This window comes from Pseudooceanicola marinus, from assembly GCF_020177265.1.
Taxonomy (GTDB): Bacteria; Pseudomonadota; Alphaproteobacteria; order Rhodobacterales; family Rhodobacteraceae; genus Pseudooceanicola; species Pseudooceanicola marinus_A.
Window position 1 is genome coordinate 1 of sequence record NZ_JAIVMC010000007.1, and the last position, 55347, is coordinate 55347.

A 55347-nucleotide genomic window follows, 5' to 3' on the forward strand; every position below is an offset into this window, starting at 1 on the left:
GCGACCTCGTTGGGCTGGCCCTGGTGGACGCGGCCGCCGGCGCCGGAGTATTCGCCCTCGGTATTTTCGCGGATGCACAGGATGTCGAAGCCCTCGGCCTTCAGCGGGCCTTCGACGCCCGCCAGCAGGCGGTGCGGGCGGATGTTGGCATACTGGGTGAAGGCCTTGCGGATCGGCAGCAGCAGCCCGTGCAGCGAGACGCTGTCGGGGACGGTGTCGGGCCAACCGACGGCGCCGAGGTAGATGGCATCGAAGGCCGAGAGCGTCTCGATCCCGTCCTCGGGCATCATCGCGCCGGTTTCCAGGTAGTATTCGCAGGACCAGGGGAAGGTCTCCGGCGCAAGGCTGAAGCCGAATTTGTCGCCCGCCGCGCTCAGCACGCGCATCGTCGTCTCGGTCACGTCCACGCCGATCCCGTCCCCGGGGATAAGCGCGATCTTGTGGCTCGTCATGTCCGTCTCCTTCAATTTTTGCCCAGTTTTGGCGCAGTGTCGCGCCGCAGGCGGGGTGGATTGCGATGAAAGCGCCACAGCGGGCGACAGAAGGCACCGTTTCCCCGCGACCCGCCGCAGGATCTGCTGCGCGGAACGGGCAGGGGGACGCGAGCGTTAACCGCGCCCCCCGCGTGCGGCGCTGCCGAATCCTGCCCCGTGTGCTAGGATCGGTCGAACCCCGTTGCACAGGCCCTCGCATGTCCTTCGACCCCCATCTTGCCGAGATCCGCTTCGGCACCGGCCTGTCGCCGCGGCTGGCCCCGGCACAGAGCGCCGCGGCCCTGCTGGCCCGCCTGCGCGGCCCCGACGAGGCGGCGGCGGCCTATCCCATCGAGGGGTGGGCGGGTTTCCAGGCACGGCTGGCCCGGGCGGCGGAGCTGACGGAGGTCCGCAAGGCCGCGCGGAACGACGCGGAAGCGCTGCGCGCGGCGAAGAAGCAGCAGAACCTGCACAACAAGGCCGCGCGCCAGGCCCGCGCCGACTGGGTGGTGTCGATGGCCCTGCGCCGAGCTCATACGCCTGACGGGTTCCGCGAACGTCTGACCGCCTTCTGGGCCGACCATTTCACGGTGCAGGGCAAGTTCGGGATCCCCCGCCGCGGCGTCGCCCCCTTTACCGAAAGCGCGATCCGTCCCCATGTGGCGGGCCGCTTTGCCGACATGCTGATCGCGGCCACCACCGCGCCGATGATGCTGCACTACCTCGACCAGGCCAGTTCCATCGGCCCGAACGCGCCGGAGGTCAAACGCCGCGGCGGGCGTGCCGGGCTGAACGAAAACCTCGCGCGGGAGGTGATGGAGCTGCACACCCTGGGCGCCGGAGGCCCCTACACACAGGACGACGTGCAGCAACTGGCGGAACTGCTCACCGGTCTCAGCTTCACCTTCGAGGAGGGGTTCGTCTTCCGCCCCCGCTTTGCGGAACCGGGGCCCGAGGTGGTGCTGGGCAAGACCTATGGCGGGGCCGAGGTGCCGCATCTGGCCGAGGTGACGGAGGCGCTGGAGGATCTGGCACGCCACCCCGCCACCGCCCGCCACCTGGCGCGCAAGCTGGCGGTACATTTCGTCTCGGACGACCCGCCCGAGGCGCTGATCGCCGACATGGCTGCGCGCTATGCCGAGACCGGTGGGCAACTGGCCGAGGTCTATGCCGTGCTGCTGGATCACCCCGCCGCCTGGACCGCGCCCCTGGGCGGCAACGTGAAGCCGCCGGTGGATTTCATCGGCTCTGTGCTGCGGGCGTTGGACGTGCCGGCGGCGAAGATGCCCCTGGGGGATGAACGCGGGTTCCGCATCGCCCTGGCGGCGCCGATGCAGCAGATGGGCCAGCCCTGGGAGCAGCCCAACGGGCCGGATGGCTGGCCCGAGGCCGACGGCGACTGGATCACCCCGCAACGCTATGCCGCGCGGCTGCAATGGCTGACCTCGGCGCCGCTTCTGCTGCTGGACGAGGTGCCGGACCCGCGCGAGGTGCTGCAATCCGCCCTGGGGCCGCTGGCGCCCGAGGGCCTTCGCTTTGCCGTGGCGGCCGCCCAGACCCGGATCGAGGGCCTGGCGCTGGCCTTCGCCGCCCCCGCGTTTCAGAGGATGTGATGATGGGCAACAGGTTGAACAGACGGGATTTCCTCTGGCGCTCCGCGCTGATCGGCTGTTCGGCGGCGGCCAGCCCGCTGGTCACGCCCATGTCCTTTGCCGCCGCGCCCTGGGAGAACCGGCTGGTGGTGCTGATCCTGCGCGGCGCGCTGGACGGGCTGGATGCCCTGCGCCCGGTGGGCGATCCCGATTTCGCCGCCCTGCGCCCGGATCGCGGGGCGGGGACGGGCGTCGCGCTGGATGGCGCGTGGGAGTTGCACCCGGCGCTGGCGCCCCTGGCGCCGCTCTGGCGGGCGGGGGAGCTGGGCTTCGTCAATGCCACCTCCACCCCCTACCGCGACAAGCGCAGCCATTTCGATGGCCAGGATATCCTGGAGGCGGGCACGACCGGCGTCGGCCAGGCCCGAGACGGCTGGCTGAACCGCATGTTGCAGGCGGTGCCCGGCATCGAGGCGGAGACGACCTACAGCATCGGGCGGGGCGACATGCTTCTGACGACGGGCGCTGCGCCGGTGACGAACTGGTCGCCCGATGCGGCCCTCAGCCTCAGCCCGCAGACCGAGCGGTTGCTGGTGATGGTGACCCACGACGATCCGCTGTTCCGCGATGCCCTGGGAGAGGCGCTGGTGCTGTCGGGGCTGGTGGCGCCCGGTGCGGCAGGCGAGATCCTGCAGATGGCCGAGATGATGGAGATGGCGGAGGGGCGCGCGATGGACGGCGGCGGGACGATGGACCCGGGCGCCACGCAGGACGCGCGCAAGGCCCTGGCGGAGGCGGCGAAGGCAGCGCGCGGCGCCGGTGGCTACGACGCGCTGGCCCGCTTTGCTTCGCAGAAGTTGCGGGCCGAGGCGCGGATCGCCACCTTCTCGATCAACGGCTGGGACACGCACGCGGCGCAGCACCGCACGCTGCAAGGCCCGCTGGAAAGCCTGGCCTCTGTCCTGCTGACGCTGCGGGACGAGTTGGGGCCGGCGGTCTGGGGCAAGACGGCGGTGGTGGCGATGACCGAATTCGGGCGTACCGCGCGGCTGAATGGGACCGGGGGCAGCGATCACGGCACCGCCGGGCTGATGATCTACGCGGGCGGCGCACTGCGGGGGCAGCAGGTGGCTGGCGGCTGGCCCGGTCTGGCGGAGGCCGATCTTTATGCCCGCCGGGACCTTCTGCCGCTGAGTGATGTGCGCGCCCATGCCGCCGGGGTGATGCAGGGCCTCTTCGGGCTGGACCGCGCGGTGCTGGAGGGGCAGGTCTTCCCCGGTCTCGACCTGAGCGGGGCTGCGCGTCTCGTGCTGTGAAGCGCCCCGGGGCGCGTGAATTCGGCGCCGGATCGCTGCCGTGGCCCTTCCCATGCGGCAAGGTTTTTCCTATCGTTTCCCGAAGACTAGCGCGCCACGGGACAGGCGCCGGAAAGGGAGACGGAGAATGCGCCAGGATCGCCCCCTCGGGCCGCCGGCCGAGAACTGGCAGGTGCCGCCCGCGCCGCCGCGCGATCTGGTGCTGGACGGCCAGCGCGTGCGCCTGCGCCCGCTACGCGCCGATGCCCATGCCGGGCTGCTGCACGCGGCCTACGGCGACCAGGACTGGCTGTGGGATTACATGCCCGTGGGCCCCTTCCATTCCGCGCCGCAGTACCACCGCTGGGTGCGCTCGGTCGAAGAGGGGCCGTCGGTCTTCCTGACCATCGAGCATCGGCAGAAGGGGCCGCTTGGCGTGGCGTCCTACCTGAACATCGTGCCGGGAAACGGCTCGATCGAGGTTGGCAACATCACCTTCGCGCCGGCCCTCCAGGGCACCGTGGCGGCCACCGAGGCGATGGTTCTGATGATGAACTGGGCCTTCGAGGCCGGCTATCGCCGCTATGAATGGAAATGCAACGCCCTGAACCTGCCCTCGCGCCGCGCGGCGCAGCGGCTGGGGTTCAGCTATGAAGGCGTCTTCCGCCAGCACATGGTGGTGAAGGGCCGCAACCGCGACACCGCCTGGTTCGCCATCACCGACAGCGACTGGCCGGCGCTGAAGGAGGCCTATGGGGTCTGGTTGTCGCCGTCGAACTTCGACGAGACGGGGCAGCAGCGGGAACGCCTGTCGGACCTCACGCGGCTGGTGCGGGTGACCTCGGACCCGGAGGTCTGAGGCGGTCCTGCGGGCCGCCGCGAGGCGGGCGGCCCGGAGCCCGACGGCTCACATCTTCATGTCGGTCTTGGCCCAGTCCCAGTAAAGCTCGCGCGTGCGCTTGGTGATCGGGCCGATCTCGTAGTGGGTGTCCTCGAACTGCGTGACCGGGGTGACCTTGGCGAAGTTGCCGGACAGGAATACCTCGTCGGCGGCTTCGAAATCGGCATAGGTCAGCACGGCCTCATGCACGGTGATGCCATCGGCGCGCAGGTTCTTGATGTGGCGCGCGCGGGTCAGGCCCGACAGGAAGGTGCCGTTGGCGATCGGGGTGAAGACCTCGCCATCCTTGACCATGAAGATGTTGGCGGTGGCGCTTTCGGCGACATTGCCCAGCTGGTCGGTGACCAGGGCGTTGGTGAAGCCACGCGCGCGCACCTCGGCGATCATCCGGCCGTTGTTGGGGTAGAGGCTGCCGGTCTTGGCGTTGCAGACCGCCACGTCCAGGGTGGGCCGGCGGAAGCGGGTCTTGCCCAGGGTGGCTGCGGAATCCTCTGCCGGCATCTCCATCGCTTCCAGCGCCATGCAGAAGCCGGTGCCGCCGCCGTAGGCCGGTTCCACCACGCTGGCCTCGCCGGTGATGCCCCAGTACATGGGGCGGATGTAGATCGCCTCACCGGGGGCAAACTTGGTCACGCCCTCGCGGACGATCTCGATCATTTGCTCGACCGTGTAGGTCGGCTTGATCAGCATCGCCTCGGCGGAGCGGTTGACCCGTTCCAGGTGCGGGCGCAGGTCGGGCATAAGCCCGTTGACCAGCCGCGCGCCGTCAAAGACCGTCGACCCCAGCCAGGCCCCGTGGTCGCCGGCCTTCATCACGGCGACATCGCCCTGATACCAGCTGCCATCGAAAAAGGTGTGGATTTCGCCTGCCATGTTCGTCTCCTGTGGTCGGTCGGGCCTAGGGATAGACCTTTGACCGGGGGGATGAAAGGGGCAGGCGGACACCAGGCCCCCGGCCCAGGAGGCCGGGGATTTGGTGCTTAAAAAAGGGCTTCTTGAAATGGTCTGCCGAGACTCGGATCGGGGGGGTGATCCTTGCCTTCACCAGCACCTTGCCCCAGCGTTAACTTTTCAATGAAACACTTGAGTGACGTCCGGGACACTTGCGCATGAAAATGCTGCACTCGCAGCATTTCCTGGGGCTGCGGGCGCGGCATTGCATCGAAAATGTGCAACCTATGAGTGTGAAGGGCGCTGTCTGCCCGCCGGAAACCCGCTCAGGAGCGGATCATGCCGACAAGCTCGTAGGTGTCCTTCAGGACCGGCTCGGCGATTTTGCGGGCCTTTTCAGCGCCACGGCCAATGATCCGGTCGATCTCGTCCGGGGTTTCCATCAGCTGCGCCATGCGGGTCGAGATCGGCGCCAGCTTCTCCACCGCCAGCTCGCCCAGGGCGGGCTTGAACTCGGAGAACTGACGGCCGCCGAAATCGCGCAGCACGCTGTCCACGTCGGTGCCTGCCAGGGCGGCGTAGATCGTCACCAGGTTGCGCGCCTCGGCACGGCCTTCCAGGCCCTCGGCCTCGGACGGCAGGGCCTCCGGGTCGGTGCGGGCCTTGCGGATCTTGTTGGCGATGGCGTCGGCGTCATCGGTCAGGTTGATGCGCGCCATGTCCGACGGGTCGGATTTCGACATCTTCTTGGTGCCGTCGCGCAGGGACATGACGCGGGTCGCCGTGCCCTCGATCACCGGCTCGGTCAGCGGGAAGAATTCCTGCCCGTAGTCGTGGTTGAACTTCGCCGCGATGTCGCGGGTCAGTTCCACGTGCTGCTTTTGATCCTCGCCCACGGGGACGTGGGTGGCGTGGTAGATCAGGATATCGGCGGCCATCAGCGCCGGATAGGCGAAGAGGCCGAGCGAGGCGTTCTGGCTGTTCTTGCCCGCCTTGTCCTTCCACTGGGTCATCCGCTGCATCCAGCCCATGCGGGCGACGCAGTTGAAGATCCAGGCCAGCTGCGCGTGTTCGGGCACCTGGGACTGGTTGAACAGGATCGACTTCTCGGGGTCGAGGCCGGAGGCGATATAGGCGGCGGCCAGTTCGCGGGTCTGGCGGCGCAGCGCCGCCGGGTCCTGCCAGACGGTGATCGCATGCAGGTCGACCATGCAGAAGATGGTCTCGAACCCTTCCTTCAGGCCGCGGTCCTGCCAGTCCACGAAACGGCGCATGGCGCCCAGGTAGTTGCCGAGGGTCAGCCCGCCGGAGGGCTGGATCCCGGAAAACACCCGATCCTGGAATTTCGTGGTCTGGGTCTCGGTCGCGTCGGACATCATCCGCACTCCTGTCAGCGGCGTCTGGAAAAATCGTCTGAGCTGGCTTACCCATGCCCCAATGGGGCGTCAACAGCAGGCAGCCCCGGGCAAGAGCAGCAAAGGACGCCCCCATGTACGACGACCGCCGCCCGGACGACAGCCCGGTCAATCCCGTTTCGCCGGTGATCGTGGTGATCTTCATCGCCATCATCGGGATCGAGGGGATCTTCTCGCTGGGCAACGTGGGGCTGATCGGCGGGCCGCAGTCCATTGGCTGGCGCCTGGGCGCGCTGCAGGACTACGCCTTCTCGCCGGCCTTCCTGGACTACATGCTGGCCACGGGGGACGCCGCGCCGCAGCTCTTGATGCGCTTCGTCACCTATCCCTTCATCCACGGGTCGTTTCAGTCGGCGCTGATCGCCGGGGTGATGTTCCTGGCCCTGGGCAAGTTCGTGGGCGAGGCGATGAAACCCCTCGGTCTGGCAATCCTGTTCCTGGCGACCGTCATCGGTGGCGCCCTGGTCTTCGGCCTGGTGGCCCCCGATACCGAGCCGCTCTTTGGGGCCTTCCCGGCCGCCTACGGGATGATCGGCGCCTACAGCTACATGCTGGCGATCTACTACCGGGCAGTCGGGCAGAACCAGGTCATGGCCTTCCGGCTGATCGGGATCCTGATGGGGATCCAGCTGCTGTTCGGGTTGTTTTTCGAGACCGGCATGGCCTGGGTGGCCGACATCGCGGCGTTTATCCTGGGCTTTGCCCTGGCGCCGGTCCTGCTGCCCGGCGGCTTTGCCCGTCTGCGGGCCAAGTTGCGCCACCGCTGAGCGGCGTCAGAACATCTCCGGCGGCAGCACGGGCAGGAACCGGGCGAGGCGGCGGTTGCGCCGTTCGGGCCAGGGCAGGATATGGGCGCTGCGCGCCTCCGGATCGCGCCCGGCCTCTGCATGAGCCAGCGCGGTCCAGTCATCGGCGCAGTGGGGATCTATGTCCTTCATGTGATCCTGCAGCCAGCTTTTCATCAGCCGCTTGCGCAGGGCCCGGATACTGGCGGTGTCGTGGAATTGCAGCGACGCCTCGGTGTCCCATCGCATCGACCGCCCGTTGAGGTTGGCGGAGCCCAGGATCGCCAGCTTGTCATCCACCAGCGTGACCTTGGAATGCAGGTAGATCACCCCGGCGCCGTAGAGCGGTTTCGGGGTGTGGCGCGGCGCCGGGCGGGGCTGGGCCGGAGCGACGACCGCCAGCCGGTCGCCGAAGGCACGGCGGACGTGGTTCAGGCAGCGCAGTTGCAGGGCCAGTTCATGCCGGGCGTCGATGCTGGTGTCGCCGTTGAAGATCACCCGTTCGGGTTCGGTCGGCAGCACCAGGATGCAGTTCAGCCGCGGGGCCCGTTCGGCGGCGCGGGCCAGGGCGCGGGCCAGGGGCATGTGGCGAAAGAACTGGCTTTCCAGATAGATCAGCTTCTCGGCACTGTCGAAGGCCGCGAGATGGGCCTCTTCGTGTTCGGTGATCGCCGGTTTCGGGCCAAGGCGCAGCGGGCCGCGCCGGGGCTGCGACTGGGTGCGCAACAGGCGCGGGCCCATGGCGCTCATGTGCTTGTCGGGCAGAGGCGCGGTGCTTTCGACCGGGCTTGCCTCGGCGGCAAAGCTGGCGGCGCCGGCCTTCTGCGCGCGGCTCCAGCAATCGGCGAAGTGTCGGCGAATGTCGCCGGCCACGGCCCCGCTGACCCGCAGCGACACGTCATGCCAGGTGTCCTCGGCGCGCTGTTCATGGCTCTCGTCGTCCCAGCGGCGTTCGTCCACGTCCAGCCCGCCGATGATCGCCTGCCGACCGTCCGCCACCGCCAGTTTCTGGTGCAGCGAGGCCGGGCGCAGGGTGACGTCGCCCGATAGCGCACGCAGTTGCAGCGGGGTCAGGCGTTCCGGGTTGCGCTGGCGCAGATCCTCCACCGAGGCCCTTACGCGGCTGCCGAAGATGCGTTTCCAAACCGGCGCGGCGCTGGCCTGGTGCTGGGCCACCAGCACCTCGGCACCGTGGAATTCGGCCGTATCTTCCGCCTGGGTGTGGCTTAACAGCCCGGCGGCGAACCCCGCGCCGGCGTCCCAGGCATCGCGGTGCAGGTCGGGGGTGAAGACCGGGTCGAAATCGGCGATCAGCAGCCGCATCTTCACGCCTCGCGCGGCGACGTGAGCCACCAGGTCGGCCCAGGTCTTCAATTCCAGTGCCTCGGCCTCTGCGCTGTGCAGGCGCGTGCGCGGATCAAAGATGCGGAACGACATCAGGACCTCGCTCTTGGCCTGCAGGCAGAGGGTTTCCAGCGCGGGAAACATCTCGGCTGCGGTGACGAGCGGGATCAGATCCTTCTGATGGCGGGTATCTTTGGGCATGGGCTCCTGGGGGGCTGGCGGCGTTCCGGACTCAACGCCGCCCGAAGCCCGAGGGTTTCAGCCTGATTTGCGGCGTTTCACCGCGCCGGTGAAATCCGACAGCCGGAAGGCGCCGATCAGCGGTCCGGCGCCGAAGTAGACGGCGCAGCCGATGGCGATCAGCAGGGCCAGGGCGGGGTAGCGGATGTAGTCCGCCGACAGCCAGGGCGCGAGCAGCAGTTTCGCCGGCCAGAGCGCCGCGCCCATGATCAGCGAAGCCAGGAAGATGCGCGGCGCGCGGCGGCGGAACCGGTCGTCGAAGCGGGCGACCTCTCCCATGCGGCCAGTGCCGGCGACCAGCGCCGCCAGCATCACCCAGCCCGCCAGCGTGGTCGCCAGGGCACAGGCGATCCAGCCGATCACCGGCGCCAGTCCGATGGCCACGGCCGCGTTGGCGACCATCGCCAGCAGGGCATAGTTGAAGGGCCGCCGCGTATCCTCGCGCGCGAAGTAGAGCGGTTGAAGGACCTTCTGCAGCACGAAGGCGGGCAGGCCCGCACCGTAGACCGCCACGGCCAGGGCGATGGCCGCGCTGTCCTCAGGCCGCGCGGCGCCGCGCTCGAACAGGACCGACACGATGGGCAGGGGGATCACCACCAGCGCCACCGCGCAGGGCAGGGTCAGCGCCAGCGCCAGCTCGCCTGCGCGGCTCAGCGCGTTGCGCGAGCCTGCGGCATCCTCGGCCTTCAGGCGGCGCGACAGGTCGGGCAGCAGGACGATGCCGATGGCGATGCCCACCACGCCGAGGGGCAGCTGGTATAGACGATCGGCGGTGAAGAGCCAGCCGACGGCCCGGTCGAAGTAGGAGGCCACCTGCTGACCCACCAGCAGGTTCACCTGCACCACGCCGCCGGCGAGGGCGGCGGGAATGGCGATGCGGACCAGCCGTTTCAGGTCCGGCGTCAGCCGGGGACGGGCGGGGCGGACATGGAAGCCAGCCCGCGCCGCGGCGATCCACAGCAGTGCCAGCTGCGCCACGCCCGCGACCGGGATCGCCCAGACCAGCGCATAGCCCAGTTCCAGCCCCAGGGGCTCGGCCAGCAGGGCAGTGCTGACGAACAGCACGTTCAGCAGCACCGGCGCGGCGGCTGCCGCGGCAAAGCGCCCGGCGGCGTTCAGCACCCCCGAGAGCAGGGCTGCCAGTGAGATGAAGAGAATATAAGGGAAGGCGATGCGCCCGAAGGCGACGGCCAGCGGATATTGTTCATCGCCGGCAAAGCCCGAGGCAAGGCCGAGGATCAGCCAGGGCATGGCCACCTGTGCCAGCACCGTCAGCGCGATCAGCAGCGTGGCGAGGCCCGCGAAGGCCTCGTTCATGAACCTCTGCGGGCTGTCGTCGGCCTCCAGCTTCTTCGAGAAGATGGGCACGAAGGCCATGTTGAACGCCCCTTCGGCAAAGAAGCGGCGGAACATGTTGGGCAGACGAAAGGCCACGACAAAGGCCTCGTAGACCGGGCCGGTGCCCAGCACGGCCAGGATGATGATGTCGCGGGTCAGGCCCAGCACGCGGCTGAGCATGGTCCACAGTCCCACGGTGAAGATGCCGGAGACCAGGCGGATGGGATTCACGCGCGCGCCCTTTCCTGACCGGCGGCAATCGCCTCACGCAGCTTTGCCTCCAGCGCCTTCTGTTTCGAGGCGGAGAAGAGTTTCAGCCCGAACATGTCCTTCACGTAGAAGGTATCCACGACCTGTTCGCCGTAGGTGGCGATCACGGCCGAGGAGATCTGCACGTTGGCCGTCGCCAGCGTCCGCGTCAGGTCATAGAGCAGCCCGGCACGGTCGCGGGTATCGACCTCGATGATCGTGTAGATCTCGGACCCCTCGTTGTCGAAGGCGACAGAGGTGGCGACCTTGAAGGCACGCTCGCGTTTCTTGATCCGGTCGCGGTCCACCATCGCCTCGCGGGCGACCAGTTCGCCGCGCAGGATCTTGTGGATCATCTGCGTCAGCCGGGGTAGGCGCGAGGCCTCGTAGGGGCTGCCCTCGGCATCCTGCACCCAGAAGGCGGCGGTGGCATAGCCGTCGACCGTCGTGTAGGTGCGCGCGTCCACCACATTGGCGCCGACCAGGGCCAGTGCGCCGGACAGCCGGGCGAAGATGCCCGGGTGATCGGCCATGGCGAAAAGCGCGCGCGTCGCGTCCCGGTCCTCGTCCGCGTGCAGGTCGATGCGGATTTCGTCTACCGGCAGATCGCGCAGCATCTCGGCAAAGGCGGCCTGGGTCGCGGTCTGCAACCCCTGCCAGTAGGGCGGGTAATGGCGCGCGAGCTCGCGGTCGACGTCGTCCTGGCTCCAGCCGTCCAGTTTCTCCACCAGCATCCGCTGGGCTTCCTGGCCACGGTGGGTGCGGTTGAGTTCCTCCAGCCCGGTTTCCAGGGCGCGCCGGGTCTGGTGGTAGAGGGTGCGCAGCAGCTGCGCCTTCCAGTTGTTCCAGGTGCCGGGACCCACCCCACGGATATCGCAGACGGTCAGCACCGTCAGCAGGTCCAGCCGGTCGCGAGAGCGCACGGCCTTGGCGAAGTCGCGCACCGTGCGCGGGTCGGCCAGGTCGCGTTTCTGCGCCATGTCCGACATCAGAAGGTGATAGCGCACCAGCCATTCCACCGTGTCGCATTCCTCGGGCGTCAGCCCGAGGCGCGGGGCGACCTTGCGGGCGATCTTGGCGCCCAGCACCGCGTGATCCTCCTCGCGGCCCTTGCCGATGTCATGCAGCAGTAGCGCCACGTAAAGGACGCGGCGGTTCACCCCTTCCGCCAGGATGGTGGAGGCGACGGGCAGCTCCTCCTCCAGGTCGCCGTGTTCGATCAGGGCCAGGTGGCGGATGCATTGGATGGTGTGTTCGTCCACCGTGTAGTGGTGGTACATGTTGAACTGCATCATCGCGACGATCTGGCCGAACTCGGGCAGGAAGGTGCCCAGCAGGCCCAGCTCGTTCATCCGGCGCAGGGCGCGTTCGGGGTTGCCGTGCTTCAGCAGCGTCCCGAGGAAGATCTTCGCCGCCTCCGGATCCTCGCGCATCTGGTCGTCGATCCTGTCGAGGTTGGCGTGCACCATCCGCATCGCATCGGCGTGCAGCAGCATCCCCGTGCGCAGCCCCTCGTCGAAGAGGCGCAGCAGGTTCAGCTTGTCCTGCAGGAAATGCGCCTCGTCCTTCACCGCCAGGCGGCCGTGCACCACCTCGTAGTCCGAGCCGATCTTGGGCTTGCGGCGGAACACCCGTTCCAGCATCGCGTCGCCCTTGACGTTCTCGGCCTCCAGCTGGGTCAGGAAGATGCGGGTCAACTCGCCGACCGAGTTGGCGTGGCGGAAGTAGGCCTGCATGAAATGCTCGACCCCGCGGCGCCCGCCCTTGTCCTTGTATCCCATGCGCTCGGCCACCTGGACCTGCATGTCGAAGGTCAGCTGGTCCTGCGGCCGCCCGGCCAGCAGGTGCAGGTGACAGCGCACCGCCCAGAGGAAATCCTCGGCCTTCTGGAAGGTGGCATATTCGTCGCGGGTGAAGACGCCCAGGCGGACCAGCTCGGCCACCGACTGCACCCCATGGACGTATTTGCCGATCCAGTAGAGGGATTGCAGATCGCGCAGCCCGCCCTTGCCCTCTTTCACGTTGGGTTCGACGACGTAACGCTGGCCGCCCTGTTTCTGGTGGCGGTTGTACCGCTCCTCCAGCTTGGCCTCGATGAAGTCCTTCTCGGTGCCCTTGAAGAGGTCCGACCACAGCTTGTCGTTCAGCTGATCCACCAGGGGCGCGTCCCCCGCGAGGAACCGGGTTTCCATCAGCGAGGTGCGGATGGTGTAGTCCTCGCCGCCCAGCTTCAGGCATTCGCGGATCGTGCGGCTGGCGTGGCCGACCTTCAGGTGCAGGTCCCACATGACATAAAGCATCGCCTCGATCAGCGCCTCCAGCGCGGGGGTGATGCGGGACTTTGTCAGGAACAGCAGATCGACGTCGGAGAAGGGGGCCATCTCGCCCCGGCCATAGCCGCCGACGGCGCAGATGGCGAAATCGCCCAGGGCCTCGCGTTGGTCCTCGGCCAGGCTGGCGCGGCCCTGCTCCAGCACCTCGCGGATGATGCAATCGGTGACGAAGGTATAGGCGCGGGTGGTCTTGCGGGCGGCGAAGGGATCGGCGGTGAAGGCCTGGGCGATCCGCTCCATCCCCTCGGTCCGGGCGCTGTTCAGGCGCGCGACCACCGCGGCGCGGGCCTTGGCCGGATCGGCCTCCTCGCGACGGATGGCCTCCAGCTCGCGCCCCAGGGCGGCAGGGTCCAGAATGTCTTCAGCCGGACGAATGAGATCGTCCGGCAGCGAAAGCGATTTGTCCATGTGGCGTCCGTTCCGGAAGCAGAAGGTCCGCCCCCGGCACAGCCAGGCCGGCGGCGGACGGTATGGGGCCCAGGTGGCGGATCAGAAGCCGCCGCCGGAGAAGCTGCGCGGGGCGGGATCGACCACCACGACCTGACGGTCCTGGATCGTCGCCACGGCCAGGCCGCGTTCATTGGTGCCGTCGGGCAGCAGGCGGAAGACGCCGCCGACCCCCTGGAAGCCGGAGCCCTGCGTCAGGCCCGACACCGACAGCGCGTCGGACCGGCCCTGGCGGACCAGGGCGCCGATGGCCGCGACGCCGTCGAAGGCCAGACCCCCGATGGGATGCGGCGAGGCGCCGTAGGCGGCGGTGTAGCGGGCGTTGAACTGCGCGGTCAGGCCGGGATCGGGCAGGGCGAACCAGCCGCCCTGGACGCCCGGCAGGTCCAGCGTCTGGGGCGGGATGTCCCAGCGGGTCAGGCCGATGTACTGCACCTTGTCCGGGCCCAGGCCGTTTTCCGGCAGCATCTGGGTGAAGAGCGGCAGCGCACCGGCGGTATTGGCGGTCAGGAAGATCGCATCGGCGTTGCCGGCGTCCCGCCCGGCGGCGTCCCGGACCTGCGGCACGGCGTCCAGCACGCCGGTCTGCGAGAACTCGTAGGGCACCGAAGCCACGACCGAAGCACCGTTGCGCGCCGCCGCGGTCTGCACGGCGCTGGCGCCGGCACGACCCTCGGGCGTCTGGCCGGAGACCAGCACGATGCGCGACTTGCCCTGGTTCACCGCGTAGCGGGTCAGCCGGTCGGCGGTGTTCTGGAACGTCGGGCCCAGGACAAAGACATTGCCGCCCGCGATCTCGGGGTTGTTGGAGAAGGCCAGCACGTTGACCCCGCGCGACGCGGCGACGCGCCCGGCGGCGTTGGCATTGGCGGCATAGACCGGGCCGAGGATGATCTTGGCGCCGTCGCTGATCGCCTGGCCGGTGACCGAGGCGGTGACGTCGGCGCTGCCTTGGGTGTCATAGACGCGCAGGTCGATCTGCACGCCGTTCAGCTCCGACGCGGCCATGCGGGCGGCGTTCTCCAGGCTGGCGGCCAGGATCGCGTCGCCTTCATCGCCGGAGCCGCGCGGCACCAGCAGGGCCACGGGCACGGGGCGATCGGTGTTGATGCTGGGGCCGGAATTGCCGCCCATAGAGACCGGCTGACAGGCCGCGGCGAGGGCTAGGGCCGGCAGGGCCAACACCAGGCTGCGGCGGCCACCGCGCGGAGCGGTCCGTTTCGCCGGGACGGGGGGGGTGTCGGGCCGGGTCTGTCCGGTCAGTGCCTTGCGGGCGGCGCTCAAAAGAGCGAACATGGGGATCTCCTCGGGTCCAGGCGGCCCCAGACCGCCCCTTGGGCGCAGATCTGCGGCGGAAAAGTCGTTCAGCGGAAATAATAAACCTATCGTTCAGAGGGTCCAGTAATGAATGCCGAAAGCGTGAAACTGGCGGCGGGTCTCTACCTGGTGGCCGTGCCGATCGGGACCGCGCGGGACATCACCCTGCGGGCACTGGACATCCTGGCCTCGGCCGATGTGCTGGCCGCCGAAGATACCCGGTCGTTGCGCAAGTTGATGGATATCCACGGCATCCCGCTGGGCAATCGCCCGCTGGTCGCCTACCACGACCACAGCGGCGAGAAGACACGGGCGCGCCTGCTCTCGGCGATCGCGGAGGGCAAGGCGGTCGCCTATGCTTCCGAGGCGGGCACGCCGCTGATCGCCGACCCGGGCTATGACCTGGCGCATGTGGCTCGCGACGAAGGGTTGGCGGTGACCACGGCGCCCGGCGCCTCTGCGGTGATCACCGCGCTGACACTGGCAGGCCTGCCGACCGACCGGTTCCTCTTCGCGGGGTTCCTGCCCTCGGCCCAGGGCGCGCGGCGCAGCACGCTGATGGATCTGCGGGCCACCCGGGCCACGCTCGTCTTCTACGAATCCCCCAATCGCGTGGCGGCCTCCTTGGCCGATGCCGCCGAGGTTTTGGGCCCCGAGCGGCAGGGCGCGCTGTGTCGCGAACTGACCAAGCGGTTCGAGGAGGTGCGGCGCGGCACGCTGGCCGAGCTGGCGGCCAGTTGCGAAACCGATCCGCCGCGGGGTGAGATCGTTTTGCTGATGGATCGCGGAGATTCAGAAACTCTTAGCGAGTCGGACCTAGAAACGACACTGAGTGCCGCGTTGAAGGAACTTTCGGTGCGCGACGCGGCGGACCAGGTGGCGGCGCAGTTCGATCTGCCCCGGCGCAAGGTCTACCAGATGGCGCTGAAGATGGCGAAGGGCTGACAGGACGGCCCGACAGGTGAGAGGGCTGATCATGGCAGAGGTGCTGGAGTTTCGAAATCCGCGGATCGACCGGGGGCATCAGGCCTATCTGCGCGGCCTTTCCGCCGAAGACTGCGCGCTGCGCCACTATCGCGATCGGGGCGTGCGGTTCGAGGCGGCCCGCTGGCGTGGCGCCGGGGCCGAGATCGACCTGGTGCTGCGCGAAGGGGCGCGGCTGGTCTTCGTCGAGGTGAAGGCGGGCAAGACCTTCGATCACGCGGCGCAACGGGTGAACTGGGCGCAGCTGCACCGCATCATGCGCGCGGCGGAGGTCTACGCTGGCCAGCATGGCGGCGCCTTCGTCGAGATGCGCATCGACGTGGCCCTGGTGGACGGGCAGGGCGCCGTCCAGATCCTCGAAAACGTGAGCATGGCCGCCTGACCGGCGGGCACGGCCCCCATTGCAGACCGGGCCGGGATGGGCCATCACCGTCCGGGTGATATCCAGCGGAGGCCCGAAAGATGAAGATCGCGTTCCAGATGGACCCTGTCGGGGCCGTCGACATTGCTGCCGACAGCACCTTCCGCCTGGCCGAGGAGGCGCAGGCCCGGGGGCACGAGCTGTTCTACTACACCCCCGAACATCTCTCCTTCCAGGAAGGTCGTGTCATGGCACGCGGTCAGGCGATGACCGTGCAGCGCGTGCAGGGCGATCATGCGCAGCTGGGGCCGGAAGAGGAGGTCGACCTGTCGACCTTCGACGTGGTCTGGCTGCGCCAGGATCCGCCCTTCGACATGTTCTACATCACGACGACCCATCTGCTGCAGCGGATCCATCCGAAGACGCTGGTGGTCAACGATCCCTTCTGGGTGCGCAACTTCCCCGAGAAGCTGTTGGTGCTGGATTTCCCCGGCCTGACGCCGCCCACCACCATCGCCCGCGACCTGGCGACCATTCGCGCCTTCAAGGAACGGCACGGCGATATCATTCTGAAGCCGCTCTACGGCAACGGGGGCGCCGGGGTCTTCCGGCTGACCGCCGACGACCGCAACCTGTCGTCCCTGCATGAGCTGTTCACCGGCTTCTCGCGCGAGCCGCTGATCGTGCAGAAGTACCTGCCTGCGGTCTCCAAGGGCGACAAGCGGGTGATCCTGGTCGACGGCGAACCCGTGGGCGCCATCAACCGCGTGCCGGCCGCCGGCGAGACCCGCTCGAACATGCATGTCGGCGGCCGCCCGGAGAAGGTCAGCCTGACCGAGCGGGACCTGGAGATCTGCGCCGCCATCGGCCCGACCCTGCGCGAGAAGGGCCAGGTCTTCGTCGGCATCGACGTGATCGGTGACTGGCTGACCGAGATCAACGTAACCTCCCCGACCGGCATCCAGGAGCTGGAGCGGTTCGACGGCACCAATATCGCCGGCAAGATCTGGGAGGCGATCGAGGCGAAGCGCGCCTGATCGCAAGGGGCGGGCCGTTTGGCCCGCCACGCGCCCCGAACGCCTGCCACGCGGCACCGGCCTTTCCCTGACGTGACCGACCATGGCGGAGACCGACCAGCGTCGGCGGGTCAGCCCGCCATCCCCGGCACCCGGTAGGCCAGCGCCTCCGCCAGGTGGGGACGGCGCACGGCCTCCGCGCCGTCCAGGTCCGCGATGCTGCGCGCCACGCGCAGAACCCGGTGATATCCCCGTGCCGACAGGCCAAACCGTTCGGCCGCGCGCATCAACAGCTCGCGTCCTTCGGCATCCGGCGCGGCCACCTCGTCCAGCATCTCACCTGACAGATCGGCGTTCAGGGCAATGCCCGTCGCCCCGTCGTACCGCCTGGCCTGCAGACGCCGGGCGGTCAGCACCCGGTCCCGGATCGTGGCCGAACTTTCGCCGGTCGCCGGCAGATCCAGTTGGCGATAGTCCACCGCCGGCACCTCAAGCCGCAGATCGAACCGGTCCATCAGGGGGCCGGAAATCTTGCCCAGGTATTTCTCCGAACATTTCGGCGCCTTGGAACAGGCGCGGCCCGCGTCGTGCAGGTAGCCGCAGCGACAGGGATTGGCCGCCGCGATCAGCAGGAAGCGGCAGGGGTAGCGCACATGGGCATTGGCGCGCGACACGGTGACCTCGCCCGTCTCCATCGGCTGGCGCAGGGTGTCGAGAACGGCGGGCGCAAACTCCGGCATCTCGTCGAGGAACAGCACCCCGTTGTGCGCTAGGCTGATCTCGCCCGGCTGGGCGCCGCGCCCGCCGCCGACGATCGCGGCGGTGGAGGCGGTGTGATGGGGCTCCATGAAAGGCGGCGAGCAGCTGAGCCCGCCGCCGTCCAAGAGCCCGGCCAGCGAATGGATGATCGAGGTTTCCAGCGCCTCGCGCGGGGCGAGGTCCGGTAGGAGGCCCGGCATCCTCTTGGCCAGCATGGATTTTCCTGCACCGGGCGGGCCGAGAAGCAGAATGTGGTGGCGGCCTGCGGCGGCAATCTCCAGCGCGCGCTTGGCCTTTTCCTGACCGCGCACGTCGCGCAGGTCGGGCGGCGCGAGGCCGCGCGTCACGGTGCCGGCCTCGGCCTGGGGCAGGGGGGCCTGTCCCGTCAGATGGCGCACCAGGTCGCCCAGGGTGCCGGCGCCGATGACGCGCGTGGCCTCGCTCCAGGCCGCTTCGGCGGCGGAATCGGCGGCGCAGAGCAGCCCGCGCCCCTCGTCCGCCGCGCAGATGGCTGCGGGAAGGGCGCCGGCCACCGGGATCAGCTTGCCGTCCAGCGACAACTCCCCGAGGGCCGCGTGTTCCTCCGCCGCCTCGGGGGGCACCACCTTCAGCGCGGCGAGGATAGCCAGCGCAATGGGCAGGTCGTAGTGGCTGCCCGCCTTGGGCATGTCGGCGGGCGACAGGTTGATGGTGATCCGTTGCGAGGGCAGGGCGATACGCATGGTCGCCAGGGCCGCGCGCACCCGTTCGCGGGCCTCCGACACCGCCTTGTCGGGCAGGCCGACGATGGAGAAGCCGGGGACCCCGGGCGATAGCGCACATTGCACCTCGACCGGGGCTGCCTCGGCGCCGTGGAAGGCGACGGTATAGGTCCTGAGCATCCTGCGATCCCCCGCTTTGGCCGGATGGCCGAAACCATGGTTAACGGGGCAAGTCTTAGGACTTGGTTAACGCCTTCCGGGCGCGGCCGTGGCTGTCAGCCCAAAAGGGCGGCCACCTCCGGCCAGGCCAGGGCATCGTTGACGGCCTTGTCCCGGCAGGTTGGGTTGCAGAACCCCAGGATGCGGCCGTCGATCTCCGCCAGATCGGTGATGGCGCGACCGGAGAAGGGACAGGTGGCATTGACGGGCGTGCCTGCCTCGACCGCACGGGCCGGCAGGGGGGCGGGTCCGGGCCAGGCGCCGCGCGGCAGGTCCGAGGGGTAGGGATCGCGCTCGAATACCTCGGTCAGGGCCAGGGCGCGCCAGCGGCGGAGCGACGGCTGCGCCAGCATGGCGGCGGTATAGGCCGCCAGCCGGTCGGAGACGGGCAGGCCGTAGCCCGCGATGCGCAGGGCCACCGGCGCGTAGAAGGCATCGGCCAGGGTCCAGTCGCCGAAGATCCAGGGGCCTTCGGTGCTGCGCTGCGTCTCGGCATGGGCAAAGAGCTGATCCAGCCGCGCCAGATCGGCGGCGACCGCATCACTGACCTCGAACCCCTCGTACTGCCCCAGAAGTTGCATCGGGCAGGCCCCGCGCAGGGCGGTGAAGCCTGCGTGCATCTCGGCCACCAGCCAGCGCGCGGCGGTGTGGGCGGCGGGCGCCGCGGGCCAGAGCCCGGCGTCGGGATGGGCCTCGGCCAGATGTTCGGCCATCGCCAGCGTCTCGCCCAGCACATGGCCCTCGGGCGTGCGCATCACCGGCAACAGACGCGCCGGCGCCAGGTCGTTCTCGGCCAGCTGCTGTGCCATGTTGCCACCATAGAGGTCGACCATGCGGGTCTTGACCGGCAGGTCGAAAGGCTCGAACATCAGCCAGCCGCGCAGCGACCAGCTGGAATAGGTGCGCGCACCGATAAAAAGCTCATAGGGCATGGGGTTCTCCGCTGTTGTGCGGATAGCCTAGCGTCGCATTGACATCACGAAAAATGATATTTTGAGTGGGAATACATCACGGACTGTGATTTATCTTCGCGATCTGCGCGCCATCGGGCCGACCGCCGGGGCCGTAGTCGATATGGGTCACAGACAGCGGTTCGACCCGATGGCGCAGCACGTCGCGCGGGGCCTCGCCGCCGTGACGGGCGACCTGGCCCAGGATCACGGCGAAATGGCAGACCACGATCAGGTCGCCGCCCTCCAGCATCAATGCGTCCAGAGCGGCGGAGGCCCGGGCGGCCATGGCGTTCCAGCTTTCGCCGCCGGGCGGCGCCACCTCGCCCGGGTCGGTCCAGTAGGCGCGTGACAGCTCGGGGTCGCGGGCCTCGATCTCCGGGGCGGTCAGCATTTCCCAGTCGCCGAAATGGATCTCCCGCAGGGCGGGGTGGTCGGGCAGGCGCCTGCGGCCTGGCCGGGCCAGGGCATCGGCGGTCGCCCGCGTGCGTGTCAGATCGGAGGAAACCAGCCGAGCCTCGCGGGGCAAGAACTCGGACAGCGCGGCAATCCGCCGATGGTCGCTGAGGTCGGCGGGCAGGTCGGACCAGCCCACCATGCACTTCGCATGGGTGGGGCCATGGCGGACGAGGAACAGCCGGCTCATGGCAGCTGCCCCTTCAGGACGTTGGGCAGACCGGCCACCACCTGCACCACGCAATCGGCCTCGCGGGCCAGCGCGATGTTCAGCCGTCCCTGCGCCTCGCGGAAGCGGCGGGTCAGTGCGTCGGCGGGCACGATGCCCTGGCCCAGCTCGTTGGTGACCGTGACGACCGATGCCGGGCAGGCGGCCAGCGCGGCCAGCAGTTCGGCCTGGGCCTTGCCCAGGTCGGCCCCGGAAAAGAGCTGATTGCTCAACCACATGGTCGCGCAATCGAAGAGAACGGGGACCTGTGCCGCCGCCAGCGCCGGGGCCGGGTCCAGCGGTGCCTCGACCACTTGCCAGCCCGCGCCGCGCCGCGCGGCATGGGCCGCGATTTTCGCCTCCATCTCCGCATCTTGGGCCTCGGCGCTGGCGAGATAGAGCCGCTCGGGCCCAAGGCCGCAGACCAGCGCCTCGGCAAATTCCGACTTCCCGGAGGCTGCGCCGCCGATCACAAGGATCCGTCGTGCCGACATTTTTCTGCCTCCGTTTTGGAACCGAAAGGGGGTTCCGCGCGTATAGCTTGCGAAAGAGCCGAGTCAAAGAGGCGGCCAAAGGGCGCGCACCGCGCATCCCGCCAAACCGACAGAGGGGACTGAACGTGCAGACCGAAACGATGACGATGCCGCTTTCGCGGGTGGCGATGAAGGCGGAACTTCTGGACGCCGAAACCGAGCTGGAACTGGCCTACGCCTGGCGCGACAAGCGCGACACCGCAGCCCTTCACCGACTGGTAACCGCCTACATGCGACTGGCCATTTCGATGGCCTCCAAGTACCGCCGCTACGGCGCCCCGATGAATGACCTGATCCAGGAAGCGGGGCTGGGCCTGATGAAGGCGGCAGACAAGTTCGACCCCGATCGCGGCGTGCGCTTTTCCACCTACGCGGTCTGGTGGATCAAGGCGTCGATCCAGGACTACGTAATGCGCAACTGGTCCATGGTCCGCACCGGCTCCACCTCCTCCCAGAAATCGTTGTTCTTCAACATGCGCCGCGTCCAGGCCCGGCTGGAACGTGAAGCCCTAGCGCGTGGCGAGGAAATCGACATGCACCAGCTGCGCCAGTTGATCGCGACCGAGGTCGGTGTGCCGCTGCGCGATGTCGAGATGATGGAAGGTCGCCTGTCGGGATCCGACTTTTCGCTGAATGCGACCCAAAGCGCCGATGAGGAAGGGCGCGAATGGATCGATACCATCGAGGATGACGGCGCCGGCGCCGAGGACCTGGTGGCCGAAAGCCATGACCTGTCGGCCCTGCGCCGCTGGCTGGCCGGCGCCATGTCGAAACTGAACGACCGCGAGCGTCACATCGTCGCCGAGCGCAAGCTGCGCGATACCCCCCGCACGCTGGAAAGCCTGGGCCAGGAGCTGGGCCTGTCGAAGGAACGCGTGCGCCAGCTGGAGGCCGCGGCCTTCACCAAGATGCGCAAGAGCCTGGAAGGCGCGTCGAGCGAGGCGCAGGCCCTGCTGCACTGAGCCGCGCGGGCCTCGCGGGCCAGGACAGAACCGACATTTCAGAGGCGGGCGTTTCCGGGTGGGGCGCCCGCCTTCGCTTGTACCTGCCGGGGTGCCGTTCTACTCTGCCCGGCGACAGCCGCGTGGCGGCGAGAAAGCGGGGGCCACCATGCTGGCAGGCAAGAGAATTCTTCTGATCGTCGGCGGTGGCATTGCCGCCTTCAAGATCCCCCAGCTGATCCGCCTGCTGCGCGGGCAGGGCGCCGCTGTCACCCCGGTGGTGACCCGTGCGGCGGGGGAGTTCGTCACCCCCCTGACGCTCGCCGCGCTGGCCGGGGAAAAGGTGCATGAGGCGCTGTTCGACCTGACGTCAGAGGCTGAGATGGGGCATATCGAGCTGTCGCGCTCCGCCGATCTGGTGGTTGTGGCGCCTGCCACCGCCGACCTGATGGCGAAGATGGCGCAGGGGCAGGCCGATGACCTGGCCTCCACCCTGCTTCTGGCCACCGATACGCCCGTCCTGATCGCCCCCGCGATGAACGTGCGCATGTGGGAACATGCCGCCACGCAACGCAACATCGCCACGCTGAAGGGCGACGGCATCACCTTCACCGGCCCAGACGAGGGCGACATGGCCTGTGGCGAATACGGCCCCGGTCGCATGTCCGAACCCGAGGTGATCCTGCAGGCGATCCGCGCCCATTTCACCGCCGGGCCGCTGTCCGGGCGGCGCGTGCTGGTGACCTCCGGCCCGACCCATGAACCCATCGATCCGGTGCGCTACATCGCCAACCGATCATCGGGGGCGCAGGGCTCCGCCATCGCCCGGGCGCTGGCGGATCTGGGCGCCGATGTCACCTTCGTCACCGGCCCCGCCGATGTGCCGCCACCCGAGGGCGTCGACGTGGTGCGCGTCGAAACCGCGCAGCAGATGCTGGAGGCGGTCGAGGCCGCCGGCGCGGTCGAGGCCGCCGTCTTCGCCGCCGCCGTGGCCGACTGGCGCGTCGCCTCCGCCTCCACCTCGAAGATCAAGAAGCAGAGCGGTGCGCCCCTGCCGGTGCTGGAGTTCGCGGAAAACCCCGACATCCTCGCCACCATCTCGCAGAAGACCGAAGGCCGCCCCCGGCTGGTCGTCGGATTTGCCGCCGAGACGGATGACGTGGTGGCCCATGCGACGGCGAAACGGGCGCGCAAGGGCTGTGATTGGATCCTTGCCAATGACGTCAGCCCGGCGACAGGCATCATGGGGGGCACGGAAAACGCGGTGGTGCTGATCTCGGACGCAGGCGCCGAGGACTGGCCGCGCATGGACAAGACCGCGGTGGCCCAAAGGCTCGCCGCGCGCATCGCCGAGGCGCTGAGCGCGTGACCGGCTCTGAAGACTGGGAAAGAACGACAATGCGGAAACTGGCCATTCGGATCATGTGGGACGAGGGCGCGGACCAGAGCCTGGGGCTGCCGGCCTATGCAAGTGAGGGCGCGGCGGGGGCCGACCTGCGGGCCAACCTGCCCGACCGGGGCGAGCTGGAGCTTGCGCCGGGCACCCGCGCGCTGGTGCCCACGGGGCTGCGCCTGGCGATCCCCGAGGGCTTCGAGGTGCAGCTGCGCCCCCGCTCGGGCCTGGCGCTGAAGCACGGGATCACCCTGCCCAACACCCCCGGCACCATCGACAGCGACTATCGCGGCCCCCTCGGGGTGATCCTGCTGAACGCCGGCACGGAGCCGTTCATCGTCAGCCATGGTGATCGCATCGCGCAGATGCTGGTGGCGCCGGTGATCCAGGCCCATTTCGCCCTGGTCGATGAGCTGGACGAGACTGCGCGCGGCGCGGGTGGCTTCGGCTCCACCGGGCGGGGCTAGGGCCTGATGGGCTGGATCCTTTTCCTGGCCCTCGTGCTCTGGCTGGCCGGCGGGCAGTTCGGCGTCTCGCGCCGCGCGCGCGGCGCGGTGGTGCTTGGTGCCTACCTCTGCCTGCTGGCGCTGTTGTTCGTCCTGCCGGAGACCCACCCGATGCGCATGGCCCTCGGCCCCCGGGCCGCCTGGCTGATGCTGGGCGGCGTGGCGGTGGTGGTGCTGGCCTACCGGCGCGGCCTGGGCGCGCTGCGCGCCCGCGCCCATGGCACGGAAGGGGAAGAGACACCCCCCGACCAGCCCGCACCGCTGTTCTCCGAGGCCGAGCTGGACCGCTACGCCCGCCACATCGTCTTGCGGGAACTCGGCGGGCCGGGGCAGAAGGCGCTGAAGGAGGCGCGCGTGCTGGTGATCGGCGCGGGCGGCCTCGGCTCGCCTGCGCTGCTCTATCTCGCCGCTGCAGGCGTGGGACGGATCGGGGTGATCGACGCCGACACCGTCTCCGCCTCCAACCTGCAACGTCAGGTGATCCACCGCGATGCCGACATCGGCATGCCCAAGGTGCAATCGGCCCAGGCCGCCCTGCGCGCGTTGAACCCCCATGTCGAGGTGCGCCCCTACCAGCGTGCCTTCGACGCCGAGGTCGCCGCGCCGCTGATGGCGGACTATGACATCTTGCTGGACGGCAGCGACAACTTCGATACCCGCTACCTGGCCAACCGCGTGGCGGTGGCGGCCGGAAAGCCGCTGATCTCCGGCGCGCTGTCGCAATGGGAGGGGCAGGTCGCCGTCTTCGACCCCGCCGGCGGCGCGCCCTGCTACCAATGCATTTTCCCCGAGGCGCCCGCGCCCGAACTGGCGCCCTCCTGCGCCATGGCCGGCGTTCTGGCGCCGCTGCCCGGCGTCGTCGGCGCCATGATGGCGGTGGAGACGGTGAAACGCATCACCGGCGCCGGCGCCACGCTCACCGGCGAAATGCTGATCTACGACGCCCTCTGGGGCGAGACCCGAAAAATCGCGCTGAAGCCCCGGGCCGACTGCCCCTGTTGCGGCGCAATCCGAAAGGACCGACCATGACCAACCCGCTGCTTGCCCCCTGGGACACGCCCTTTGGCCTGCCGCCCTTCGACAAGATCCGCGACGAGGATTTCGCCCCCGCGCTGGAGGAGGCCCTGGCCGCCCATGAGGTGGAGATTGCCGATATCGCCGACAACCCCGACGCGCCCAGCTTCGACAACACGATCCTGGCGCTGGAGGCCTCCGGCGAGAAGCTGGAGAAGGTGCTGGCGCCCTTCTTCGCCCTGGCCGGTGCCGACAGCACGCCTGCGCGCGAGGCGCTGCAGCGGGAGTTTTCGCCCAAGCTGGCGGCGCATTTCGCCGACATCAACGCCAACCGCGACCTCTTCGCCCGGGTGGCGATGCTATGGGAGACGCGCGACGAACTGGGCCTCGACGCGGACCAGGCGCGGCTGCTGTACCTGTCGCATCGCGGCTTTGTCCGGGCGGGCGCCGCGCTGACCGGCGACAAGGCCAAGCGAATGAAGGAGATCATGGGGCGGCTGGCGGAGCTGGGCACCGCCTTCACCCAGAACCTGCTGGCAGATGAACGCGACTGGTTCATGGAACTGGCCGAGGCCGACCTGGCGCCGCTGCCTGCGTGGCTGGCCTCTGCCGCCCGCGCGGCGGGCGAGGAGCGGGGCAAGGACGGCCCGGTCATCACCCTGTCGCGGTCGCTGATCACGCCCTTCCTGCAATTTTCCCCCGATCGCGCCCTGCGGCAGAAGGCCTTCAGCGCCTGGACCGCGCGGGGCGCCGGCGGCGGGGCCACCGACAACCGCGCCATCGTGACCGAGATCCTGGCCCTGCGCGAGGAACGCGCGCATCTGCTGGGCTACGACAATTTCGCCCGTTTCAAGCTTGAACCGGAAATGGCCCACGCGCCCGAACGCGTGCGCGCCCTGCTGAAACAGGTCTGGGACCCGGCCCGTGAGGCAGCCCTGTCGGACCAGGCGGAGATGGAAAAGCTGCTGGTCGCCGATGGCGAGGCGCTGCCCTTCCAGCCCTGGGACTGGCGCTACTACGCGGAAAAACGGCGCAAGGTCCTGCACGACATCGACGAGACCGCGCTGAAACCCTACCTGCAGCTCGACCGGATGATCGAGGCGGCCTTTGACTGTGCCAACCGCCTCTTCGGACTGGAGTTCGAGGAAGTCACGCTGCCCGGCTACCACCCCGATTGCCGCCACTTCGAGGTGAAGCGGAACGGCGAACACCTGGCGCTGTTCATCGGCGACTACTTCGCCCGCGGCTCCAAACGCTCCGGCGCCTGGTGTTCCGCGATCCGGTCGCAGGCGAAACTGCCGCGCGCCCAAAGCCCCATCGTGGTCAACGTCTGCAACTTCACCAAGCCCGCGAAGGGAGAGCCCGCGTTGCTCAGCTACGACGACGCGCGCACGCTTTTCCACGAGTTCGGCCATGCCCTGCACCAGATGCTATCCGACGTGACCTTTGAACGCGTCTCGGGCACCAGCGTCAGCCGCGATTTCGTAGAGCTGCCCAGCCAGCTCTACGAGCACTGGCTGGAGGTGCCGGAGGTGCTGCAACGTTTCGCCACCCATGTGGAGACGGGCGAGCCGATGCCGCAGGAGATGCTGGACAAGGTGCTGGGGGCGGCGACCTTCGACATGGGCTTTGCCACCGTCGAATACATCGCCTCGGCCCTTGTGGATCTGGAGTTCCACGACGGCCCCGCGCCCGCGGATCCGATGCAGAAACAGCAGGAGATCCTCGATGATATCGGCATGCCCCAGGCCATCGTCATGCGCCACGCCACGCCGCAGTTCGCCCATGTCTTCTCCGGTGACGGCTATTCCTCGGGTTACTACAGCTACATGTGGTCCGAGGTGATGGACGCCGACGCCTTCGAGGCCTTCGAGGAGGCGGGCGATGCCTTCGATCCGAAGATCGCCCGGTCTCTGGAGGAGAACATCCTGTCGAAGGGCGGTTCGGTCGAGGCGGATGAGCTCTACACCCGGTTCCGCGGTCGGATGCCCGGGCCGGAGGCCCTGCTGAAGGGGCGTGGTCTGGCCGCCGAGTAAGCGCAGGGGAGGGGGCTCTGCCCCCTCTTGAGCCCTGACGGGTCCTATCACCCCCAGAGTATTTTCAGCTTCAGGATGAAGCAGGGCCGGGGCGCCCGGCCTGCCTGTCGCAAAAGAAAGGCCGCCCGGCGGGGCGGCCTTTTTTCATTACTTGTTGGCCGGAAATATCCCGGGGGTCCGGGGCTGGCCCCCGGTCCTGTGCAACGGCCTAGCTCGAAACCTGTTCGCGCAGGATGGCCATGGTCAGCGAGATCATCAGGTAGACGCCGGACAGGATCAGGAAGACCAGGATCGTGTTCTCGAAGGCGCGGGGATAGCTGGGATCTTCGGGCGCCACGGGGCGGACCGAGGTGGTCAGGTAGCGCACCTGGCGGTTCGCCTCCAGCTCGGTCTGTTTCTCATTCTGCAGCGCCGATTGCAGGAAGAGGTCCGCGGTGGCCAGATCGGCCTGGGCCATCTGGATCTGTGCCGTATCGGCCGCCAGCGAGGCGCCGTCGCTGCGGGCCTCGGTCATCCGGGCGTTCAGCCGCGCAAGCAACTGGTTCAGCCGGTCGATGTCGGCCTGCACCCCGTCCACCCGGGCCTGGTTGGGGCGGGCGTTGTCCATCAGCGCGGCCAGTTGCAGCTCCTTCTCCTGCAGCTGGATCTCGTAGGTGGAAATCTGGGTGCGCAGGGTGCCGATCACCGCCTCGGGGTCGACCACGGTGCCTTCCTGCAGGCGCACCAGGGCCTCCTGGGCCTCGCGCCGTTCCGCCTTGGCGCGTTCCAGGCTTTCCCGGGCTGACTGCATCGCATCGTCACGCTTTCGCAGCGACAGCTCATCGACGCGCTGTTCGGCGTAGGAAATCAGCTGGCTGGAGAACTCGGCCGCGACCTCCGGGCTTTCGGCCGCGACCTCCATCTTGATGACGCCCTCGGTCGGGTCATAGCCGATCTGCACGTATTTCTTGTAGACCCGATAGGCTTCCTCGGTGGTGGGATCCGGGGGCAGGCGCTGGATAGGGTCGATCGCCGGGTTGGCGAAATGGCCGGCGAAATCCAGGTCCTCGTTCAGCCGCACCATGGCGTCCTTCGACTGCAGGTAGCTTTGCACCGCGATACTGTCCTGGTTGGTCGCGAACTGGGTGCCCGACAGCAACCCGCCCAGGGCGCCGGAGGAGGTGGCGTCGGCCTGCAGGATCAGGAACTCGGACTTCGCCGCATACATGGGCGTCGCGACGCGGTAGTAGTAGTAGCCCGCCAGCAGGGTGGGCAGGAAGACGAAGAAGGTCAGCCGCGTCAGCAGTTGCAGCGTCTTGCGGCGACGCCTGCGCGAGATGTCGCGCTGGATCTCCATGATTTCGCGCTGGCGCCGTTCCGACAGGCCGCCCGGCGGCGGCGGGGCCTTGCGGGGCGCGGCCGGTAGTTGGGACCCCTGGCCGGCGGGGACGGTCTGCGGCAGGGCCGCGCCGTCGTCGCCCGTGGGGGCAAGGGCCTTGCTGCTGTTCTGCGGAAGCACCTCCAGCATGTTGGCGCGTTTGAACGGATCGATGCCACGGGCACGCAGCAGGCGCACCGCGTCGAAATCGGAGGTCGGCGCCAGCCCGTGCTTCTGTGCCACCCGCCGCGCCATGCGCAGCTGGCGGCCGGTCAGACCTTCCTTGCGGATCGCGTCCAGATCCTCGCCGGCGGTCATCTCGCCGGGAGCGCTGACCTCGCCATCGCGGGCCGGCGGTTGTTGGTGGTGCGGGGGCATGCCTGCGCCACGGGGCGGCAGGCTGCGCGGGTGCAGGGGCTGGGCGGCCTGCGCTTCCGGGCCCTGCGTGCTGCGAGTGTCGGACGAGGGGGCGCGCTGCTGCGCCTGCCGATCTTCGGCGTTGCTCTCGGTCCGGGGCGTGGGGCGCATCGGGGTCACCCGGTCTGCGGCCGCGGCGTCCTGTGCCGCCTCTGGTCCGGCTTCCGGGCGGGGGGCAGGACGGCGGGTCGGGTGGGCGTCGTCCTGTCCCTCGGCGCGCAGCCGTTGCAGGGTCTGGGCGCGCCGTTCCGCCAGGCTTTGCGGCCGGACGGGGGCGCCCTCGGTGGAGCCGGGGCGATCGGAGGCGGGGGGCGGCGCAGCGGACAGGCCGTCGTCACCCGATGCCTGCCCGGCGGCGGGGGCGCCGTCGGCCGCGCCGGTGCTGCGCCGGATGCGGAATTTTCTAGCCTTGGGCTTCGTAGTCATAGAGCTGCTTCGCTTCTTCCAAGGTATCGAACATGTGCAGTTTGCCGTCGCGCAGAACGGCCGCCTCGCGGGCGAATTTCTCCAGCGTCTTGGGCTGGTGGGAGACGATGATGACCGTCGTGGTCTGCAGCCGTTCGCGGAGGATGTCGCCGGCCTTGCGGTTGAATTCCACGTCGGTGGAGTTGGGCATGCCTTCGTCGATCAGGTAGATGTCGAAATCCAGCGCCAGCAGCAGGGCGAAGCTGAACCGCGCCCGCATCCCCGAGGAATAGGTGCCGAGCGGCTGGTCGAAGTATTCCCCCAGCCCGCAGAGCCAGCGGCAGAAGGCCTCGACGTAATCCGGATCCAGCCCGTAGAGCCGCGCGATGTAGCGCGAGTTTTCCATGGCGGAGTGTTTCTTGATGACCCCGCCCATGAACCCCAGCGGGAAGGAGATGTTGCACAGGCGCCGGATCTCGCCCTCGTCGGGCTTTTCCAGGCCGGCCATCATGTTGATCAGAGTCGTCTTGCCCGTGCCGTTCGGCGCCAGGATGCCCAGCGAGCGGCCAAGCTCCACCCGGAAGGAGACCTTTTCCAGGATCACCTTGTGCTGGGAGCCCGTCCAGAAGGACTTGCTGACGTTGACGAATTCGAGCATGGGCGCTCCGGCGGCTGATACTACCCGATCCTTTGCGGATCTCTGTCTTCGCCCAATCTGGGCGTTTTGGATTTATTATGTCTGATCCGTAAACCGGATGCCAAGGGAACCCGGCGAAATTGTGACCCGGAAAAGACAATCCGGCAGCGGTGCTGCCGGATTTCAGGGGCGAAATGCCCGGTTCGGTGATGTCGTCTGGTCGGCGCCGCGAGCGCCTAGACCTGGACCTTCTGCACCCGGCAGAGCATCCCCGCGATGAAGGAGACACCGGCGGCGGCGAAGCTGAACAGCGCGCCCATCTTGGCCGCGTCCTGCACCGGCCCGGCCTCGAAGGCGACGGAGGCGATGAACAGCGACACGGTGAAGCCGATGGCGGCGACGCAGCCCACGACCAGAAGGTCGATCGTCCGCATGCCTTCGGGCAGGCCCAGGCGCAGTACATGGGCGCCGATGATGCCCATGATCAGGATGCCCACGGGCTTGCCGACCAGCAGGCCCGCCAGCACCAGCCAGGTGGGTTCGGAGATGGCGTTGAATTCCACGCCCGCGTTCATCAGGCCGAAGAAGAACAGCACGATTTCCACCGGGTGTTTCAGCGCATGTTCGATGTGGTTCAGCAGGTCGGTCAGGTATTGTTCCGCCTCGCTGAAGATGCCGAAGGCGCGGTCGGCATGGGGGATCGTCGGCACGATGGGCAGCAGGCCCAGGGCCGGGTGGATGCCCGCGCGCATGAAGCCGTACCAGCTGATGCAGGCGGCGACGAGGTAGGGCCAGAAGCCCAGCTTTTCGCGCATCCAGGTGGAGTTCGGGCGCGCCTGGTTGTGCCGGTCCATGCGGCGCGGCAGGGCGTTGCACAGCACGAAGACGGCCACGGCGGCGGCCAGCGACAGCAGCAGCCACTCGGGGGCCAGTTCACCCGAGGGGTAGAAGATCGCCAGGATGATCAGGCCCGCCGCGTCATCGGCGATGGCCAGAAGCAGCAGGAAGCGCACCGCCGGGTGCCCCGCGCCGAAGACCAGGCGGCCCACCAGGTAGGAAAACGCGATGTCGGTGGCCGTGGGGATCGCCCAGCCGTTCTTCACCGCCTCGTAGGTGTCGGAGCCAAATACCATGGCCAGCCCGAGGTAGACCAGGATCGGCCCCAGCATGCCGCCGGCGGTGGCAAAGAGCGGCGTCGCCGCCTTCTTGCCGCGCAGCGAGCCGTTTTCGAGGATCACCGCCTCCCAGACTTCCTTCGCCGCAATGGCGAAGAAGAAGGCCATCAGCATGTCGTTCACAAGGTAGTGCAGCGACAGTTCGCGGTAGGCCACCGTGCCGTCTTCGGCCATGTGGGCAGCCCCGATGGGCGCATGATCCCAGATCACCAGGTGGACGAAATGGTGATAACTGTCCGCATCCAGGTTGGCCCATCCAAGCGCGATCAAGGCGCCCAGGATCAACAATAGCGAATAGTTCGTGACGAAGTTCCAGACACGATACATGACAGCCCTCACCCATTTCCCGGTAATCTTTGAGCCGGGGTTAAGGCTTTTTCCGGGGGACGGCAACAGGCGCGGGGGCTTCGCCAAGGGGTCTGATCCTTCCTTCCGCTTGCTTTTCGGGCATTTGCGGGGGCAGGGCCGGCGATCTGGTCTCCGGGCTCCCGCTCTCCGGGGATTGCCCTGTCTTGATGCAACCTGGCATGGCGCGCATCAAGAGGAAGTTAAGGTGGGCCGCCTGCGCGGCGTCCGGGCGCGCGGGGCGGCGCAGGCCCCGCCGTTCCGGGCGGGGCCCGCCGAACGGCGGGATCAGGCGACCATGTTCCAGGCCAGCCCGGCCAGCACGGCGCCGATCACCGCCAGGCCGAGGTAGGCGGCGAAGATGCGCGGTTTCACCAGCGCCCAGACCGCGACGGCGGCCGGGACCGAGCTGACGCCCCCCGCGATGACGAAGGACATGGCCGCGCCGGGCGCCATGCCCTGGCTCATCAGCCCGTCGATCAGCGGTACCGCCGCATAGCCGTTCAGGTAGGCCGGTGCCCCCACGATGGCGCCCAGCAGGACCGGCATCACGCCCTCGCCGCCCAGCAGGCCCGCGATCCACTCGGCGGGCAGGTAGCGCAGCATCACCGCCTCCAGCACATAGGCCAGGGCCAGCCACTTGCCGAGGAAGACCAGGTTTTCCAGCGCGGTGTCGCGGAAGGTGTCGCGCCGGGGCGCCTCGCGCCAGAAGGCCCAGAGGGGGTGGCCCTGGAAGGGTTTCTTCGGGCCGCAGCCGCATCCCCCCGTGGCGGGGCGTTCCTTCAGCGGATCGGCGAAGACGGCGGAACCCTTCAGCATCATCACCACGGTGCCCCCGAAAAGGCCGAGCGCCACGGCGGCCACGGTCTTGCCGATGGCGAAGTCCAGACCCAGCGTGCCCATGGTGATCGAGAACATCGCCGGGTCCATCAGCGGCGAGGCCAGCCAGAAGGCCATGACCGCTGACAGCGGCGCGCCCATGGTCAGCAGGGCCGCGATGAAGGGGATCACCTGGCAGGAGCAGAAGGGCGACAGGCCTCCCAACAGCGCCGCCATCAGGATCATGTGCGTCTCGCGCCCCTCGAAGGCGCGGCCCAGCAGGGTCTCGGCGCCCGAGGCCTTCATGTAGGCCACGGCCAGGACGGCAAACAGCAGGAAGGGCAGGGTGCCGAGGAAGGCCTCCGCCGCCAGGCGCACCGCCTCGGGCAGATAGGCCGGATCGAACAGACCGATGGCCGCCAGGATCAGTGCCAGCGCCACCCAGGCGCCGTCCAGATGCGCCCGCAGGCTGCGGTAGCGGGTCAGGATCATCTCAGTCATCGCAGGTCTCTTTGCAGTCGGGGGCCGCATCGGCGCAGCAGTTTTCCAGCAGGAAGGCCGAGAGGGCCTTCAGGTCGTCATAGGCCACCGCCGCGCACAGGATCGACCGGCCCTGTTTCTCCTGTCGGACCAGACCCGCCTGGGTCAGGATCTTCAGGTGATGGGTCAGGGTCGATCCGGTGACGCCGGTGCGTTCGCCCAGCTCGCCGATGCGCAGCCCCTCCTGGCCTGCGCGCACAAGGGTGCGCAGAACGGTCAGGCGTTGTTCGCTGCCCAGGGCGGCGAAGGTGGAGGCGGCGCGGGCAAGGCTGAGGTCCTGGAGGTCTGATTGTTTCATGGTTATCGAAATATCCGAGTCGGGCGGCTCTGTCACGATATTTCTAGAAGTGTCGAAATATTCGCCATCAGATTTGTATTCTTGCCCAAGCTCGCCCAGATAGCAGCCATGGACGAGTTGCTGACCGAGATCCGCGCCTGTCGCCTCTGCGCGCCACGCTTTGCCGCCACCCGGACGGCGCACCGGCCCGCGCCGGTGGTCTGGCTGGACCAGCGCGCCCGGATCCTTGTGGCCGGACAGGCCCCGGGGATCCAGGCGCATGAGAAACAGCGCCCCTTCGACGACCGCTCGGGCGACCGGCTGCGCGACTGGATGGGGGTGACGCGGGAGGAGTTCTACGATCTCGCCAACCTGGCCTTCCTGCCCGCCGCCTTCTGCTTTCCGGGTTATGACGCCAAGGGATCGGACCTGCCCCCGCCTGCCATCTGCGCGCAGACCTGGCACGATCGCGTGATGGCCGGCCTGCCGAAGCTGCGCCTGACCCTTCTGATTGGCGCCTATTCGCAGCGGTTCCACCTCGGCACCCGGGCCTCGCTGACCGAGACGGTGGCGGGTTGGCGCGACCATCTGCCGGGCGCGATCCCCTTGCCTCATCCCTCCTGGCGCAATACGGCATGGCTGAAGCGCAACCCCTGGTTCGAGACCGACCTCCTGCCGGTGCTGCGCGCCGACGTGCGAAAGGCCCTGTCATGAGCGACCCGACCCCTCTCGATCTTGCCCACGCCGCGATGGAGGCCGCGCCCGCCGACGATGCGGCCCGCCTGCGCTTCTACGAACGGCTGGCCGACAGCGAGCTGTTCCTGCTGCTCAGCGCCGAGGCCGAGGGCGAGACCGCCGCGCCGGAGATGTTCCCGGTGGAAGATGTGAACTTCGTGCTGGTCTTCGATCGTGAGGAACGGCTGACCGCCTTCACCGGGCGTCCCTCGCCCTATGCGGCCATGTCGGGCCGGGTGATCGCGGACCAACTGGCAGGGCAGGGCGTGGGCCTGGCGGTGAACCTGGAAACCCCCTCGGCCATCCTGATCCCGCCGGAGGCGGTCAGCTGGCTGGCCGAGACCGTGGCCCATGCCCCCTCGGAGGTCGAAGCCAATATCGAGGCCTTCCACCCGCCCGCCGGCCTGCCCGAGGCGCTGGTGACGGCGCTGGACACGAAACTGGCCACCGCCCGTGGCCTCGCCGATTGCGCCTTCCTGGCGGGCACCGAGGATGACCAGGGCCGCCGGTCGCACATGCTGGCCTTCATCGACGCAGTGCCCGGCGCCGAAGGGTCGCTGGCCAAGGCCGCGTCGGAGGCGCTGACCTTCTCCGGGGTCGAGGCGGGCGAGATGGACGTGGCCTTCTTCCGCGCCTCGGAGCTGCATTCGGCAGCCCTGGCGCGGGTCGGCCTGCGCTTCGACCTGCCGAAGCCCGAGGCCCCGCAGGAGATCGGCCGCGCCGCGCCCGGATCGGACCCCGACAGCCCGCCGATCCTGCGCTGAGGCCTAACGCGCAGGGGGCGTTGCCCCCTTGCACCCGTGCCGGGTGTAATTCCCCCCGGAGGTTTTCCAGCTGCCGGATAAGCTGCGGCGCGTCCCTGCGCTTATCCGACAGCCCCAAATACTCCTGCCGGAGGCATGGCGCGAAAGCGCCATATTGGGGCGCGGCACTTGACGCCCCGTCCCCGCCGCTCCACCTTCCGCCAGACCCGATCCGGGACCTTTGAGGACAGAGACTTGAGCAGATCCGCGCCGCCCTTTTCCCGCTACGAATGGATGATCGCCTGGCGCTACATGCGCGCGCGCCGTGCCGAAGGGGGCGTGTCGGTGATGACCTGGATCTCCCTCGTCGGGATCTCGCTGGCCGTCTTCGCCCTGATCGCCACCCTGTCGGTGCGCGCGGGCTTTCGGGCCGAATTCGTCGATACCATCCTGGGCGCCAACGCCCATGTGACCGTGCTGAACTCGGCCGAGGCCCAAGCCAATGGCACCGTGTCGCGGGTGATCTCGGATTACGACGCCCGGGCCGAACGCATCGCGGGCGTCGACGGCGTGACCCGTGCCGCGCCGCTGATCAAGTCGCAACTTATGGCTAACGCCAATGGCCGGAATGCCGGCGTCGAGGTCTTCGGCATCCGTGCCGATGACCTGGCCGCCATCCCCCGCATCGCCAACCCCGAGGAGTCCCAGGGCGAGCTGGCGCGGTTTGCCGAGGGCATCGCCATCGGGTCCGGCGTGGCGCGCGAGCTGGGGGTCATCGCCGGCGACCAGGTGAAGCTGATCTCGCCCGACGGGGTGAAGACCGCCTTCGGCACCTCGCCGCGAGTGAAGACCTACGAGGTTACCTATGTCTTCACCGCCGGGCGCTACGACATCGACCGCACCCGCCTCTACATGCCCTTCGCCGAGGCGCAGAGCTTCTTCAACCGCGAGGGCGTGGCGGATGAGATCGAGGTGATGGTCGAGGATCCCGACAACGTCGACCGCTATGCCATCCCGATCCTGTCGGCGGCCGGGGAGCGGGCGTTGATCTGGACCTGGCGCGATGCCTCCGGCGCCTTCTTGCGGGCGCTGACGGTGGAGGACAACGTGATGTTCATCATCATGGCAATCCTGGTCCTGATCGCCTCGCTGAACATCACCTCGGGCCTGGTCATGCTGGTCAAGAACAAGGGCCGCGACATCGGCATCCTGCGCACCATGGGTCTGACCGAGGGCGCTGTGCTGCGGGTCTTCTTCATCTGCGGGGCCTTCACCGGCCTCATCGGCACCGCCGTGGGCGTGGTGCTGGGGGTGCTGTTCTCTCTCTACATCGACCCGATCTTCAGCCTGGTGAACTACCTTTCCGGCGGCGGGGTCTGGGATCCGTCGATCCGCGGCATCTACGCCATCCCGGCGAAGCTGCAATTGGCCGATGTGCTCTCCTCCGTTGCCCTGTCGCTGGCGCTGTCCTTCGGCGTCACGATCTTTCCCGCCCGCCGCGCGGCGCGGCTGAACCCGGTGGAGGCGCTGCGCTATGAGTGATCCGGTCCTGCAACTCGATGCCCTGGTGAAGACCTACAACGAGGGCGCGCCGAACGAGATCACCGTGCTGCGCGAGGCCTCGCTGGTGGTGAACCCGGGGGAGGTGGTGGCCATGGTCGCCCCCTCCGGGTCGGGCAAGTCGACCCTGCTGCATATCGCCGGACTGCTGGACGCCCCCGACCGCGGCCGCGTGGCGATCAACGGCGAGGACGTGACGGGCCTTTCGGACCGGCGCCGCACCGCGATCCGCCGCGAGGAAGTGGGGTTCGTCTACCAGTTCCACCACCTGCTGCCGGAATTCACCGCCGCCGAGAATATCGAGCTGCCCCAGTACGCCGCCGGGCGCACCCGCACCGAGGCCGCCGCCCGTGCCGCCGACCTGCTGGAGCGCGTGGGCCTTTCGGACCGGGCCGATCACCGTCCCGCCGAACTGTCGGGCGGCGAGCAGCAGCGGGTTGCCTTTTGCCGCGCTCTGGCCAATGCGCCCTCTCTGCTGCTGGCGGATGAGCCCACGGGGAACCTCGACCCGGCGACCTCGGACCGGGTGTTCGACATGCTGATGAGTCTGGTGCGCGAAACCGGCATGGCCGCGCTGATCGCCACCCACAACCTGGAACTGGCCGCCCGGATGGACCGCGTGTTGCGCATGGACGAGGGCGGGCTGGTCGCAGGCTGAGGCACGGCGCTCGGAAGCGCTCCCGCGCCACGGACAGAAAAGGGGCGGCCCCGGCAGGGCCGCCCCTTTTGTCTCTGCGCATCCCACCGTTTAGGGGGGGCTCAGTCGCGGATCAGTTCAGCAGGTCTGACACGATACCGATGGCCGAGGCCACGGTCGCCGTGTCTCGGGCGATCCGGTAGACCTCGTTGTCGTAGCGCACGTAGCGATAGCCGTCGCCCGGCGCGCGCAGGCCGAAGCGGTCGTAGTCGCGGATCACCACGTAGCCGTCGGGCAGCCGGTCGCCCGAACGGTAGACATGGCGGCGGTCGTCAATCACCACGTCGCGGTCGCCGCGCTGCTGGTTGAACAGTTTCTTGGCCTGGCCCGGGGGGATGTTCCCTCCGCCCCAGCCGTTGCCATTTCCGTTGCCCGGGTTGGCATAGGCGGCGCCCGTCAGGGCGGTCAGGGCGGTGAGTGTGGCGAGAACGGTACGTTTCATGGCTATCTCCTTTCGCAGCAGGTTGCCTGACCAACGCGCGAAGGGAAGGGGAGGTTTCCGACCGGTCAACGGATGGGCGGGAAGGTGCCGCACCGGCGAGGCAACGGGCGATGTCCCGCTGTCTCTGTCGCGGCGGGACCGCCCGTAGCCTCACACATCCAGCTCTTCCACGAACCTTGCGTTCTCCTGGATGTACTGGAAGCGCAGCTCGGGTTTCTTGCCCATCAGGCGTTCCACCAGGTCGCCGGTCTCGCCCGGTTCGTCCTCGTCGATGGTCACCCGGATCAGCTTCCGCGAGGCCGGGTCCATCGTGGTTTCCTTCAGGTCCTTGGCGTCCATCTCACCCAGGCCCTTGAAGCGGCTGACGTCGATCTTGCCGCGTCCGCCCAGGCCTTTCTCCAGCCACATGTCGCGCTCTTCCTCCGTCTGGGCATAGACGTGGATCGGGCCCTGGGTCAGGCGGAACAGCGGCGGGCAGGCGAGGTAGAGGTGCCCCTGGTCGATCATCGGGCGCATCTGGCTGAAGAAGAAGGTCATCAGCAGGGCCGCGATATGGGCGCCGTCGACGTCCGCATCGGTCATGATGATGATCTTGTCATAGCGCAGATCGTCGATGTTGAACTTGGTCCCCAGACCGACGCCGAGGGCCTGGCACATATCCGCGATTTCCTGGTTGGCGCCGATCTTGTTCGACGCCGCCCCCAGCACGTTCAGGATCTTGCCGCGCAGCGGCAGCAGGGCCTGGGTGCGCCGGTTGCGCGCCATCTTGGCCGAGCCGCCGGCCGAGTCACCCTCCACCAGGAAGAGCTCTGTGCCCTCGCGGTTGGTGTTGGAGCAATCCGCCAGCTTGCCGGGCAGGCGGAGGCGCTTGGTTGCGGTCTTGCGCTGCGTCTCCTTCTCCTGCTTGCGGCGCAGGCGTTCCTCGGCGCGCAGCACCAGGAAGTCGAGGATGGCGCCCGCCGACTTGCTGTCGGAGGCCAGCCAGTTGTCGAAGTGGTCGCGCACGGCGTTTTCCACCAGCTTCTGCGCCGAGGTGGTGGCCAGCCGGTCCTTGGTCTGGCCGACGAACTCGGGCTCGCGGATGAAGCAGCTGACCAGGGCGCAGCCCCCCGTCACCAGGTCGTCGCGGGTGATCTGCGCGGCCTTCTTGTTGTTCACCAGCTCGCCGTAGGCGCGGATGCCCTTCAGGATGGCGGCCCAGAACCCGGCCTCATGCGTGCCGCCCTCGGGGGTGGGGACGGTGTTACAGTAGGACTGGATGAACCCGTCGCGCGTGGGCGTCCAGTTGATCGCCCATTCCACGCGGCCCGGCTCGCCGAAGCGTTCCTGGAAATCGACCCGGCCGCCGAAGGGCTGATCGGCATAGGTGGACGAGCCGTCCAGCGTTTCCTTCAGGTAGTCCGACAGACCGCCGGGGAAATGGAAGGTCGCCTCGGTCGGCGTGACCCCATCGTCGATGGCGGATTTCCAGCGGATCTCGACGCCCGAGAACAGGTAGGCCTTCGAGCGGATCGACTTGAACAGGCGCGCCGGCTTGAACTTGTGGCTGCCGAAGATCTCGGCGTCGGGGTGGAAGGTGGTGGTGGTGCCGCGCCGGTTGGGGGCGCTGCCCACTTCCTCCAGGGGCCCGAGGGGGATGCCGCGCGAGAAGCGCTGTTCCACCAGCTTGCGGTCACGGGCCACCTGCACGACCATCGAATCCGACAGGGCGTTGACCACCGAGGCGCCCACGCCGTGCAAGCCGCCCGAGGTCTCATAGGCCTTGCCGGAGAACTTGCCCCCCGCGTGCAGGGTGCACAGGATCACCTCCAGCGCCGACTTGCCGGGGAATTTCGGATGCGGATCGAAGGGCATGCCGCGGCCGTTGTCGCGGATCATGATGGAGTAGTCCTCCAGCAGCTCCACCTCGATGCGGTTGGCGTGGCCCGCCACCGCCTCGTCCATGGAGTTGTCGAGAACCTCGGCCACCAGGTGGTGCAGGGCGCGTTCGTCGGTGCCGCCGATGTACATGCCCGGGCGCTTGCGGACGGGCTCCAGCCCTTCCAGCACCTCGATGGACGAGGCGTCATAGGTCTGGGGTTCGGCGCCCTGCAGAAGATCGTCTGACATGAATGGTCCCGGCTGCTCTTTTGGTGATCTGGGTTGGGGCATTATGGCAGTGCGCGCAGGCCGGGGAAAGGCCCCCTGCGCGGGATGTGCACGGGCGTGCAAATGCCCCTGCGCAGGTCGCTGATTGCCGCAGCGGCATTCCGCAATAAGTTGGTGACGAAAGGAGCCGTCGATGACCGATCTGAGCCTGAACGAAGCCGCGCGTCCCCGTGCCCCCCGTATCCCCGGGGCAACCGATGCCCAGCGTCGGCAGGGCGGGCGCCTGGCGCTGATCCATGCGATGTACCTGCAGGACATGGTGCGCACGCGGACCCTGGTGGAGGAGATCGAGGCGGCCGCGACGCCCGATGAGGCCCGCGACAGTGCCGAGGCCCTGGCCGCCCGGCTGGAAGAGATGCCGATGCTGCGCAACCTGCGCCTTTTCGGATCGCTCTGCGGTCAGCACTGCGCCCACGTCATGGCCCACCACGACATCGAGGAGGCGCATATGTTCCCCCATCTCGACCGCACCACGGGCGAGGGATTCGCTCCGGTGCTGGCGAAGCTGCGCGCGGAGCATGAGGTGATCCATGCCCGGCTGGAGGCACTGGCCCTGGCCACCCAGCAGATGATGCAGGCCCCGGGGGCGGCGGCCTATGCCCCCCTGAAGGAGGCCTTCGACGCGCTTCATGCCGATATGGAATCCCATTTCGGCTACGAGGAAACGGAACTGCGCGAGGCGCTTGGCGTCTACGGCGGTGTCTGAGATTTTTGACGGAAAGGATTTGTCATGAGCAGCGACAGCAAACTGAAACTGAAGATCGTCATCGGCTCCACCCGGCCCGGTCGCGTGGGCCCCGACGTGGCCAACTGGGTCGACACCGGCGCCCGCGATCACGGCGGTTTCGCCGTGGAACTGGTGGACCTGGCCGACATCGGCCTGCCCCTGCTGGATGAGCCGAAGCACCCGGCGATGCAGGACTATAAGCACGACCACACCAAGAAATGGTCCGCGATCATCGGCGATGCGGATGCTGTGATCTTCGTCACCCCGGAATATGATTTCTTCGCGCCGGCCACGCTGGTCAATGCGCTGCAGGTGATCGCCAAGGAATGGAAGTACAAGCCCGTGGGCATCGTCTCCTATGGCGGCATCTCGGGCGGTCTGCGCTCGGCCCAGGAGCTGCGCACGCTGATTGCCAACAAGGGCGCCATGCCGCTGCCCAACGTGGTGCCGATCCCCATGGTCTTCCCGCTGCTGGAAGACGGCACGGTGAAGGCCAACGACCCGATGAAGGAAGGCCTGCAGGGCCTCTTCGACGAGCTGGTCAAATGGGGCCAGGCGCTGAAGCCGCTGCATTCGGCCTGATCGGGGTCTGACCGGGGCTTGATCCAGGCCCGAGATCCAGCCGGCGCCCGCCGCTCTCCGGCGGGGCGCCGGGTTTGCCGTCCGCCCTGGCAGCCCTCCACGGGGCGGGCGGCATGGAAACCGGGGCGTCCTTCGGGGCGCCCCTTTCTTGTCCCGGCCTGCGCCGCCGCTGGCGCCGCCTTGCACCGTCGCGATCCCCGGAACAGGCGGCCTTGCCGTGGGCCCATGCCCGGCCTAAGGGAGAGGGATGAGCACTCCGATGACATATGGCCGGCACCTGCGGGCGATCCTGATCCTGGGTCTGCCGCTGGCCGGCAGCCAGCTGGCGCAGATGTCGTTGTCGCTGGTGGATGCGGCCATGCTGGGCTGGTACGATCCCACCACCCTGGCCGCCGAAACGCTGTCCATGGCGCTGTTTACCGTGCTGTTCCTGGCCGGCAGCGGCTTTGCCGCGGCGCTTGCGCCGCTGGTGGCGGCGGCCGAGGGCAAGGGCGACACCACCCAGGCGCGGCGGCTGACGCGGATGACGCTCTGGCTGTCGGCGCTGGCCGGCGCGGTGATCCTGCCGATCCTGCTGTCGGCGGAGGCGATCTTCCTGGCCCTGGGCCAGACGCCGGCCCTGTCGGCCCTGGCGGGCGAGTACCTGGACATTCTGGCCTGGGGCATCTTCCCCGCCCTGGGGGCGATGGTGCTGAAAAGCTACCTTGCCGCGCTGGAGCGGACCAACGTGGTGCTGGTCGTCATGCTGGTTGCCGTCGTGGTCAACGCCATCGCCAACTACGCGCTGATCTTCGGTGCCTGGGGCTTCCCGGAGATGGGCATTCGCGGTGCGGCGCTGTCCTCGCTCCTGATGCACATCTTCACGCTGGTCTTCCTGGTGATCTACATCCAGCGCACCCTGCCGGAACAATCCCTGTTCCAGCGCCTTTGGAAGGGCGACAGCGAGAGCCTGGGGCAGGTCTTCCGCCTCGGCTGGCCGATCGGTCTGACCCTGGTGGCCGAGGTTGGCCTGTTCTCCGCCTCCTCGGTGCTGATGGGCTGGCTGGGTGAGCTGCCGCTGGTGGCGCATGGGATCGCCATCCAGATCACCTCGATGATCTTCATGGTGCACCTCGGCCTCAGCCAGGCGGTGACGATCCGGGCAGGCCGGGCACAGGGGCAGGGCGACATGCTGTCCTTCCGCCGCGGGGCCCACATGGCGCTGGTGCTGGCCCTTGCCATCGTCGGGCTGTCGCTGCTGGCCTTCCTGACAATTCCCGACGCGATGATCGCGGTCTTCCTGTCGCCCGACGACCCCGCGCGCGAGGAAATCCTGGCCGTTGGTCGGGGGCTGCTTTACGCTGCGGCGGTCTTCCAGCTGGCGGATGCCATGCAGGTGCTGGCGCTTGGCCTGTTGCGCGGCCTTCAGGACACCCGGCGCCCGATGATCTTTGCCGCCATCAGCTACTGGGTGGTGGGCGTGCCTGCTGCCTGGGTGCTGGGCTTCCCGCTGGGCTTCGGGGGCGTGGGGATCTGGCTGGGGCTGGCGGCTGGCCTGTCGCTGGCTGCCGTCACCATGATGACGCGGCTGTGGCGCACGGTAGTGCCACAGGCGGACGCGGAGGTCGCGGCGCGGGCAGGCTAGGGGGAGAGGGGGCTTTGCCCCCCTTGGGCCCATGAGGGCCCAATTCCCCCCAGAGTATTTTCAGCTGTCGGATGAAATGAGGCGGAGCCCGGGTGGGGCCGCGCAGGGCTCAGTCGCCCTCGCGCTCACGCAGCAGGCGTTCGGCGCGCTTGCGGACCAGCACCGTGCGCAGGTCGTGCATGGCCAGGAGCAGCGGATCGGTGATCGCGTCCAGCTCCTCGTCCGTGGCGCGGGTCTGCACCCATTGCGCGGTGGTGTTCAGGTGATCGACGGAGCGGAAGATGTCATCCAACTCGCGCGCCGCCAGAACCTCGCGCCGGGCCTCCATCCACTCGCGGATCGCCGCCAGGTCCTCGGCGTCCAGCTGCCGGTCGCCATGGGGCTTCACCTCGCCGTTGCGGATGTTGACCACCGCGATCTGGTCCATGGCGATGCGCCGCTGGCGGTCCTCCGTCGTCACCCGAAAGACGAAGGCGCCGTTGTCGCGGACGCGGAAGTAGTAGGGGGGCAGCTCGGCGGACATCAGGCTCCCTTTCAGGTCAGGCCGTCGCAGAAGGCCTGGATGCGGGTGCAGGCCTCGATCAGGTTCTCTTCCGAGGTGGCATAGGAGATGCGGAAGTTCGGGCTGAGGCCGAAGGCCGCGCCGAAGACGGCGGCGACGTCGTTTTCCTCCAGCAGGGCCGTGGCGAAGGCCTCGTCGTTGTCGATCAGCGTGCCGCCCTTGCTGGTCTTGCCGATCAGCCCGGCGATGGAGGGATAGACGTAGAAGGCGCCGTCGGGTTTCGGGCAGGTGATGCCCGGAATGGCGTTCAACATCTCCACCACGATGTCGCGGCGGCGCTTGAACAGGCGGTTGTTGGGGGCGATGAAATCCTGGGTGCCTTCCAGCGCCTCAAGCGCGGCCCACTGGCTGATGGTGCAGGGGTTCGAGGTCGACTGGCTTTGGATCTTGCGCATGGCGCCGATCAGCTCCACCGGGCCGGCGGCATAGCCGATGCGCCAGCCGGTCATCGCATAGGCCTTCGATACGCCGTTCACCGTCAAGGTGCGGTCATAGAGGCCGGGTTCCACCTCGGCCACGGTGCAGAAGGTGAAGTCGTCGTAGACCAGGTGTTCGTACATATCATCCGACAGGATGTGCACCTGGGGGTGGCGCATCAGCACCTCGGTCAGCGCCTTCAGCTCGTCCCAGCTGTAGCCCGCGCCGGTGGGGTTGGAGGGCGAGTTGAAGATCAGCCACTTGGTGCGCGGCGTGATCGCGGCCTCCAGCGCCTCGGGGGTGATCTTGAACCCGGTTTCCAGAGGCCCTTCGATGATCACCGGCTCGCCGCCGGCCAGCAGCACCATATCGGGGTAGCTGACCCAATAGGGTGCGGGGATGATGACCTCATCGCCGGGGTTCAGCGTCGCCATCAGCGCGTTGTAGAGGACCTGCTTGCCGCCCGTCCCGATCGAGACCTGGGCCGGTTCGTAGTCCAGCCCGTTGTCACGCTTCAGCTTGGCGCAGACCGCGCGTTTCAGTTCCGGGATGCCGTCGACGGAGGTGTATTTCGTCTTGCCCGCCGCGATGGCGGCGACGGCGGCCTCGTTGATGTTGTCGGGGGTGTCGAAGTCGGGTTCGCCCGCCGACAGGCCGATCACGTCGCGCCCGGCCGCCTTCAGCTCCAGCGTTTTGTTGGTCATCATGATCGTCGGAGAGGGTTTCACACGGGCCAGCGTGTCGGAAAGGAAGGCCATGGCGTCGGGCTCCGGTTTGTAATGTGCTGTCCTCCGTCTTAGGCTTGGGGCGCGCGCCCCGCAAGTTGCATCGGCCCGGGCGGGCGGGCCCCGTGGGATAGGAGACCCAGATGAGTGACGATTGGTATTCGGCCGAGAACGCCACCTTCGGCGACCGGATCGAGGCGGCACGGTCCGCGGCCGGAATGACCCAGGGCCAGCTGGCCAAGCGCCTGGGGATCAAGCTGGGCACGCTGAAGTCCTGGGAACAGGATCTGAGCGAGCCGCGCGCCAACAAGCTGCAGATGCTGGCGGGGGTTCTGGGCGTGTCGCTGGCCTGGCTGCTGTCGGGCGAGGGCGACGGCGTGGCGCCGCCCGACGAAGGCGGAGAGCTGGACGCCACCGCCCTGGCGACCTTGCAGGAAATGCGCGAGCTCCGCAGCCAGATGTCTGGCATGGCCGACCGCCTGGCGCTATTGGAGAAGCGTCTGAGGCAGACCCTGAAGGACCATATCTGATGACCGACGCGCCCATCCCCTCCGCCCCTGTCGAATCCTACCCGCAGGGAGAGCCGCGTGAGACGCGGCTGAAGCGCATGAAGATGCGCTCGATGCGGCGCGGCATCAAGGAGATGGACATCATCCTGATGCGCTTTGCCGAGACGGAGCTGGACGGGATGAGCGACGCGGAGCTGGACGACTACGATGCGATCCTGACGCAGAACGACCAGGATCTCTACCAGTGGGTGTCGGGGCAGAAACAGGCCCCCGCCAACCTGGCGCCGATGATCGACCGGATCGCCGGGCACAAGTGAGCCCCCGTGCGACGGAACGCGAAAGGGCGGCCCCGGGGCCGCCCTTTGTCGTTTCCTGTCCTGCGCAGGGTCAGCGCCGCCGCAGCTCGCTGCGCAGCACCAGGACGTAGCCACCGATCACCAGCAGCATCAGCGCGAACCAGGTCAGCGCGTAGCTGAGGTGCGAATTGCGGAAGCTGACCACGGTGCGGCCGCCGCGCGGCCAGGCCTCCGGGGCGGCGCCCGTCTCGGCATCGACGAAATAGGGGGCTGCGCGGGGCAGGCCCAGGGCCTCGGTCATGGCGCCGATGTCGCGGCGATACCAGCGGCCCGCCTCCGGGTCGTTGTCCTGGGAAAAGAGCCAGCCCTCATCCTCGGAGATGCGCAGCAGGCCGGTGATGGTCACCGGGCCTTCGGGGCGGGCGTAGTCGTCCGACAGGGCGCGATCCTCGGGGACCACGCCGCGGTTGACCATGACCACGGTGCCGTCGTCGCGGCGCAGGGGGGTCAGCACCCAGTAGCCGGGGCCGTAGTCCGACGGCGTGTAGACCTCCAGCGTATCAGCATGGTCGTAGGTGCCCGAGAGCGTCACGCGGGTGTATTCGTCGCCCTCGCGGGTGATCCCGGCCCAGGCCTCGGGCCCGGGGGCGGCGACGGGATCGGCGTGGACGCGGGCGTCGACCCGTTCGATCAGGTCGGTCTTCCACTGCAGGCGCTGGACCTGCCAGGTGCCCAGCCAGGCGAAGCCCGCAATGCCGATCACGGCCAGCAGGGTGACGATGATCAGGCGGGGCCAGCGAAGGCCCCGCGACGCCGGGTCACGGTCGGGGGCAGGGGAGGAGGAGGGAGTGGGGGTCATGGGGGCCTCGGTCAGCCGGGGTTTCTTGGCACATGGGGAGCAGGGCAGGGCCCTTCAACGGAAAGGGGCCGGACGATCCCGCCCGGCCCCTCCCCTTGATCTGACGGAGGCTGGATCAGCCCTGCTGCGATTGCAGCGACATCATCTCGTCCATGTCGGGCATCGGCATCATGTTCTGGTTCATGTTGTGCATGACCCAGAGAGAGCCGATCAGCACGATCACCAGGATGATGACCGAGAAGATCGTGGCCACCAGGGTCCAGCCCTGTTCCACGTTCTTGTTCACGTGCAGGAAATAGACCAGGTGCACGATGATCTGCAGCCCGCCCATGCCCATGATCAGGCCGATCAGGACCTCGCGGGACAGGCCGGTGTCGCCCATGACCAGCCCGAAGGGCAGGACGGTCAGGATGACGGCCATGGCAAAGCCGGTCATCAGCGAGCCGAAGGTGCCGTGGCCGCCGTGGCCCTCGGCGTGGTGGGTTCCGTGGTCGTTGCTCATCAGATCAACCTCACGAGATAGACGAAGGAGAAGACCCCGATCCACACCAGGTCGAGGAAGTGCCAGAACATCGACAGGGTCGACAGGCGCCGCATGTTGGCGCCGATCAGCCCGTGCATGCGCAGCTGAACGGTCAGTGTGACCAGCCAGATGATGCCGCCGGTGACGTGCAGCCCGTGGGTGCCGACCAGCGCGAAGAAGGCAGACAGGAAGGCGGAACGGTCGGGCCCTGCGCCGATGTGGACCAGGTGGCGGAACTCGTAGATCTCCATGCCGATGAAGCCCAGGCCGAAGAGGCCCGTGACGATCAGCCAGGTGATCGTGGTGTCCAGCCGGCCCTTGTCGGCCGCCAGCATGGCCATGCCGAAGGTCACCGAGGAGATCAGCAGCAGCGCCGTCTCGATGGCGACAAAGCCCGGTTCGAACAGGTCCGCGGGGGCAGGGCCGCCCGCGTAGCTGAAGCCGAGGACCGCATAGGTCGCGAACAGCGCCCCGAAGATGATGCAGTCGCTCATCAGGTAGATCCAGAACCCGATGGGGGTCGGGCTCTCGTGGTGGTGATCCGGGTGGTGATCGGGGCCGTCAGGGCCCTCGATCTTGCCGGTCACGGGGGTGTCGAGCATGGTCATGCGGCGGCTCCCTTGCTTTCGGTGGCCGCGATTTCATCCGGCTGGATGTAGTAGTCGCGGTTGTAGTTGAAGGTGTGGCCGATGCCGATGGCGAGCATGGCCAGGAAGCTGACGATGGCCAGCCACCAGATGTACCAGACCATGGCGAAGCCGAAGACGAAGGCGAAGGCCGAGATCAGGACGCCGGTGGCGGTATCCTTCGGCATGTGGATCGGCGCATAGTCCGTCGACCACTTGAAGCCTTCCTGCTTCATCTTCCAGAACATGTCGCGCCCGGTGACCTGGATCTCCTGCGGGAAGTTGTACTTCTGCGGGGGAGACTGGTTGGCCCATTCCAGGGTGCGCGCGTTCCACGGGTCACCGCCGCAGGCCAGGGCCTTGCGGTTCTTGATCGACACGTAGAAGCACATGAAGGTGCTCAGGATGCCGAACAGGATGATGACGGCGCCGATGGCGGCGACGATGAAGTAGGGCTGCCAGCCGGTATCGGCGTAGCTGTTCATCCGGCGGGTGACGCCCATCAGGCCAAGTGCATAGAGCGGCATGAAGGCGACGTAGAAGCCCACGAACCAGCCCCAGAAGGCGCGCTTGCCCCAGCGGTCATCCAGCTTGAAGCCGAAGGCCTTGGGCCACCAGTAGGTGACGGCGGCATAGACCCCGAAGACGACGCCCCCGATGATCACGTTGTGGAAGTGCGCGATCAGGAACAGGGTGTTGTGCAGCTGGAAGTCGACCGGCGGAATGGCCAGCATCACGCCCGACATGCCCCCGATGGTGAAGGTCACCAGGAAGCCGATGGTCCAGTACATCGGCAGCTCCAGCCGGACCGAGCCGCGGTACATGGTGAACAGCCAGTTGAAGATCTTCACCCCTGTCGGCACCGCGATGATCATTGTTGTGATCCCGAAGAACGTGTTCACGTCCGCCCCGGAGCCCATGGTGAAGAAGTGGTGCAGCCAGACGACGAAGCTGAGGACCATGATGCAGGACGTCGCCCAGACCATCGTCTTGTAGCCGAAGAGCGGCTTGCCCGAGAAGGTCGCCACGATTTCCGAGAACACCCCGAAGATCGGGATGATCAGGATGTAGACCTCCGGGTGGCCCCAGATCCAGATCAGGTTGATGTACATCATCGCGTTCCCACCGAAGTCATTGGTGAAGAAGCGGAAGTCCATGTAGCGGTCGAGCGTCAGCAGGGCCAGCGTGGCGGTCAGCACGGGGAAGGCCGCGACGATCAGCACGTTGGTGCACAGCGCGGTCCAGGTGAAGACCGGCATGTCGAACAGCTTCATCCCCGGGGCGCGCATCTTCAGGATGGTCGCGATCAGGTTGATGCCCGACAGGGTGGTGCCCACACCGGCGATCTGCAGCGACCACAGGTAGTAGTCCATCCCCGGCCCGGTCGAATAATTCGCCCCCGACAGTGGCGGGAAGGCCAGCCAGCCGACACGGGCAAATTCACCGATGAACAGTGAGATGTTGACCAGCAGCGCACCGGCCACCGTCATCCAGAACGAGAAGTTGTTCAGGAAGGGGAAGGCCACGTCGCGGGCACCGATCTGCGTCGGCATGACGTAGTTCATGATCCCGGTGACGAAGGGCATGGCCACGAAGAAGATCATGATCACGCCGTGTGCGGTGAAGACCTGGTCGTAGTGATGCGGCGGCAGATAGCCTTCCGCGCCGCCGGCGGCCATGGCCTGTTGCGCCCGCATCATGATGGCATCGGCAAAGCCGCGGATCATCATGATGAAGCCAAGCACCATGTACATGATGCCGATCTTCTTGTGGTCGATCGAGATCGCCCAGTTCTTCCAGAAGGGCACCCAGAGACGGAATTTCGTCATCAGGGCCAGGAAGATCAGGCCGCCCAGGGCGATGCCCAGGAAGGTGCCGATCAGGATCGGTTCCTGGTAGGGGATCCAGTCGAGGGTGAAACGGCCCGTGAGCCAGTTCCAGGTCTCGGCCGGTTGTACGTGTTCGGTAGCCATCAGTGATCGGCCTCCTCATGCGTCGCGCCGTGGTCGGCGGAATGGGATGCCTCGGAGCCTTCGTCATGGCCGGCTCCGTGGGCGGAGTAGTCGGGGGTCTCGCGCGGGACCAGGTTGCCGAAGCCGTCGATCGACCGGGCGTGGTCGTAGGAATAGGCCGCGCCATCGGCGATGCCTTCCAGGCCGCCACCGCCCATCATGTCGGTCATCATCATGTGGCTCATGCAGACCTGGCCCTCTTCCACGCACATCTCGACGATGCGGTCGAACAGCCCCTCCTCGACCTCGCCGTAATAGGCGGGTTCGACGTTCATGCTGGGCTGTTCCAGCTCCAGGTAGCTGTCGGCGGTCAGCGGCTCTGCGCCACGGGCCTCTTCGACCCAGGCCTCGAAGCCTGCTTCGTCCATGGCCAGCGTGTCGAAGGTCATGCCGGCGAAACCGGGACCCGAGTAATGCGCCGAGCGGCCCGGGTAGGTGCCTTCCTCATCCGCGATCAGGTGCAGCTTCGTCTCCATCCCGGTCATCGAGTAGACCATGCCGCCCAGGGCGGGGATCGACAGCGTGTTCATCACCGTGGAGGAGGTCAGCGAGAAGTTCACCGGACGCCCCGCGGGGATCGCCAGTTCGTTCACGGAGGCCACGCCCAGGTCGGGGTAGATGAACAGCCACTTCCAGTCGAGCGAGACGGCCTGTACCTCGACCGGCTCACCTGCATCCAGGTGCGTCAGGTCGCGGTAGGGGTCCAGCCGGTGGGTGTAGACGGCGGTGTAGTAGCCAAGCGCGATGATGATCAGGATCGGCACGCCCCAGACGATGAATTCCAGCTTGGTGGAATGCGCCCATTCGGGATCGTAGTCGCTCTTGTCCTTGCGGTCCGCGCGGTACTTCAGCGGGAAGTAGACCGACATGAACAGGACCGGCAGGATGACGATCAGCATCAGCACGGTGGAGATGATCAGGAGGTTGCGCTCCTGGTCGGCGACCCAGCCCGAGGGGGCGAGGACGTGATACTGGCATCCCGAGAGCGCAAGCGCGCCCCCTGCGGCCAGCAGGAGTTTGAGTGGTCGGAACAAAGTCTTGCCTCTTGTTCTGTCCGCGGGGCCGGAGGGGGGAGAGGGGGAGGGCCAGCCGACACGGAGAGCGAGTTTGCGCGCCCGGGCTACGCCCTGTTGCCGCTGACAACAGCGGGACCGATTGACGCACCTGTGCCGTAGGGTGCTGAAAGTAACGTATAATTGAGAAAAGGGGCCGTTTCCGCTCGAAGAAATTTGACTTTCAGATGCGAATTTCGGGCATTCGGATGCTGCGTTGCAGCTTCGGGTTGTGCGGCGGCGCGGCGAAATCGGGCCTGCGCGACTCACCTTTGGGCCGGTTCCTTCAGGGAAGGGGCGCATCGGGACAGCCGCCGCCGTATGAGGCCCCGAATGGCGGGCCTCGGCCGATCTGCCGACTTTCGCATGGCGTGTGCAAAGTGACTTTCTCACCGAGCGCGCAGGGGCGCCTCTGAAAGCGGGCCCTTGGCGGGCAGGGGAACTCTAAAGCGGCGGGGCCACGCGACCCGGGGGAGGCCCGCATGTCGTCCGGGCCGTCTGCTGCGTCCGTGTCAGGGCAGCGCGTCCACCAGGATCGCGTTCAGTTCTGAGCCGGTTCGGCGCAGGGCTGCCAGCGTCTGGAAGGCATCCGAGGCCCAGAAGGTCTCGGCGCTGCTCCGGTCGGGGAATTGCAGGATGAAGGCGGCGTCGGGCAGGACCCCCATGCCTTCCAGGGACGACGGGTTCCCGCCTCGGACGAGGAAGCGCCCGCCATGGGCTGCGACCACATCGGGGATCTTGTCGAAATACTCCGCCATCCAGTCCCGGTTGTGGATCTGCATCTGGCCGATCACGAAGGCGCCCATGGTCCTCTCCTCCTGCAAAAGGCTGCTGGGGACAGCATAGGCGGGGCAAACGGGATCCGACAACACGGGCGGAGGACGCGCCCGAACGGGGCGGCGCGAGTGTCAGTGAGACGAAGGCGTTCGCCGCGGCGGGGTCAGTAGATGTAGCGGATCTGATCGCTCCAGAACCGTTCGACCTTGCGGAGCGAGGTGGTGATCTCGTCCAGGCCGGAGAAATCCAGCACGCCCCGCCCTTCCAGCCCCTCGGCGTGGCGGGCGAAGAGGTCCGAGACCACCTGGCGAATGTCGCGGCCCTTCTGGGTCAGGCGCACCCGGACCGAGCGGCGGTCGATCTCGCAGCGCTCATGATGCATGTAGCCCATCTCCACCAACTTCTTCAGGTTGTAGCTGACGTTGGACCCCTGGTAGTAGCCGCGCGTCTTCAACTCCCCGGCCGTCACCTCGTTGTCGCCGATGTTGAACAGCAGCAGGGCCTGGACGGCATTGATTTCCAGCACGCCGACGCGCTCGAATTCATCCTTGATGACGTCCAGCAGCAGCCGGTGCAGCCGTTCCACCAGCGCCAGCGCGTCGAGATAGCCGTCGTGGAAATCCTGCGGCGCGCTGTGCGGGCTGATCGCGTTCTGAATGCTCATCCAAGTCTCCGTCGCAAGTCTGCTCGGCGGAAACTGGGGCAAATTCCCGAAAATCCGGTTAATTCCAAATGGATGCACCGCGCTATGGTTAACGGCCGGCCTGCCGGTCGCGGGGCTCAGCGCCGTTGCAGACCGGCGCGCGGGGCGGAGGAGGTGCCAGCCACCGGCAGGACCTGCAATTCGCGCAGCAGCTTGCGCGCCATGGCCTCTTCGAAGTCGGCAAAGCCGAGCGCGGTTTCGGTGAAGGCGTCAGGGCCGCGCAGGACGTAGGCGCGGAAATAGGCCGAAAGCTCTGCCGCCTGGGCGGCCTGCCCGATGACGAGCCCGTTGACGGTCACCGCGCCCATGGCGATCTGGCCCGGGTGGGCGCCGGTGTTGTGACGCCCGTCGCCCGACAGGTCCAGCACCCGGCGCCAGCAATCGCCTTGGGTGGCCAGTTCGGTCGCGCCGAAGGCCAGCGCCGGACCGATGGCGGTCGAGGGCTCCATCGGTTGCCGCCGCGCGGCCAGCAGGCGGGCGCGGAAAGCGGCCAGAGCCTCGGGGCCGTCGATGGCCGCCCAGGGGGCCAGCACACGCTGGTCCTGCGGCCCGCTCCATTCATAGACCATCAGGCGCACCGGGGCCTGGGGCAGGGCAAAGAGCGCCTCGCGCACCTCCGGGTGGTCCAGGGCCCGCGCCAGCCCCTGCAATTGCAGGGCGTATTCGCCATCATCCACCGATCCCGACACGTCGAGGCCAAGCGCCAGCGCCTCGCGGCACTGCTGGGCGCGGGCCGGGGCAGCCAGCAGCAGGAGGCAGGCGAGGATCAGCCGCAGCACCCTGGCGCCTCCGGTGTGGGGCCCTGACCCAGGCGCAGGTCGTTCATCTCGCGGAACAGTTTCAGCGTCATCGCGCGGCGGAAATCCTCGTAGCCGCGCGCCACCTCGACGAAAGCGCTCGGGCCGTGGCGCAGCTGGCCGAGGAAATAGGTCACCACCTCGCTTTCGGCGCCGCCCTCGGTCACGGCCAGGCCGTTCACGGTGATGCCGGCGAAGGGGAAGTGGCGATAGGCCAGGCCGGGTCCGAAACCGTCGTTGCTGATGCCGTCCCCGGAGAGGTCGATCACCTGCCGGTCGCAGGCCGGCGCGGTGGCCATCAGGCCCGCGCCATGGCCCAGGGCATAGCCCATGGCGGTGGGGTAGCCCTGCCAGGCGCGGCGCGCGGCGGCGATGCGGGCCACGGCGGCGTCGATGTCATCATTGTCCGACAGCAGCACCCAGGGCAGGATCTGCGCCTGCTGGTAGCGGCCGCTCCATTCGTAGACCGACAGGGCCACGGGGCCGCCGCCGTTCAGGATCACGCCACGGATGTCGGGATCGTCCAATGCCGCGGCCAGACCGTCACGCTGCAGCGCATATTCCCGCGCGTCGACGGAGGTCGAGACGTCCAGCGCCAGGGCCAGAGCCAGCCGACAGGGCTGCTGCGCCAGCAGGGGCGCGGCGAGCCAGGAGAGGGGGAGAGCGAGAAGGCCGGCCAGAGCCGCCCGTTTCAGTCCTGCCGTTCTCCCCCCCTGTCGCATCTTACCAGTGCCCGGTGTTTTCCATCGAGGCCCAGGGCTCGGCGGGCTCCAGGCTGTCCCCCTCCTGCAGCAGCTCCACCGAGATGTTGTCGGGGCTGCGCACGAAGGCCATGTGGCCGTCGCGCGGCGGGCGGTTGATGGTGACGCCGGCATCCATCAGCTTCTGGCACATCTCGTAGATATTGCCGACGCTGTAGGCCAGGTGGCCGAAATGGCGGCTGTCGGAGGGCAGTTCGTCGTCGCCGTCCCAGTTGTAGGTCAGTTCCACCGGGCACTCTTCCTGACCTTCGGGGGCCATGAAGATCAGGCTGAACCGCCCCTGCTCGCTGTCCATGCGGCGGGTTTCGCGCAGGCCCAGAAGTTCGAAGAAGGCCATGGTCTTCTCCAGGTCCTTCACCCGGACCATGGTGTGCAGATAGCGAACCTTCATGTCAGGTCGTCCTTTCGATCTTGTTCTTGTCGCTGCCCGCCACGGGGCGCGGTGAGCAGGGCTGGCCGAAAGGTAGCAGGCCACGGGGGTTTGTCGATCCCAAAGCCCGGGGGACGCGACGAGGGCGGGCCCGTGCCGGATCAGAAGGCGGAGCGGATGCTCAGCCCCAGCCCGGTGCGGTCGCTTTCGTTCAGCGAGACATTGGACGAGGTGACCGAGCTTTCCAGCGTCATCACCGGGTTGAAGCCGTAGTAGTCGACATCGCGAAATACGACCTCCACCCCCGCCATCAGTTCCTCGTCGCGGCGGCCGTCGAAGGTGTAGGGCGAGGCGTCGAAATCGCGAGCGCGGGCCTCCAGTGTGAAGGCCGGGTCTGCGCCCAGAGCCGCCTTCAGCCAGTCCATGTCGGGGGCCACGCGGGCGCCGAGGCGCAGGTCCCGGTAGTCCGCGGTCACGCTGTCGGAAACGGAGCGGGTCGCCACCCCGTAGACCGACAGCTGTCCGCCGGTCCAGGCGTGGTCCCAGCTGAGCGACAGCAGCCCCACATCCGCCTCGGGCGCGTCGTCACCCCGGCGCGCCTCCAGCGTGAGGCCGGTGGTCAGCCGGTTGCGCGGGTCGAGGTTGTGGCTGAACCGTGCACCGGCGCGCAGGAAGTGGCCGTAGGGATCGCCGCCGTACCAGTTCTGGCCGGCCCATCCGGTCAGCACCAACTCGTTCTTCTTGTCGCCGAACATGATCCGGCGGCTGAGGCCCGCCGACAGGCTGGAGGTGGCGAAATCGCGGCCCTCCGCCTCCGGTGCGGCGTCCTTTGCTTCATTGGACAGCACGTAGGTGGAATGGCTGACGCGCAGCAGAAGATCGGTGGCCCGCCGCGGGGTCTCGGCCAAGCGATAGCGGGTGTCGGCGCCGAAACTCAGCTCGACCCCGCTCAGCGCCTTGGCGGAGTCGGAGAGGATGAACTCGAACGGCAGCCCGTCGATGGTGAAGGTGTCCTCGGCGGAGCCGTTGTTGACGTTGTCGGTGGGGGTGACGGCAAAGCGCAGTTGCGTCGACCATGGGTTGCGCAGGCGCACATACTTGAAATCCCGGATGGCACGGGCGCGGGTGCGCGCGTCGGGGGCTTCCTCGGTCGCGCGGCGCAGCCACAGCTGGGCGCGTGTGCGGTGGCCCGCGCTGGACAGGGCCTGGGCGCGCACCATCGCGGCCGCGTAGCGTTCCTCGGGCGTGGCGGCCACGTCCCAGGCGCGGGCCGCAGCGTCGATGGCGGTGTCGTAGCGGCCCAGGGCGCGTTCCGCCTGTGCCAGCAACAGCAGCGCGCTCAGGTCCTCGGGGTCCCGGTTTAGCAGGGCCAGGGCAAGTGAGACCGTCATCGGGGCGTCGCCCCGGGCCATGCGCAGAGCCGCCAACCTGCGCATCTGCTCGGGGGTGAGCCTGTGCGTGCTGTCCGGTGCCGTTTCGGCCGGGGGGGAAACCTGGGCCACAGCCGACGGCCCAGGCAGGGCCGTCACGGCCAGGGCCGCGATCAGGCCGAGGGACAGGCGCAGCCCGGACGGGCTCCGGCATGGACCCCGGCGCCGCAGGCGTGGCGGGGACCCGGGGCGTCCCCGGGGCATGTCTCCGACAGAGCGGTTACCGCGCATCCCTGCCTCACCGGTACAGGATGAAGCCGCCGGTTTCCTGGACCTGCACATTCGTGTCACGCGGATCGGTCGAGGTCACGACGACGATCCCCACCATTTCCTCCGCGTCCAGGTCGTTGTCGGCGCCATCGGACAGGACCGCATAATAGGTGCCCGTCTCGAAGTCGTCGCCGTCGTTGGGATCGCGTGAGATCATCCCGCCGGTCGCTTCGCCGTTGGCGTCCAACGCGTTCGGGGCGACGACAAGGTTCAGCACCGGCAGAGAGGTGACCGTGCCGTCCATCGCCGCGGTGATGTCGCTGGTGATGTCGTTGCCGTTCTCGTCGAAGACGCGGCGGTTGGTGATCTCGCCGGTGACGGCGCCGGCGCCGTCGAAATCCTCGAAGTCGATGGAGGCGGTCATGTCGCCCTGGGTGTATTCGATGCCGCTGCGCCCGTCGAAGACCCGCACCCCGGCATAGCCGCCGGAATAGGTGGCCTGGCCGGTGGACGGGGCCGGCAGGGTAACCGATCCGTTCCGCTGGTAGACGAAACCACCAAAGCCGTAGCCGGAGTAGTTGCCGCTGCGCACGATGGCGAACTCGGTCTGGCCGCTGTCGGAGACGCCGTAGATGGCGCGGTGCAGGAACTGCTCGATCGGCGCGCCGGTCTCGCTGTCCTGGTAGCTGGGGGCGCCTTCGTAGATGGCATAGCCGCCGAAGGTCGAGGTGGCGCCGAGCGACCGCTGGTAAGTGTTGTCGCCGTCGAAGGCCAAGCCATCGACGATGAAG

General features: G+C 68.0%; 53 protein-coding genes (1 of these 53 only partly in view). 21 read left to right on the plus strand and 32 right to left on the minus strand.

Translation table 11 applies throughout. From position 1 onward, the window contains the following. A partial coding sequence (locus LC066_RS12580) for an isocitrate/isopropylmalate family dehydrogenase (protein ID WP_263625092.1) occupies positions 1-452 on the minus strand: 452 nt, incomplete at its 3' end. 239 nt (positions 453-691) lie between these two features. On the opposite strand from LC066_RS12580, the gene LC066_RS12585 reads away from it, so the two are divergent. The 3 genes from LC066_RS12585 to LC066_RS12595 all read left to right on the plus strand — a co-directional run bounded on the left by LC066_RS12585 (position 692) and on the right by LC066_RS12595 (position 4219). Beyond that, positions 692-2086, plus strand: coding sequence for a DUF1800 domain-containing protein (locus LC066_RS12585; RefSeq protein WP_224899506.1), 1395 nt, complete (start codon positions 692-694; stop codon positions 2084-2086). A 2-nt stretch (positions 2087-2088) separates the two neighbouring features. After that, entirely contained in the window at positions 2089-3381 is a 1293-nt protein-coding gene (locus LC066_RS12590; protein ID WP_318246715.1) for a DUF1501 domain-containing protein, read from the plus strand. Between the two features lie 127 nt (positions 3382-3508). Beyond that, the gene (locus LC066_RS12595) at positions 3509-4219 is read left to right on the plus strand and encodes a GNAT family N-acetyltransferase (RefSeq protein ID WP_224899512.1); all 711 of its coding nucleotides are present in this window, start codon (positions 3509-3511) and stop codon (positions 4217-4219) included. A gap of 48 nt (positions 4220-4267) precedes the next feature. Here LC066_RS12595 and LC066_RS12600 read toward each other — a convergent pair whose 3' ends face one another. Beyond that, complete coding sequence (locus tag LC066_RS12600) at positions 4268-5134, minus strand: branched-chain amino acid aminotransferase (RefSeq protein WP_222477670.1); 867 nt, start codon at positions 5132-5134, stop codon at positions 4268-4270. Positions 5135-5478: 344 nt separating this feature from the next. Further along, complete coding sequence (trpS, locus tag LC066_RS12605; RefSeq protein ID WP_224899515.1) at positions 5479-6528, minus strand: tryptophan--tRNA ligase; 1050 nt, start codon at positions 6526-6528, stop codon at positions 5479-5481. Between the two features lie 113 nt (positions 6529-6641). Between trpS and LC066_RS12610 the strand changes: the two genes are divergently transcribed. Then, a complete protein-coding gene (locus tag LC066_RS12610) occupies positions 6642-7334 on the plus strand; it encodes a rhomboid family intramembrane serine protease (protein ID WP_224899518.1) in 693 nt (230 codons plus the stop codon). A 6-nt stretch (positions 7335-7340) separates the two neighbouring features. Here LC066_RS12610 and LC066_RS12615 read toward each other — a convergent pair whose 3' ends face one another. The 4 genes from LC066_RS12615 to LC066_RS12630 all read right to left on the minus strand — a co-directional run bounded on the left by LC066_RS12615 (position 7341) and on the right by LC066_RS12630 (position 14599). After that, complete coding sequence (locus tag LC066_RS12615) at positions 7341-8897, minus strand: phospholipase D family protein (RefSeq protein WP_224899521.1); 1557 nt, start codon at positions 8895-8897, stop codon at positions 7341-7343. A gap of 57 nt (positions 8898-8954) precedes the next feature. Further along, positions 8955-10505, minus strand: coding sequence for a murein biosynthesis integral membrane protein MurJ (gene murJ, locus LC066_RS12620; RefSeq protein ID WP_224899524.1), 1551 nt, complete (start codon positions 10503-10505; stop codon positions 8955-8957). Further along, positions 10502-13264: a [protein-PII] uridylyltransferase gene (locus LC066_RS12625; protein WP_224899528.1), complete on the minus strand. Its 2763-nt coding sequence runs from the start codon at positions 13262-13264 to the stop codon at positions 10502-10504. Before LC066_RS12625 ends, murJ begins: the two co-directional genes overlap by 4 nt. An 81-nt stretch (positions 13265-13345) precedes the next feature. Continuing rightward, on the minus strand, positions 13346-14599 hold the full coding sequence (locus LC066_RS12630; protein WP_224899531.1) for a penicillin-binding protein activator: 1254 nt from the start codon (positions 14597-14599) through the stop codon (positions 13346-13348). Between the two features lie 108 nt (positions 14600-14707). Here LC066_RS12630 and rsmI point away from each other — a divergent pair, with 108 nt between their 5' ends. The 3 genes from rsmI (at position 14708) to gshB (ending at position 17002) form a co-directional block, all read left to right on the plus strand. After that, complete coding sequence (rsmI, locus tag LC066_RS12635; RefSeq protein ID WP_222477685.1) at positions 14708-15565, plus strand: 16S rRNA (cytidine(1402)-2'-O)-methyltransferase; 858 nt, start codon at positions 14708-14710, stop codon at positions 15563-15565. Positions 15566-15581: 16 nt separating this feature from the next. After that, complete coding sequence (locus tag LC066_RS12640) at positions 15582-15986, plus strand: YraN family protein (protein ID WP_224899534.1); 405 nt, start codon at positions 15582-15584, stop codon at positions 15984-15986. An 80-nt stretch (positions 15987-16066) separates the two neighbouring features. Next, on the plus strand, positions 16067-17002 hold the full coding sequence (gene gshB / locus LC066_RS12645) for a glutathione synthase (protein WP_224899537.1): 936 nt from the start codon (positions 16067-16069) through the stop codon (positions 17000-17002). A 110-nt stretch (positions 17003-17112) separates the two neighbouring features. Here gshB and LC066_RS12650 read toward each other — a convergent pair whose 3' ends face one another. The 4 genes from LC066_RS12650 to LC066_RS12665 all read right to left on the minus strand — a co-directional run bounded on the left by LC066_RS12650 (position 17113) and on the right by LC066_RS12665 (position 20768). Next, positions 17113-18621 (minus strand): YifB family Mg chelatase-like AAA ATPase, encoded by a 1509-nt coding sequence (locus LC066_RS12650; protein ID WP_224899541.1) that lies wholly within the window; start codon positions 18619-18621, stop codon positions 17113-17115. A 95-nt stretch (positions 18622-18716) separates the two neighbouring features. Next, positions 18717-19592 (minus strand): glutathione S-transferase, encoded by an 876-nt coding sequence (locus LC066_RS12655; RefSeq protein WP_224899544.1) that lies wholly within the window; start codon positions 19590-19592, stop codon positions 18717-18719. A gap of 76 nt (positions 19593-19668) precedes the next feature. Beyond that, positions 19669-20256, minus strand: a complete 588-nt coding sequence (locus tag LC066_RS12660; RefSeq protein WP_224899547.1) for a histidine phosphatase family protein — start codon at positions 20254-20256, stop codon at positions 19669-19671. Further along, positions 20253-20768 (minus strand): bifunctional adenosylcobinamide kinase/adenosylcobinamide-phosphate guanylyltransferase, encoded by a 516-nt coding sequence (locus LC066_RS12665; RefSeq protein WP_224899550.1) that lies wholly within the window; start codon positions 20766-20768, stop codon positions 20253-20255. The genes LC066_RS12660 and LC066_RS12665 overlap by 4 nt, the downstream gene beginning before the upstream one ends. Before the next feature lie 140 nt (positions 20769-20908). Between LC066_RS12665 and LC066_RS12670 the strand changes: the two genes are divergently transcribed. The 5 genes from LC066_RS12670 (at position 20909) to LC066_RS12690 (ending at position 26697) form a co-directional block, all read left to right on the plus strand. Further along, entirely contained in the window at positions 20909-21769 is an 861-nt protein-coding gene (locus LC066_RS12670; RefSeq protein ID WP_198431865.1) for an RNA polymerase factor sigma-32, read from the plus strand. A gap of 148 nt (positions 21770-21917) precedes the next feature. After that, positions 21918-23117, plus strand: coding sequence for a bifunctional phosphopantothenoylcysteine decarboxylase/phosphopantothenate--cysteine ligase CoaBC (gene coaBC, locus LC066_RS12675; RefSeq protein ID WP_224899553.1), 1200 nt, complete (start codon positions 21918-21920; stop codon positions 23115-23117). Positions 23118-23146: 29 nt separating this feature from the next. Further along, positions 23147-23608: a dUTP diphosphatase gene (dut, locus tag LC066_RS12680; RefSeq protein WP_224899556.1), complete on the plus strand. Its 462-nt coding sequence runs from the start codon at positions 23147-23149 to the stop codon at positions 23606-23608. A 6-nt stretch (positions 23609-23614) separates the two neighbouring features. After that, positions 23615-24676, plus strand: a complete 1062-nt coding sequence (locus LC066_RS12685) for a HesA/MoeB/ThiF family protein (protein WP_224899558.1) — start codon at positions 23615-23617, stop codon at positions 24674-24676. After that, the gene (locus LC066_RS12690; protein ID WP_224899561.1) at positions 24673-26697 is read left to right on the plus strand and encodes a M3 family metallopeptidase; all 2025 of its coding nucleotides are present in this window, start codon (positions 24673-24675) and stop codon (positions 26695-26697) included. The genes LC066_RS12685 and LC066_RS12690 overlap by 4 nt, the downstream gene beginning before the upstream one ends. A 208-nt stretch (positions 26698-26905) precedes the next feature. On the opposite strand, the gene LC066_RS12695 is transcribed toward LC066_RS12690, so the two are convergent. The 5 genes from LC066_RS12695 to LC066_RS12715 form a co-directional block, all read right to left on the minus strand. Next, positions 26906-28897 (minus strand): capsule biosynthesis protein, encoded by a 1992-nt coding sequence (locus LC066_RS12695; protein WP_224899564.1) that lies wholly within the window; start codon positions 28895-28897, stop codon positions 26906-26908. Beyond that, entirely contained in the window at positions 28875-29534 is a 660-nt protein-coding gene (locus tag LC066_RS12700; RefSeq protein ID WP_085887570.1) for an ABC transporter ATP-binding protein, read from the minus strand. The genes LC066_RS12695 and LC066_RS12700 overlap by 23 nt, the downstream gene beginning before the upstream one ends. Positions 29535-29749: 215 nt before the next feature. After that, positions 29750-31015 carry a Na+/H+ antiporter NhaA gene (locus tag LC066_RS12705; protein WP_222477709.1) on the minus strand — a complete coding sequence of 422 codons (1266 nt, stop codon included), beginning with the start codon at positions 31013-31015 and terminating at the stop codon, positions 29750-29752. Between the two features lie 306 nt (positions 31016-31321). Further along, positions 31322-32353: a permease gene (locus LC066_RS12710; protein ID WP_224899567.1), complete on the minus strand. Its 1032-nt coding sequence runs from the start codon at positions 32351-32353 to the stop codon at positions 31322-31324. Beyond that, positions 32346-32690, minus strand: coding sequence for an ArsR/SmtB family transcription factor (locus LC066_RS12715; RefSeq protein WP_224899583.1), 345 nt, complete (start codon positions 32688-32690; stop codon positions 32346-32348). The genes LC066_RS12710 and LC066_RS12715 overlap by 8 nt, the downstream gene beginning before the upstream one ends. Before the next feature lie 108 nt (positions 32691-32798). Here LC066_RS12715 and LC066_RS12720 point away from each other — a divergent pair, with 108 nt between their 5' ends. From LC066_RS12720 to LC066_RS12735, 4 genes are all read left to right on the plus strand, one after another. Next, positions 32799-33383 (plus strand): uracil-DNA glycosylase family protein, encoded by a 585-nt coding sequence (locus LC066_RS12720; RefSeq protein WP_224899586.1) that lies wholly within the window; start codon positions 32799-32801, stop codon positions 33381-33383. After that, the gene (locus tag LC066_RS12725) at positions 33380-34168 is read left to right on the plus strand and encodes an SseB family protein (protein WP_224899589.1); all 789 of its coding nucleotides are present in this window, start codon (positions 33380-33382) and stop codon (positions 34166-34168) included. Before LC066_RS12720 ends, LC066_RS12725 begins: the two co-directional genes overlap by 4 nt. Positions 34169-34441: 273 nt before the next feature. Then, complete coding sequence (locus tag LC066_RS12730; protein ID WP_412103242.1) at positions 34442-35689, plus strand: lipoprotein-releasing ABC transporter permease subunit; 1248 nt, start codon at positions 34442-34444, stop codon at positions 35687-35689. Continuing rightward, on the plus strand, positions 35682-36365 hold the full coding sequence (locus LC066_RS12735) for an ABC transporter ATP-binding protein (RefSeq protein WP_224899595.1): 684 nt from the start codon (positions 35682-35684) through the stop codon (positions 36363-36365). Before LC066_RS12730 ends, LC066_RS12735 begins: the two co-directional genes overlap by 8 nt. 112 nt (positions 36366-36477) lie before the next feature. On the opposite strand, the gene LC066_RS12740 is transcribed toward LC066_RS12735, so the two are convergent. Then, on the minus strand, positions 36478-36846 hold the full coding sequence (locus LC066_RS12740) for an RcnB family protein (RefSeq protein WP_224899598.1): 369 nt from the start codon (positions 36844-36846) through the stop codon (positions 36478-36480). 150 nt (positions 36847-36996) lie between these two features. After that, positions 36997-38955, minus strand: a complete 1959-nt coding sequence (gene parE, locus LC066_RS12745; protein WP_222477725.1) for a DNA topoisomerase IV subunit B — start codon at positions 38953-38955, stop codon at positions 36997-36999. A gap of 172 nt (positions 38956-39127) precedes the next feature. Between parE and LC066_RS12750 the strand changes: the two genes are divergently transcribed. The 3 genes from LC066_RS12750 to LC066_RS12760 all read left to right on the plus strand — a co-directional run bounded on the left by LC066_RS12750 (position 39128) and on the right by LC066_RS12760 (position 41927). Then, entirely contained in the window at positions 39128-39700 is a 573-nt protein-coding gene (locus tag LC066_RS12750; protein ID WP_224899601.1) for a hemerythrin domain-containing protein, read from the plus strand. 24 nt (positions 39701-39724) lie between these two features. Next, positions 39725-40303 (plus strand): NADPH-dependent FMN reductase, encoded by a 579-nt coding sequence (locus tag LC066_RS12755; RefSeq protein ID WP_224899604.1) that lies wholly within the window; start codon positions 39725-39727, stop codon positions 40301-40303. A 247-nt stretch (positions 40304-40550) separates the two neighbouring features. Continuing rightward, positions 40551-41927, plus strand: coding sequence for an MATE family efflux transporter (locus tag LC066_RS12760; RefSeq protein WP_222477731.1), 1377 nt, complete (start codon positions 40551-40553; stop codon positions 41925-41927). Positions 41928-42036: 109 nt separating this feature from the next. On the opposite strand, the gene LC066_RS12765 is transcribed toward LC066_RS12760, so the two are convergent. Together LC066_RS12765 and LC066_RS12770 are read right to left on the minus strand one after the other, a co-directional pair. Further along, a complete protein-coding gene (locus LC066_RS12765; RefSeq protein WP_222477733.1) occupies positions 42037-42450 on the minus strand; it encodes a hypothetical protein in 414 nt (137 codons plus the stop codon). Between the two features lie 11 nt (positions 42451-42461). Further along, a complete protein-coding gene (locus LC066_RS12770) occupies positions 42462-43664 on the minus strand; it encodes a pyridoxal phosphate-dependent aminotransferase (RefSeq protein ID WP_224899607.1) in 1203 nt (400 codons plus the stop codon). Positions 43665-43774: 110 nt separating this feature from the next. Here LC066_RS12770 and LC066_RS12775 point away from each other — a divergent pair, with 110 nt between their 5' ends. Further along, positions 43775-44161 (plus strand): helix-turn-helix domain-containing protein, encoded by a 387-nt coding sequence (locus LC066_RS12775; RefSeq protein WP_224899610.1) that lies wholly within the window; start codon positions 43775-43777, stop codon positions 44159-44161. After that, positions 44161-44457: a succinate dehydrogenase assembly factor 2 gene (locus LC066_RS12780; RefSeq protein WP_222477739.1), complete on the plus strand. Its 297-nt coding sequence runs from the start codon at positions 44161-44163 to the stop codon at positions 44455-44457. Before LC066_RS12775 ends, LC066_RS12780 begins: the two co-directional genes overlap by 1 nt. A gap of 70 nt (positions 44458-44527) precedes the next feature. Here the strand turns inward: LC066_RS12780 and LC066_RS12785 are convergent, their stop codons facing one another. From LC066_RS12785 to LC066_RS12840, 12 genes are all read right to left on the minus strand, one after another. Continuing rightward, the gene (locus LC066_RS12785) at positions 44528-45295 is read right to left on the minus strand and encodes an SURF1 family protein (protein WP_224899613.1); all 768 of its coding nucleotides are present in this window, start codon (positions 45293-45295) and stop codon (positions 44528-44530) included. Between the two features lie 115 nt (positions 45296-45410). After that, positions 45411-45797, minus strand: a complete 387-nt coding sequence (cyoD, locus tag LC066_RS12790; RefSeq protein ID WP_224899616.1) for a cytochrome o ubiquinol oxidase subunit IV — start codon at positions 45795-45797, stop codon at positions 45411-45413. Further along, positions 45797-46426, minus strand: coding sequence for a cytochrome o ubiquinol oxidase subunit III (gene cyoC / locus LC066_RS12795; protein WP_412103239.1), 630 nt, complete (start codon positions 46424-46426; stop codon positions 45797-45799). Before cyoC ends, cyoD begins: the two co-directional genes overlap by 1 nt. Further along, positions 46423-48417, minus strand: a complete 1995-nt coding sequence (gene cyoB, locus LC066_RS12800; protein ID WP_222477745.1) for a cytochrome o ubiquinol oxidase subunit I — start codon at positions 48415-48417, stop codon at positions 46423-46425. Before cyoB ends, cyoC begins: the two co-directional genes overlap by 4 nt. Continuing rightward, entirely contained in the window at positions 48417-49490 is a 1074-nt protein-coding gene (cyoA, locus tag LC066_RS12805) for a ubiquinol oxidase subunit II (RefSeq protein ID WP_222477747.1), read from the minus strand. Before cyoA ends, cyoB begins: the two co-directional genes overlap by 1 nt. A gap of 530 nt (positions 49491-50020) precedes the next feature. Next, the gene (locus LC066_RS12810) at positions 50021-50314 is read right to left on the minus strand and encodes a DUF1330 domain-containing protein (protein WP_224899619.1); all 294 of its coding nucleotides are present in this window, start codon (positions 50312-50314) and stop codon (positions 50021-50023) included. Between the two features lie 134 nt (positions 50315-50448). After that, entirely contained in the window at positions 50449-50949 is a 501-nt protein-coding gene (locus LC066_RS12815) for a MarR family winged helix-turn-helix transcriptional regulator (RefSeq protein ID WP_222477752.1), read from the minus strand. A 116-nt stretch (positions 50950-51065) separates the two neighbouring features. Next, positions 51066-51767 (minus strand): DUF1194 domain-containing protein, encoded by a 702-nt coding sequence (locus tag LC066_RS12820; RefSeq protein WP_318246717.1) that lies wholly within the window; start codon positions 51765-51767, stop codon positions 51066-51068. Then, complete coding sequence (locus tag LC066_RS12825) at positions 51755-52507, minus strand: DUF1194 domain-containing protein (RefSeq protein ID WP_224899622.1); 753 nt, start codon at positions 52505-52507, stop codon at positions 51755-51757. The genes LC066_RS12820 and LC066_RS12825 overlap by 13 nt, the downstream gene beginning before the upstream one ends. Before the next feature lies 1 nt (position 52508). Next, complete coding sequence (locus LC066_RS12830; RefSeq protein WP_222477759.1) at positions 52509-52937, minus strand: VOC family protein; 429 nt, start codon at positions 52935-52937, stop codon at positions 52509-52511. Positions 52938-53077: 140 nt separating this feature from the next. Beyond that, a complete protein-coding gene (locus LC066_RS12835; RefSeq protein ID WP_224899625.1) occupies positions 53078-54307 on the minus strand; it encodes a surface lipoprotein assembly modifier in 1230 nt (409 codons plus the stop codon). A gap of 277 nt (positions 54308-54584) precedes the next feature. Then, on the minus strand, positions 54585-55347 hold the 3' portion of the coding sequence (locus LC066_RS12840; RefSeq protein ID WP_224899628.1) for a hypothetical protein. 281 nt of this gene lie beyond the right edge of the window; the window shows 763 of its 1044 coding nt (coding positions 282-1044); the start codon falls outside the window, past its right edge; it ends in the stop codon at positions 54585-54587.

Coding starts and splice junctions, on each gene's coding strand:
- LC066_RS12740 (WP_224899598.1), bottom strand. CDS start 36,846: ATGAAACGTACCGTTCTCGCCACACTCACCGCCCTGACCGCCCTGACG.
- LC066_RS12755 (WP_224899604.1), top strand. CDS start 39,725: ATGAGCAGCGACAGCAAACTGAAACTGAAGATCGTCATCGGCTCCACC.
- LC066_RS12695 (WP_224899564.1), bottom strand. CDS start 28,897: ATGACTACGAAGCCCAAGGCTAGAAAATTCCGCATCCGGCGCAGCACC.
- LC066_RS12665 (WP_224899550.1), bottom strand. CDS start 20,768: ATGTCGGCACGACGGATCCTTGTGATCGGCGGCGCAGCCTCCGGGAAG.
- LC066_RS12720 (WP_224899586.1), top strand. CDS start 32,799: ATGGACGAGTTGCTGACCGAGATCCGCGCCTGTCGCCTCTGCGCGCCA.
- LC066_RS12590 (WP_318246715.1), top strand. CDS start 2,089: ATGGGCAACAGGTTGAACAGACGGGATTTCCTCTGGCGCTCCGCGCTG.
- LC066_RS12825 (WP_224899622.1), bottom strand. CDS start 52,507: ATGCGACAGGGGGGGAGAACGGCAGGACTGAAACGGGCGGCTCTGGCC.
- trpS (WP_224899515.1), bottom strand. CDS start 6,528: ATGTCCGACGCGACCGAGACCCAGACCACGAAATTCCAGGATCGGGTG.
- LC066_RS12725 (WP_224899589.1), top strand. CDS start 33,380: ATGAGCGACCCGACCCCTCTCGATCTTGCCCACGCCGCGATGGAGGCC.
- LC066_RS12760 (WP_222477731.1), top strand. CDS start 40,551: ATGAGCACTCCGATGACATATGGCCGGCACCTGCGGGCGATCCTGATC.
- cyoD (WP_224899616.1), bottom strand. CDS start 45,797: ATGAGCAACGACCACGGAACCCACCACGCCGAGGGCCACGGCGGCCAC.
- LC066_RS12770 (WP_224899607.1), bottom strand. CDS start 43,664: ATGGCCTTCCTTTCCGACACGCTGGCCCGTGTGAAACCCTCTCCGACG.
- LC066_RS12585 (WP_224899506.1), top strand. CDS start 692: ATGTCCTTCGACCCCCATCTTGCCGAGATCCGCTTCGGCACCGGCCTG.
- LC066_RS12785 (WP_224899613.1), bottom strand. CDS start 45,295: ATGACCCCCACTCCCTCCTCCTCCCCTGCCCCCGACCGTGACCCGGCG.
- LC066_RS12830 (WP_222477759.1), bottom strand. CDS start 52,937: ATGAAGGTTCGCTATCTGCACACCATGGTCCGGGTGAAGGACCTGGAG.
- LC066_RS12690 (WP_224899561.1), top strand. CDS start 24,673: ATGACCAACCCGCTGCTTGCCCCCTGGGACACGCCCTTTGGCCTGCCG.
- LC066_RS12750 (WP_224899601.1), top strand. CDS start 39,128: ATGACCGATCTGAGCCTGAACGAAGCCGCGCGTCCCCGTGCCCCCCGT.
- LC066_RS12700 (WP_085887570.1), bottom strand. CDS start 29,534: ATGCTCGAATTCGTCAACGTCAGCAAGTCCTTCTGGACGGGCTCCCAG.
- LC066_RS12775 (WP_224899610.1), top strand. CDS start 43,775: ATGAGTGACGATTGGTATTCGGCCGAGAACGCCACCTTCGGCGACCGG.
- LC066_RS12655 (WP_224899544.1), bottom strand. CDS start 19,592: ATGCCCTATGAGCTTTTTATCGGTGCGCGCACCTATTCCAGCTGGTCG.
- LC066_RS12595 (WP_224899512.1), top strand. CDS start 3,509: ATGCGCCAGGATCGCCCCCTCGGGCCGCCGGCCGAGAACTGGCAGGTG.
- LC066_RS12780 (WP_222477739.1), top strand. CDS start 44,161: ATGACCGACGCGCCCATCCCCTCCGCCCCTGTCGAATCCTACCCGCAG.
- LC066_RS12600 (WP_222477670.1), bottom strand. CDS start 5,134: ATGGCAGGCGAAATCCACACCTTTTTCGATGGCAGCTGGTATCAGGGC.
- LC066_RS12705 (WP_222477709.1), bottom strand. CDS start 31,015: ATGTATCGTGTCTGGAACTTCGTCACGAACTATTCGCTATTGTTGATC.
- LC066_RS12615 (WP_224899521.1), bottom strand. CDS start 8,897: ATGCCCAAAGATACCCGCCATCAGAAGGATCTGATCCCGCTCGTCACC.
- LC066_RS12835 (WP_224899625.1), bottom strand. CDS start 54,307: ATGACGGTCTCACTTGCCCTGGCCCTGCTAAACCGGGACCCCGAGGAC.
- LC066_RS12735 (WP_224899595.1), top strand. CDS start 35,682: ATGAGTGATCCGGTCCTGCAACTCGATGCCCTGGTGAAGACCTACAAC.
- rsmI (WP_222477685.1), top strand. CDS start 14,708: ATGAATGCCGAAAGCGTGAAACTGGCGGCGGGTCTCTACCTGGTGGCC.
- LC066_RS12660 (WP_224899547.1), bottom strand. CDS start 20,256: ATGAGCCGGCTGTTCCTCGTCCGCCATGGCCCCACCCATGCGAAGTGC.
- coaBC (WP_224899553.1), top strand. CDS start 21,918: ATGCTGGCAGGCAAGAGAATTCTTCTGATCGTCGGCGGTGGCATTGCC.
- dut (WP_224899556.1), top strand. CDS start 23,147: ATGCGGAAACTGGCCATTCGGATCATGTGGGACGAGGGCGCGGACCAG.
- LC066_RS12670 (WP_198431865.1), top strand. CDS start 20,909: ATGACGATGCCGCTTTCGCGGGTGGCGATGAAGGCGGAACTTCTGGAC.
- LC066_RS12810 (WP_224899619.1), bottom strand. CDS start 50,314: ATGGGCGCCTTCGTGATCGGCCAGATGCAGATCCACAACCGGGACTGG.
- LC066_RS12685 (WP_224899558.1), top strand. CDS start 23,615: ATGGGCTGGATCCTTTTCCTGGCCCTCGTGCTCTGGCTGGCCGGCGGG.
- LC066_RS12650 (WP_224899541.1), bottom strand. CDS start 18,621: ATGCTCAGGACCTATACCGTCGCCTTCCACGGCGCCGAGGCAGCCCCG.
- LC066_RS12630 (WP_224899531.1), bottom strand. CDS start 14,599: ATGTTCGCTCTTTTGAGCGCCGCCCGCAAGGCACTGACCGGACAGACC.
- LC066_RS12710 (WP_224899567.1), bottom strand. CDS start 32,353: ATGACTGAGATGATCCTGACCCGCTACCGCAGCCTGCGGGCGCATCTG.
- cyoB (WP_222477745.1), bottom strand. CDS start 48,417: ATGGCTACCGAACACGTACAACCGGCCGAGACCTGGAACTGGCTCACG.
- LC066_RS12610 (WP_224899518.1), top strand. CDS start 6,642: ATGTACGACGACCGCCGCCCGGACGACAGCCCGGTCAATCCCGTTTCG.
- LC066_RS12730 (WP_412103242.1), top strand. CDS start 34,442: ATGATCGCCTGGCGCTACATGCGCGCGCGCCGTGCCGAAGGGGGCGTG.
- LC066_RS12815 (WP_222477752.1), bottom strand. CDS start 50,949: ATGAGCATTCAGAACGCGATCAGCCCGCACAGCGCGCCGCAGGATTTC.
- cyoC (WP_412103239.1), bottom strand. CDS start 46,426: ATGACCATGCTCGACACCCCCGTGACCGGCAAGATCGAGGGCCCTGAC.
- gshB (WP_224899537.1), top strand. CDS start 16,067: ATGAAGATCGCGTTCCAGATGGACCCTGTCGGGGCCGTCGACATTGCT.
- LC066_RS12715 (WP_224899583.1), bottom strand. CDS start 32,690: ATGAAACAATCAGACCTCCAGGACCTCAGCCTTGCCCGCGCCGCCTCC.
- parE (WP_222477725.1), bottom strand. CDS start 38,955: ATGTCAGACGATCTTCTGCAGGGCGCCGAACCCCAGACCTATGACGCC.
- LC066_RS12625 (WP_224899528.1), bottom strand. CDS start 13,264: ATGGACAAATCGCTTTCGCTGCCGGACGATCTCATTCGTCCGGCTGAA.
- LC066_RS12765 (WP_222477733.1), bottom strand. CDS start 42,450: ATGTCCGCCGAGCTGCCCCCCTACTACTTCCGCGTCCGCGACAACGGC.